Here is a 53142-nt window from a genome sequence, read left to right as displayed (position 1 = left end):
CGTGCTCGGTGGTGGTGGGGTGGGCCAGCCTGGCGGTCTCCTCGTCGATCTCCACGGCCTGCCTGATGCGGGCCGACGCGGACCCCGTCGGCCGGTCGGCGATCGCGATGGCCAGCCACGTGGCGGTGTGCAGCTTGGAGCCCTCCGGGAGCTGCGCCTGGGTGCCGGAGGCCATGAGGTAGCCGCCGCCCCGCCGGCGCGCCACCCGCTCGGGGAACGCCAGCGCCACGGCCGTCCCGGCCAGCGCGTCATCGGCCTTGGGCGCCTCCTCCGTTCGCGGCGCCACCCGGCCGGGCTCCCCAGGAGTACCCCGCCCCTCCGTCCCGGCCGTGACACGCCCACTCGGGCCGACGGGCGTTGCGCCGTGTGGAGCGCGCGGGTCCGTGGTGTGAGGAGCCGGCGGGGTTGCGCCGTGTGGAGTCGGTGGGGCCGCGCTGTGTGGAGTCTCGGCGTTCAGCGGGTGCGAGCCGGGCGGGGTCGTGTCGTGGGCCTGGGCGGCGGTGCGCTGGAGGCGCCGGGCCTCCTGGCGCCAGCGGGCGGCGAAGCCGGTGCCGCCCCTGCGGGCCGCGCGCCAGACCTCCACCAGGTCGTCGCCCGCGTCCCGGGGGAGCTGCTCCGACAGCAGGGCCACCACCTCGGCGGCCCGCGGGCCCAGGTCGAGCAGGGCCCTGGCCAGGCGGGGGTGCACGCCGGCGAGCGCCATCCGGCGGCCCCGGTCCGTCACCCGTGAGGCGCCGTCGAGCGCGCCCAGCGCCTCCAGGGTGCGGGCCGCCGCGGACATCGCGGCAGGCGGCGGCGGGTCCAGCAGCGCCAGCCCGGACGCGTCGGGGGTGCCCCAGCAGGCCGCCTGCAGCGCGAACCCCGTCAGGTCCGCGAGCGCGATCTCCGGGCGCGCCTGATCGGCCAGGCGCTCGTGGTCGGCCGCCGACCAGCACCGGTACACCGTGCCCGCCGCCTCGCGGCCGGCCCGCCCCGCGCGCTGGCCGGCCGATGCCTTCGAGACCCGGACCGTGGTGAGCGAGCCGAGGCCGCGGGCGTGGTCCGTACGCGGCTCGCGCGCCAGGCCGGAGTCGACCACCACCCGGACGCCCGGGACGGTGAGGCTGGACTCGGCGACCGACGTGGCCAGCACCACCCGCCGTGCCGAGCCGGGCGCGAGCACGGCGTCCTGAACGTGGGCCGGTGCCTGGCCGTGCACCTGGAGGACCTCGACGCCGTCGAGCATCCCCGCGACCTTGGCGATCTCGCCCACGCCCGGCAGGAAGCAGAGCACGTCGCCGTCCCGCTCCGCCAGCGCCCTGCGCACCACCGAGGCGACGTGGGAGAGCAGGGCGGGATCGACGCGGAGGCCGTGCGGCGGGGCGACCGGGCGCGTGGACGGGGCCCACACCGTCTCGACCGGGTACGTGGCGCCGGTGGCCGCGACGACGGGGCCGCCGAGCAGCCGCGACCACGGCTCGGCGTCGGCGGTGGCGGAGGTGGCCAGCAGGCGCAGGTCGGGGCGGAGCGTGTCGCGGACGTCCAGGAGGAACGCCAGTGCCATGTCCGCGTCCAGGTGGCGCTCGTGGCACTCGTCGAGCATGACCGCGTCCACGCCGGCCAGCTCCTGGTCCCGCTGGAGGCGCTGGAGCAGGATGCCTGTGGTGACCACCTCGACCATGGGGTTCGCGCCCACGTGCCGCTCGCCCCTGATGGTGTGGCTCACGCCCATCCGCCGAGCCGCCGCGCGTACGGCCAGGCGGCGCGGCTCGGCCACCAGTACCCGCATGCCCGTCTCGGCCAGGGCGAGCGGCACGACCGTCGTCTTGCCCGTGCCGGGAGGGGCCGTGAGAACCGCGCTGCCGTGCCGGTCGAGGACGCCGAGCAACTCGGCCAGGACGTGCCGGATGGGCAGCGAGTCGTGGCGCATCAACGCTGGACGGGGACGCCGGTGCTCGGGATGCCGGCGGCGGAGAGGACCGCGTCGAGGAGGCCGGGGAAGCGGGAGTCGAGGTCGTCGCGGCGCAGGCTCATGTACTTCAGCCGCCCCTCCTGCTTGGTCATGACCACGCCGGACTCGCGCAGGGTGCGGTAGTGGTGCGAGGCGGTCGACTTGTGCACGCCGAGGTCGTCGCCCGCGACGCCGCACGTCATCTCGCCCCGCAGAGCGAGACGTACGACGATCTCCAGGCGCACCGGGTCGGACAGCGCCCGCAGGACCTCCGTGAGCTGGATGTTCTCCGTCGAGGGGTGCGGTAGCAGGCGCATGGTGAAACACTACCTCCGACTTATTGTTTGACAACAATCCAACTATAAGACAGTTTGATGGGTGTCTAACTCTCATGGCGCTGGAGGATGCATGAGCTCCCGGCTCTACCCGCTTGCTGTCGGAAATTTCGCGATAGGTACGGGCATGTTCGTGACCGCCGGGCTGCTGCCGCCCATCTCGAAAGATCTGGGGATCTCGTCGTCGGCGGCCGGGCAGCTCATGACCGTGTTCGCGTTGGCGTACGCGCTGCTGTCGCCCGTACTCGCCGCCCTGACCGCCCGCCTGTCGCGCAAGACCCTGCTGGTGGTGGCGATGGGCGTGTTCGTCTTCGGCAACGTGCTGACCGCGCTGGCTCCGACGTACCCGCTGGTGATGGCCACCCGGGTGATCTCGGCGGCGGGTGCGGCGATGTTCACGCCGACCGCCTCCGGCGTGGCGAACGCGCTGACCGAGCCCGAGCGCCGCGGGCGCGCGCTCGCACTGGTGATGGGCGGGCTGACCGTGTCGTCCGCGATCGGCGTGCCGCTGGGCACCTGGCTGGGCGGGGCCTCCGGGTGGCGGGCCACGCTCTGGATGGTGTCGGGGCTGGGCGTGATCGGGTTCATCGGCGTCGCGGCCGTGGTGCCCTCGGTGCGGATCCCGGCGTCGGGACGGCTCAGGGAGCGGTTCGCACCGCTGGGCGACCGGCGGGTGCTGGCGGTGCTGACGACGCAGTTGCTCATGTTCGCGGCCGCGTTCGCCGCGTACACCTACATCGGGTCGCTGTTCGACCTGCCGCTGCCGGCGGTGCTGTGGGCGTGGGGGCTCGGCGGCATCGTGGGCAACCAGCTCGGCGGGCGCTTCACCGACCTGTACGGCCCGCGCAGGATGGTGCTGCTCGGCCTGGCCGCGAGCACCGTGTTCATGGCCCTCATCCCCATCGCGAACATCGCCCTGCCCGTCGCCCTCGTGTGGGCGTTCCTGTGGGGCGCGCTCGGCTGGCTGGTGGCCCCGGCCCAGCAGTTCAGGACGGTCGGCGCCGTGCCCGGCAACGTGCCGATCGGCCTGGGGCTGCTGTCGTCCGCGCAGTACGTCGGCCTCTTCGTGGCCGGGCTGGCCGGTGGCGCCGCGCTCGACTGGTACGGCCGGGCCGGCGTGGTCGTGCTGGCCACCGCGCTCGGACTGGCGGCGCTGCTGTTCACGCTGGCGACCTACCGCCCGGCGGCGATCTCCCCGAAGGAGGGCGTGGCCGTCGGGTAGCCCGGCGTCGACATAATAGTGATCATGAGCGATCTCCGGAATGAGGAAGGCGACGGCGAGCCGCCCATGCGTCCCGAGGGGGACCCGCGCACCGAGCCCGCGCCCTTCGGGGCCGTGGTGCTCCTGACGGCCGCCTCGGCGGTGGCGGTCATGGGTCTCGCCGCGCTCCTGTCCCACCCGCCCGGGCTGAAGTTCCTCCTCCTGGGGCCGATCGCCCTGGTGGTGTTCGAGGTGGTCGTTCACGAGGTGTGGTGGCAGCGCTGGTGGGGCGCGATCCCGGGAGCGGTGGCGGGGCTGGCGCTCTACTTCGAGGGCCGGCCCACGCTGGCCGACATCATCGGCGACTCCTGGGCCCACCCCGTCGCGTACGTGGCCGCCTGGACCCTCTTTGCCGTCGTCTTCGCCCTCTGCAGCCGCTATCCCCGGGCCGGCTGAGCGCCGCGCCCGCGATCTTCTCCGCCGCTCAGGTGACACCCGGTCGCCCCGCAGGCGGACGACCGCCGATGGTCGCGGTGCCTACCGTCGTCCCCATGTTGAACAACCAGGTGACATTCCGGCGCGTCGCGGCAGGCACGCTGCTCGTCGTGGCCCCGCTGCTCCAGGCCGTCGCCGTCGTCGTCGACCCCGGCACCTGGGGCGACGACAGGGAGGCGGTCAGCTACGGCGACAACCCCGCGCTCGCGCAGACCGAATCGGCGCTCTACCACTGGAGCTGGCTGCTGATGGCCGTCGCGGCCCTGGGCCTGGTGCACCTCACCAGGCGCAAGGCCACCAGGCTCGGCCACGTCGCCGGCGCCGCGACGGTGGTCGGCTACATCTCCGCCTCCGGCCTGCTGATGACGGACCCCGTCGAGTGGTGGCTGGGGCAGCACAACTCACCGGAGCAGGCGCAGAAGATCCTCGACGAGATGCTGAACCTGCCCGGGGTCATCTTCGGCTTCCAGATGCCGTGGATGTTCTTCGCGATCCTCGGCCTGCCGCTGCTGACCGCGGCCGTCTGGCGGACGGGCTTCGTCGGGTGGTGGGTGCCGCTGCTCGTCTTCGTCGGCTACGTCGCCTCGTTCCCCATCCCGTACGGGCCGGTGACCGTGCTGTTCTGGATCCTGCCGGCCATCGCGCTGGGCTGGACCGGCATCAAGGTTCTGCGCATGGGCGACGAGGCGTGGGCGGCCTACTATCCCTCCCGCGAGAGGGCCGCCGTCAGCCCATTGCCGGAATCCAGCCCGCGGTGACCGCGAGGATCACGAAGAAGCCGAGGATGATCCGGTAGATCACGAAACCGGTGAAGCGGTGGTGGCTGATGTAGCGCAGGAACCAGGCCACGGCCGCGTAGCCGACGATGAACGAGATGATCGTGGCCAGGATGGTGGGCCCCCAGGCGGGTGCGGGGCCCTTGCCGATCTTGGCGAGCTCCAGCAGCCCCGACGACAGCACGGCCGGGATGGCCAGCAGGAACGAGTATTTCGCCGCGTCCTCGCGCCGGTAGTCGAGCAGCAGACCCGCGGTGATCGTGCCGCCGGAGCGGGACACGCCCGGGATGAGGGCGAGTGCCTGGGCGAAGCCGTACACGAGGGCGTGGGTGAAGCTCAGGTGCTTTTCGAGCGTGAGCTTGTTGCGGGCGGTGCGGTCGGCGAACCACAGCACACAGCCGAACACGATCAGTGTCGTGCCCACCAGGCGCAGGTCGCGGAAGACCGTCTCGATCTGGTCCTTGAACACCAGGCCGAGCACGCCGATGGGGAGCGAGCCGACGATGACGTACCAGCCCATGCGCGCCGCCCAGTGCGTACGCAGCTCCTTGACGAACAGCGACCGGAACCAGGTGGAGATGATCTCCCAGATCTCCTGGCGGAAGTAGATCAGCACGGCCGCCTCCGTGCCGAGCTGGATCACCGCCGTGAACGCCGCCCCCGGATCCTGCCAGCCGGCGAGAGCGGAGACCACCCTGATGTGGGCGCTGGAGGAGATCGGCAGGAACTCCGTGAGCCCCTGGACCAACCCCAGAACCACCGCTTCAAGCCAGCCGATCACGACGACACCCTCCGAGGACGCGGCACTGACGAGGTGAGGCTAGCGGATACGGGGGCCGCAGGCGTCCGCTAGGCCTGCCATGCCGCGGCGTCGGCGGCGGCGTACTCGGCGAAGTCGCGGGCCGGGCGGCCGAGGGCCTCGCGCACGCCGTCCATGACGTGGGCGTTGCGGCCGTCCAGGATGCCGGTGAACAGAGCGGCGAAGCCCTCGGCCTCCTCACGCGGCACTCCCTGTGCGATCGCCCCCGCCACGTACTCCTCCGGCGTCACCGGTACGAACGAGATCTTCCTGCCGGCGGCCTCCGACAGCTCGTCCGCCACCTGTGCGAAGGTGAGCAGCCTGGGTCCGGTCAGCTCGTACAGCTTGCCGGCGTGGCCCTCCTGGCTGAGCGCGGCGGCGGCCACGTCCGCGATGTCCTCCACATCCACGAACGGCTCGGGCACGTCGGCGGCCGGAAGCACGATGACGCCCTCCCGGACCTGGTCGAGGAGGAAGCCCTCGCTGAAGTTCTGCATGAACCAGCTGCAGCGGACCACCGTCCACTCCGCGCCGGACTCCTGGACGGTGCGCTCGCTGGCCTGCGCCTCCGGCTCGCCCCGCCCGGACAGCAGGACCAGCCGCCGCACTCCGGTGGTCACGGCCAGCTCCGTGAACGCCTTGACGTCGTCGTACGCGCCGGGGAAGGCGAGGTCGGGATAGTAGGAGAGGTAGACGGCCGTCGCGCCGTCGAGGGCCTTCGGCCACGTGGAGCGGTCCTGCCAGTCGAAGAGCGGGCGCGACCCGATCCGCACGGGCAGGTCGAGAGCGGTGAGCCGGTCAGCCACACGGCGGCCGGTCTTGCCCGTGCCGCCCAGCACCAAAATCGTCATATGCCTAGTAAGCCGCCATACCCATAAGACTCTCCATGGTTGAGAAGCGCATTCCCATATGCGATCGTCTAGCCCATGGATCACCTCGCGGCGCTCCTCGACGGCCCGCGTGCCCGTGGCGCCTTCCTGCTCCGCTCGATCCTCGATCCGCCCTGGTCGCTGCGGATCCAGGACGAGGCCCCGCTGTCGGTCATCGCGCAGGTGCGCGGGGAGTCGTGGATCGTGTACGACGACGCCGAGCCCGTACGCCTCTCGCCGGGAGAGGTCGCGATCAGCCGGGGGCCGGAGCCGTACACGGTGGCCTCGGATCCGGACCTGGCGCCGCAGATCGTGATCCACCCCGGCCAGCACTGCTCGACGCCCGACGGCCGGCCGCTCCACGACGACATGGACCTGGGCGTGCGTACGTGGGGCACCGACCCCCACGGGAGCGCGGTGCTGCTCACCGGCACGTACAACCTGGAGGGCGAGGTCAGCAGGCGGCTGCTCGAGGCGCTGCCGCCGCTGCTCACGCAGCCGGGCGACCCCATCATGTCGCTGCTCGGCGCCGAGATCGTCAAGGACGAGCCCGGGCAGGAGGCCGTCCTCGACCGGCTGCTCGACCTGCTGCTCATCGCGGTGCTGCGCTCGTGGTTCGCCGCCCGGTCGAGCGAGGCGCCGGGCTGGTACCGCGCGATGGGCGACCCGGTCGTGGGCCGGGCGATGCGCCTGATGCAGCACAATCCGGCCCACCCGTGGACGGTCGCCGCCCTGGCCTCCGAGGCGGGCGTCTCCAGGGCCTCGCTGGCCAGGCGCTTCACCGAGCTGGTGGGGGAGCCGCCGATGTCCTTCCTCACGGACTGGCGCCTGGCGCTCGCCGCCGACCTGCTGCGCGAGCCGGACGCGACCATCGGCTCGGTGGCCAGGAAGGTGGGGTACGGGAGCCCGTTCGCGCTCAGCGCGGCCTTCAAGCGCGTACGGGGGATCAGCCCGCAGGAGTACCGGACCGGAGCCGGCGGAATGTGATGAAACCTCTGCTGCTGCTGGACGTGGACGGCGTCCTGAACCCCATGGGGCGGCCCGCCCCCGACTTCAGGCGCTACCGGTGCACGATCGGCGACGACACCTACATCGTGAACCTCAACCCGAGGCACGGCCGCCGGCTCCTCGACCTGGCCCTGACCACCGGCTCCGAGCTGGTCTGGGCGACGACCTGGGAGCAGCACGCCAACGACTGGATCGCCCCCAGGATCGGCCTGCCCTCGCTCCCCGTCATCCCCATGAACCCGGACGTGCCTTCCGAGCACGGGGAGATGTTCAAGACGCCGCGCGTGGCCGAGTACGCGGGGCGGCGGCCGTTCGTCTGGTTCGACGACCAGGTGTGGGCGGAGGACGAGGAGTACCTCAGGGTGCATCAGGGTCTGGCTGATTTCCTCCTCATCCACGTGGAGCCCAGAACGGGACTGACCAGCCGCCATCTGGGCATGGCGCATGAGTGGCTGACCCTTACAGGGTTTTCTCAGGGTTCCTGACGGGAGTCCGTGGGTCCGGCTGTCCGTTTCACAGGTAGGTCGTCACACACGGAGGAAACATCATGTACCGCTCACGAGAGCACAGGATTCTGGCCGGCGTCTGCGGCGGTCTCGCCGACAAGATGGGCCTGCCCCCCACCCTGGTCCGCATTCTCTGGCTGCTGCTGTCGCTCATCCCGGGACCGCTGTGGGTCGTCTACGTCGCCATGTGGATCCTCATCCCGGAAGAGCCGAGGGGCTACCGTACGGCGGCGTAGCGTGCGCGGGCGAGCCGCCGCAGGCGGTGGGAGCGACGGCGCGCCGCCGCTCCGCGTCGATGCGCTCCTCGAGCCGGGCGACGTCGTCGGTGTCCAACGGCCGCCGCCCGCTCACCCGGTCGGTCAGCTGGTACTGCTTGTACGCCCGCCGCCGCTCGGCCGAGATCGTCTTGCGCGCCACGCCGTACAGCCAGGCGATCTCGGTGCCCAGGTCGGCCCGGTAGGTCTGCGCGGAGTCGAGCACCGCCATGAACACCTCCGCCACCAGGTCGGCGACGGTGTGCGGGTCGTCCACACGACGGGCGAGGAACCGGGTGACCGCATCGACGTGCCGCCGGTAGAAGGCCTCGAATGCCACGGCGTCCGTGGCGATCTTCGGCTGTTTGCGACGCACCGGCGTGCTCCCTTCGTCGGTTCACGCCCCTGCTTGGTAAGAAGTGGAAAAATGGTTACAAGAGTGGCGGCAGGGCCATGCGGGATCCCGAGTTCAGGCAGCTCGGGAGGCGGCTTATCCTCGAAGGATGAGGGCAAGGCCGCTGACACTCATCCAGGACGATCTCGTCGATTACGACACGGCGATGGAGCGCATGACCGACATGGTCGGCCGGCGCCAGCGGGACGAGCTGCCGGACACACTGTGGCTGCTCAGCCACCCGTCGGTCTACACGATCGGGCGCCGCACGCCGATGGCCCACCTGCCTGACCCCTCGCGGGGCATCCCCGTCATGGAGACCGGGCGCGGCGGCCAGCTCACCTACCACGGGCCCGGGCAGCTGGTCGGCTACCTCATCGTCAAGCTCGACGAGGACCAGGGCATCGTCGACTACGTGCGCGAGGTGGAGCTGCGGCTGGTGGAGGCGCTGGGCAAGCTGGGGCTCTCCGCCGAGCGCCGCGACACGCCGCCGGGCTCCGAGCTGCTCACCGGCGTCTGGACGACCGAGACCGGCCGCAAGATCATCTCGATCGGCATGCGGCAGAGCCGGGGCGTCACGAGCCACGGGTTCGCGCTCAACGTGGACGGCGACCTGGAGCCCTGGAACTGGGCGATCGCCTGCGGGATGCCCGACGTGGACATGACCTCGCTCAAGCGCGAGCTCGGCACGGCCTCGATGGCCGAGGTCCGCACGGCCGTGGCCGCCGCCTTCGAGGCGTCCTGACGGTTAACTGCGCGGGAAGACCTGCACGTCGGCGTCATGTCCGCCGCCGCTGAGCTTGCCGTCGCAGGTGTACAGGGGTGCCTCGAGCGCTTCGGCGAGTGCCAGATAGGAGGCATCGTAGGCGGTGTAATTGTGCCGCAGCTCCCAGATGCGCTCCGCGACGCCCTTGATCTCGTAACGGGTGATCTTCAGTGCGAGATAGTCGGCTCGTGCCAGCTCGGCCGCAGACGTGCCGAGCTTGCCGCCGAGCACCAGGCCCCGCAGGGTCGAGAGAACCTCGACATCGAGCAAATGGGGGGCATGGACGCTTGCCTGGAGGGCGTCGATGAGCTCAGGATCCGCTTCGCGTCCCGTCAAAGCCCCGACCATGGCGGACGAGTCGATGATGATCAACGCCTGCCCTCATGGACGGCCTCGAGGATGTCAGCGGTAGAGGGCCCCCGGGAGCGATCTCGGGACTTGAGCCGCTTGACTATTTCGGCATTGGTCGGCCTGGCGGCGATATCTGCCAGCTCCCTCGCGACGTAAGCCGAAAGGGACATGCCGGCTTCGGCCGCGCGCTCCTTCAATGACTCGGCGACAGATTCCGGGACATCGCGGATGTAGAGCGTTGCCATAAGATGATGCTAGCAGGTTGCTAGCACGCGGGTACGGCCGGTGTCAGCCGTACCCACGCGGGCGTCAGGAGACCGGGACCTCGTCGATGGTGCGGCGGGGGCCGGTGAACCAGTGCTTGGCCGACAGCGTCCACCACAGGGCGATGCCGATCAGCACGACCCCGACCGCGATCGGGGCGTAGTTGACCGAGGTCCAGGTGAAGTCCTTGTTGCCGGGCACCCCGGCGGGCGAGAACGGCATGATGAAGTAGATCGAGATGATCACGATCTCGACGCAGGCGATCCAGCACAGCGCCTTGTACTTCCTGCCCAGCGTCCACGGCCCGGGGACGAACCTGTCGCCCATGCGCAGCCGCAGCCAGATCGGGATCAGGAACGCCAGGTAGAGGCCGATGACCGCGATCGACACGACGGCGAAGAACGCGACCGGGGTCGTCGAGCCGGGAGGGGCGTAGAGGGCGGGCAGCGTGATCAGCGCGGCCACGGCGCAGCCGGCCAGGATGGCGTTGACGGGGGTGCGGTTGCGGTCCACCTTCGACCACAGCCGCCAGCCGGGCACCGCGCCGTCCCGGGAGAACGCGTACGTCATGCGCGACATCGAGGTCACGCAGCTCATCCCGCAGAAGAACTGGCCGATCGTGGAGATCGCGAAGATCGCGGTGGCCAGCGGCGAGGAGAGCGCGGTCGTGAAGATGGCGCCGACGAAGCCCAGCTGTTTGTTGATCTCGTCCACGTTCGTGGCCGCGAACAGGAACGACAGCAGCAGGATCCAGCCGCCGATCGCCGAGTAGAAGATCGACTGCCACAGGCCGCGGGCGGCGGTCTTCGCCGCGCCCTGCGTCTCCTCCGACACGTGCGCGCAGGCGTCGAAGCCGGTGATCGTGTACTGGGTGAGCAGGAAGCCGAGCGGCAGGACGTACAGCCAGAAGGGCAGTCCCCGGTCGTCCGGCGAGCCGAAGCCGGAGTTGTTGATCATTTCGGTGAACACGAAGCCGAGTGACTGGTGCCGGGTGGGCGCGAAGACCAGGATGGCGACCACGACCGCCGCGCCGGCGACGTGCCACCAGACCGAGATGTTCTGCAGCAGCGAGATGAGCCGGTGGCTGTAGATGTTGATCAGAGCGTGCAGGACCAGGACGATCACGAACAGCAGGAACGCCTGGTGGAGCGTGCCCTCCCAGGCGCCGCCGGTCAGCCGGCTGATCGTGATGTTGAGGAACGTGGCGCAGCCGTAGTCGACCGACGCGGTGACGGCGATGAGGCCGATCAGGTTGAGCCAGCCGGTGAACCAGCCGTGGATCGGCTTGCCCAGCGTGGCGGCCCACCAGTAGATGCCGCCCGCCGTCGGGTACGCCGACACCAGCTCCGACATGCAGAACCCGATGATCAGGATGAACAGGGAGATCAGCGGCCAGCCCCATGAGATGGCGACGGGGCCGCCGTTGTTCCAGGCTTGTCCGAAGGTCGTGAAGCAGCCGGCGAGGATGGAGATGATCGAGAAGGAGATGGCGAAGTTCGAGAAACCGCTCCAGGTGCGGGCCAGCTCCTGCTTGTAGCCGAGCTCGGCGAGTCGCCTGGAATCCTCTTCAGTGGTCATGAGGTCTCCCTGGGGGGCGCGGAGGACGCTCTATTTGGACTACATCTAGACCATTTCCCGGTCGAGGACAAGGCGTTACGGATGGGTTTCGGGCTAGTCAGGCACGTGGCCAACCTTCAGGATGATCTTCCCGCTCAGGGAGCCGTCGAGCTGGGCGGCCTTCGCGCCCCCGAGGTCCTCCCACGAGCCGTGCCGGCCGATCTCGACGGAGAGGTCGCCGGCGGCCACCAGGGCGAGGAGGTGGGCCAGGTCCGCCGCGGGGGCCGCCACGTCGCCGAACGAGCTGAGGGACTTGGCGGGGCCCAGGGAGAACGTCGAGTTCGGGGGGAAGACGGCGGACTGTCCTGATGCCCAGCCGACGCTCTGGAGGTTGCCGCCGGGCTGCACCAGGGACCAGGCGGTGACCAGCGTCGGACCGCCTACCGTCTCGATCGCGACGTCGACCGGCTCGACACCGTCCAGCCCCACGACCACCTCGACACTGCCCGGCCGTCCCCGCCCCACGACCGCCTCGACACTGCCCGGCCGTCCCCGGCCCGCGGCCGCCTCGACACTGCCCGGCCGTCCGTGTTCCTCGGGCGCGTCGGCGAGGCCGGCGGTCAGGTGGTGGGCGCGTTCCGGCCTGCTCACGGAGGCGATGACGTGCGCGCCCGACCGCCGGGCCAGTTGCACGGCCAGCCGCCCCACCGCCCCCGACGCCCCGGTGACCAGGATGCGCGAGCCCGGCGCGGGTCCGGCGGCGCGCAGCGAGCGCAGCGCCGTGAGGCCGGCCATCGGCAGCGCGGCGGCCCGTACCAGATCGACCTGGTCAGGCACCAGGGCCAGCGAGCCGGTGTCGAACGCCGCCCGCTCCGCCCACGCCCCCGCTCCGAACGCCGCCACCCTCGCGCCCACGCCAGGGCCCGTGCCGTCCTCGGCGGCCCGCACGACGACGCCGGCCGCGTCGTAGCCGAGCACCGTGCCCTGCGGCAGGCGGGCCATGTGCCGCAGGTCGCTGAAGTTCACGGACGCGTGATGGATCTCGACGAGCGCCTGACCGGGACCCGGCACGGGCTCGCGTACCTCGGCGAACCGTCCCTCGCCCCCTGGACCCGACACCAATGCGCGCATGTGCGACCTCCCTGAACCGCAGAATCCGGACTGTCGGTCCGTTTCGATGGCAGGGATAGTATGGGGACCGGTAGTCCGGTTGCAAGCCGAGGAGGGTGAGAGGTGCGGTCAGACGCCACGCGCAACCGGGAGGCGATCCTGCGGGCCACGGAGGACCTGCTCGCCACCCACGGCGCCGAGCACATCTCGCTCGATCGGGTGGCCGCGGCGGCCGGGGTGGGGAAGGGCACGCTGTTTCGGCGCTTCGGCAGCAGGACCGGGCTCTTCCAGGAGTTGCTCGCCGAGCGGGCCGCCGCGCTGGCGCTCGCCATCGAGTCGCCCGGCTCGCCGCTCGGGCCCGGCAGCCCGCCCAAGGAGCGGCTGCTGGCCTTCCTGGACGAGCTGGCCGAGCTGGCGCAGCGCAACCTCGCGCTCTTCGCCGCGCACGAGCGGGCCTGCGCCGATGACAAGTATCGGGATCCGACCTATCTGCGCTGGCACGCTCACGTCACCGCGCTGATCGCCGAGGCCGGGGCGGGCGGCGGCGAAGGCCGGCTCGACGCGGAGTTCGCCGCTCACGCGCTGCTCGGCTCCTTCGACGCCGACCTCGCCCGGCACGTCATGGCGGACGGCGGGCCGGCCCGGCTCAAGTCCTCGGTCAGGGGCCTGGCCGCAGCCCTCCTCGCCTGAACCTACGACTGCTGCTCGCCGAACGCGTCGGTCGCCGCCTGGCAGAACGCCTTGAGGTCGTCCGGCTTACGGCTGGTGACCAGGGTGTTCGGCCCTTCCGTGCACACCACGACCTCCTGGTCCACCCACGTCGCCCCCGCGTTGCGCAGGTCGGTCTGCAGGCTGGGCCAGGAGGTGACGGTACGGCCGCGCACGACGTCCGCCTCCACCAGCGTCCAGGGCGCATGGCAGATGGCGGCCACCGGCTTGCCCGCGTCGAAGAAGGCGCGGGCGAACCGCACGGCCCGCGGCTCCATGCGCAGGAAGTCGGGGTTCGCGACACCCCCGGGGAGCACGAGGCCGTCGTAGGAGGCCGGGTCGGCGTCGTCCACCGTCTCGTCCACGGCGAACCTGTCGGCCTTTTCCAGGTGGTTGAACGCCTGGATCTGGCCCGACTTGGTGGACACCAGCTTGGGTGTGCCACCCGCCTGCTTGACCGCCTTCCACGGCTCGGTGAGCTCCACCTGCTCCACTCCTTCGGGAGCGACCAGGAACGCGATGGTCTTGCCGTCCAACATGTGAACTCCTCCCTTGGTTGCATGTCCTCTCCCCCCTTTCCGAGGGGGCTGGGTGTATGCGTCTTGTACGGGGAGGGGGTATGCCGTTCGCCATCCGCTCCGGCCGGCGGCATAGTGGTGCCGGACTCCCGGGGGGCGCCGTGTCAGGGAGCTACCACGGTTGGTGAAAATTTACACCGAAAATGGAAACGAGAGTGAAACAATTTTCCGCCACTCGTTGACACGCGGACTCCGTATGGTGTGCCTTTCTCTACACAGGAAAACCCCCGCCTGAAGGTGAGGCACTTATGAGGAAATGGTTCGCGCGCCTGGCTGTGCTGGGTGTCGCGCTGTTAGTGGCAGGTCAGGGCGCGACGGCGGCCCATGCTCAGGAACCTGCGGCGGGGAAGAAGGTCGTCCGCATCGGGGCCACGCAGTCCATGGACTCGATGAACCCGTTCCTCGCGGTCCGCCTGGTCTCGACGTCGATCCACCGCTGGATGTACGGCTACCTCACGGTCCCCGACTCCAAGACGCTGCAGCCCAGCCCGGACCTGGCCGAGTCGTGGACCACGTCGCCGGACGGGCTCACGTGGACGTTCAAGATCCGCCAGGCCAAGTGGTCGGACGGCCAGCCGATCACGGCCGACGACGCGGCGTGGACGTTCAACAAGATCATGACGGACGAGGCCGCCAAGACGGCCAACGGCCCGGCAGTGGAGAACTTCGCGAGCGTCACGGCCAGCGGCCAGGACCTGACGATCAAGCTCAAGGCCCCGCAGGCGTCCATGCTGGACAACCCGATCCCGATCATGCCGAAGCATGTCTGGGAGTCGGTCACCGACCTGGCGAACTACGACGCCGAGAAGTACCCGGCGGTGACCAGCGGCCCGTACATCGCGATCGAGCACAAGAAGGACCAGTACGTCAAGCTGCAGGCCAACCCCAACTACTGGCGGGGCAAGCCCAAGGTCGACGAGCTGCAGGTCATCTTCTACGACAACCCCCAGGCCGCGATCGCCGGTCTGCAGAAGGGTGACATCGACCTGATCGGCCGACTGTTCCCGCCCGAGTTCGAGGCCATCCAGAACAACCCGAACATCGAGGCGTGGAACACGCAGGGCCGCCGCGCGGCGTACCTGCAGATCAACCACGGCGCCACCACCACGGACAACAAGCCCGTCGGTGACGGCCACCCGGCGCTCAAGGACGTCAAGGTCCGCCAGGCGCTGCACTACGCCATCGACAAGCAGAAGCTGGTCGACGAGGTCCAGAACGGCCTGGCCAAGCCCGCCGACGGCTCGATCGTGCCGCCGATGTACAAGGACTTCTTCTGGGAGGCCAGCGGCGACGAGAAGGTCACGTACGACCCCGCCAAGGCCAACAAGATCCTCGACGACGCCGGCTACAAGAAGGGCTCCGACGGCGTCCGCACGATGCCCGACGGCAAGAAGAAGCTGGAGTTCCGCTTCACGATCCACACCGACACCCCGATCGAGGACAAGCTCGCCGAGTACCTGACGGGCTTCTTCAAGGAGGTCGGCATCACGCTGACCACGGTGAAGCTGGAGTCCAGCAAGTTCACCGAGGAGACCGGCACCACCGGCAACTTCGACATCGCGATCAGCGGCTGGTCGGTCAACCCCGACCCCGAAGAGGTCCTGGCCACCCACCTGTGCAGCCGCAGGCCGGCCCCGAACGGCGAGGGCGGCGGCACCGAGTCGTTCTTCTGCGACGAGACCTTCGAGAAGCTCTACCAGGAGCAGCTGAAGGAGCTCGACCGGCCCAAGCGCGCCGAGATCATCAAGCAGATGCAGGAGCGCCTCTACACCCAGGCCCCGATCATCGCGATCTACTACCCGAACGACCTCGAGGGCTACCGCAAGGACCGGATCACCAGCATCACCCCGATCCCTGAGGACAAGGGCCTCCTGTACGGCGGCAGCGGCTACTGGCCGTTCTACACCGTGGACGTCAAGGCCACGGCGGCGAGCGGTGGCAGCGGCTCCGGCGGCGGCTCCAACACCGGCCTCATCGTCGGCATCGTGGGCGGCGTCGTGGTCATCGGACTGGCGGTCTTCCTCCTGAGCAGGCGGCGCAAGAGCGTCGCCGACGAGCGCGAATGACCACTCCGCTAGAAGCAGCAGAGCCCGCCGCCGTCCAGGCGGCGGGCCCTGGTGACGAGCGCTCCACCCGCCGCGGCACGCTGCAGTACGTGCTGTCCAAGGCCGGTGGGGCGCTGTTCAGCATCGCCATGGTGATCGTCGGGACGTTCTTCGTCTTCCGGCTGCTGCCCGGCGACCCGGTGCGGAACCTCGCGCAGGGCCGCAACATGACGCCGGACCAGCTCAACCTCGAACGCCACCGGCTGGGCCTGGACAAGCCGTTGATCGACCAGTTCTTCCAGTTCGTCGGTGACACGCTCAGGCTCGACCTGGGCACCTCGTACGAGTACAAGCGGCCGGTGCTGGACCTGATCGGCGAGCGCATCGGCCCCACCCTCCTGCTGGCGGGCACGGGCCTGGTCATCGCGGTCAGCCTGGGCATCTGGCAGGGCACGCGGGCGGGGTGGCGGCCCGGCAGCAGGTTCGACCGGTTCTCCACCGGCGTGTCGCTGCTGCTCTGGTCGGTGCCGACGTTCTGGCTCGGGCTCCTGCTCATGATGGTGTTCGGCGTGGGCATCGGCCCCATTCCCGGCATCTTCCCCTTCAGGGGCATCGAGAGCGTGGACGCGCCCGACGGGTTCGCCTACGTCCTGGACGTGGCCTCGCACATGGTGCTGCCGTGCCTGACCCTCGTGGCCGTGGTGTACGCGCAGTACCTCCTGGTCATGCGCTCCTCGCTGCTGGAGGAGGTCAGCCAGGACTACGTGACCGTGGCCCGCGCCAAGGGCCTGCGGGACGACGAGGTTCGCCGCCGCCACGCGGTGCCCAACGCGCTCCTGCCCACGGTGACCCTGGTCTTCATGCGCATCGGATTCGTGGTCGGCGGCGCGGTCACCGTGGAGACGATCTACACCTGGCCCGGACTGGGACAGCTGTTCTACGAGGCGGTCAGTGTGCCGGACTTCACGCTCATGCAAGGCACGTTCCTGCTGATCACCGTGTCGGTGATCGTCATGAACACGCTGGCCGACGTGGTCTACCACATGCTCGACCCGAGAGTGAGGTCGGCATGACGAGTGTCGCCGCGGCCCGCAGGCGGCTGGCGCTGAGCCGCTTCTGGGCCGAGTTCCGCCGTCACCGGGCCGGAACGGTCGGCCTCGTGATCCTCGTCGTCGCCGTGCTGCTCGCGCTCGTCGCGCCGCTGTTCATCAGCGAGGACGTGACCAGCGTCGTCAAGGGCACGGGTGAGAAGTGGGCGGCGCCCAGCCTGGGCGAGCCGTTCGGCACCGACGAGTCGGGCCGCTCCATCCTGCTGATGGTCTGGTGGGGCTCGCGCACGTCGCTGCTCATCGGCTTTCTCGCCGCGTTCCTCAGCATCGTGATCGGCCTGGTGGTCGGCGTCGCCGCCGGACACTTCCGCGGCTGGCTCGGCGGCGCGCTCATGCGGGTCACCGACTGGTTCCTGGTGCTCCCCTCGCTGGTCACGGCCCTGGTGCTGGCGGCCATCCTGGGTGGCAGCACGGTCACCATCATCATGGCGATCGGGATCACGACGTGGCCGTCGACCGCCCGGCTGATCAGGGCGCAGACGCTCTCCGTGGAGTCCCGACCGTACATCGAGCGGTCGAGGGCGCTCGGCGGCGGGCACTGGCACATCACAACCCGGCACGTGCTCCCCAACGTGGCGCCGCTGCTGCTGGCCAGCACCACGCTGGAGGTGGCCAGCGCGATCGTCACGGAGTCCACGCTCGCCTTCCTCGGCGCCAGCGCCAACAAGACCTCGTGGGGCACCATGCTGCGCGCCTCCTATGACTTCGGCGCGGCCACGCACCAGGCGTGGTGGTACATCCTCATCCCCGGCCTCGCCATCCTGGCCGTGGTCATGGCGTTCACCCTGGTGGGGCGGGCGCTGGAGGCCGTGCTCAACCCGCGGCTCAGGAGGGCGGCATGACGTTGCTAGAGCTCGACGACGTGTCGGTGACGTACCGCATCGCGTCGGGTGAGGTGCCCGCCGTACGCGGTGTGTCGCTGACGCTCGACTCCGGAGCGGCACTCGGAGTCGCCGGCGAGTCGGGATCCGGCAAGTCGACACTGGCCATGGCGCTGCTGCGGCTCCTGCCCCGCGACGCGCACGTCGGCGGCCGGATCCTGCTCGACGGCGAGGACATCCTCACCATGAAGTGGGGCCGCATGCGTGCCGTGCGGTGGGCCGAGGCCTCGATCGTGTTCCAGGGCGCGCAGCACGGGCTCAACCCGGTGCGCAGGATCGGCGACCAGATCGCCGAGCCGCTGCTCGTACACGGCCTGGCCAAGCCCGACGCCGCCGGCAGGCGCGTGGCCGAGCTGCTCGAACAGGTCGGCCTGCCCGCCTGGCGGGCCCGCAGCTACCCGCACGAGCTCTCCGGCGGGCAGCGGCAGCGCGTGATGATCGCGATGGCGCTGGCCTGCTCGCCGCGGCTGATCATCGCCGACGAACCGACCACTGCGCTCGACGTGATGGTGCAGGCCCAGGTCCTGAGCCTGATCAAGGAGCTGGTCGCCGAGCACGACATCTCCCTGATCATGATCTCGCACGACCTGTCGGTCCTGGCGGACGTGTGCGACCAGCTCGCGGTCATGTACGCGGGCCGCGTCGTCGAGCACGGCCCGTCCGCCGAGGTGTTCCACGACGCCAAGCACCCCTACAGCCGGGCGCTGGCGGCGGCGTTCCCCACGGTGGGCGACCCGGCCTCGCGGCTGGCGCCGAAGGGCCTCGGCGGCGACCCGCCGGACCCCATGCAGCTCCCGAGCGGCTGCGCGTTCCACCCGCGCTGCCCCGTGGCGCTGGACGAATGCCCGACGCTCGACGTGCGGCTGTGGCCCGCGGGCGAGCGCCGTACCGCCGCTTGCGTGCACGTACGCGAGAAGGAGGGGGCCTCATGACCGAGACGCAGACCACCACGGAGGCCGTCTCGACGGCCCGGCCGAGCCTGCTGGAGGCCCGCGACCTGCACGTGGAGTTCTCCTCGCGCGGGCGCCGCGCCAAGGCCGTGGACGGCGTGAACCTGGCCGTCGGCGAGGGCGAGATCGTGGCCCTGGTCGGCGAGTCGGGCTGCGGCAAGACCACCCTGGCGCGCACGCTGCTCGGCCTCGAGCGCCCCACCTCGGGCGAGATCCGGTACGGCGGCGCCGCCCTGGACTACGGCTCCAGGGCGCTCAAGGCGTACCGCAGGCAGGTGCAGCTCGTGCTGCAGGACCCGATGGGCTCGCTCAACCCCAGGCAGACCGTGTACGAGGCGGTCGCCGAGGGGCCGCGCATCCACGGCCTGCCGGACGAGCGGGAGGTCGTGGCCGAGGCGCTGTCCAGGGCCGGGCTGCGGCCGCCGGACCGGTTCTTCCTGCGCTACCCGCACGAGCTCTCCGGCGGGCAGCGGCAGCGGGTGGTGATCGCCGGCGCGCTGGCGCTGAACCCCAAGGTGCTGATCGCCGACGAGCCGGTGGCCTCGCTGGACGCCTCCGTACGCGGCGAGATCCTGGCCCTGATGCTCAAGCTCCGCGATGAGCTGGGGCTGTCGGCGCTGGTCGTCACCCACGACCTGGGCCTGGCCTGGAACATCGCCGATCGGGTGGCGGTCATGTACCTGGGCCGGATCGTCGAGTCCGGCCCGGTGGAGCAGGTCCTGACGGCGCCGCGGCACCCGTACACGCAGGCTCTGATGTCGGTGCTGCCGGAGTCCCCCGAACGGGTCGTGCTCACCGGCGAGCCGCCGGACCCGACCAGGATCCCCGGCGGATGCCGCTTCCACGCCCGCTGCCAGGTGCTCGCGTCCGGGAAGGCGGCCGAGGCGGGGGTGGACGCCAGGTGCCGGTCCGAGCTGCTGGACATCCTGCCCGCCGTCCCGGACGCGCAGGCGGCCTGCTACTACGCGGACGTGACCGGTTAGCTCAGGTCGGCGTCGTGGACGAGGATGGCGGCCTGTACGCGGTTGGCCAGGCCCAGCTTGGCCAGCACGCGGCTGACGTGCGCCTTCACCGTGGCCTCCGTCAGGCGCAGCTCGCGGCCGATCTCCGCGTTGGACAGGCCGCGGGCCAGCGCCCTGATCACGTCCTCCTCCCGGCCGGTGAGCTGGGCGAGCTGCCTGCGGGCCGCCTCGGCCCGTGAGGGCGCGCGGTCCACGTAGGCGGCGAGCAGGCGCTTGGTGACCGAGGGGGAGAGCATGGCCTGGCCGCCGGCGACCGTGCGGACGGCGGCGGCCAGCTCCCTCGGCGGGGTGTCCTTGAGCAGGAACCCGACCGCGCCCAGGCGCAGCGCCTCGTGCACGTAGGCGTCGAGGTCGAACGTGGTCAGCATGATCAGCTTGGGCGCGTCCGGCTCGGACATCAGGCGGGCGGCGGCGGTCAGGCCGTCCATGCCCGCCATGCGTACGTCCATCAGCACGACCTCCGGCCGCAGCCGCCGCACGGCGGAGAGCGCCTCGGCGCCGTCGCGCGCCTCGCCGGCGACGGCGATGTCGCCCGCCGCCTCCAGGATCAGCCGCAGCCCCGAACGGACGAGCTCCTCGTCGTCCACGATCAGCACCCTGATCACGCCGGGATCCTCGCGCTGACCAGGAAGCCGCCGCCGTCCTGGGCGCTGGTGCGCAGCGTGCCCCCGAGCAGCTCGACCCGTTCCCGCAGCCCCACCAGTCCCCAGCCCGCGCCGGGCAGCTCCCCGGGCGGCGACCCCGGCGCCTGGTTGCGCACCTCCACCTCCAGCTCCTCGGGGCCGTAGCGGATCAGCACGTCCGTGGCGGCGTCCCCCGCGTGCTTGTGCACGTTGGTGAGCGCCTCCTGCACCACCCGGTACGCGGTCCGCTCCACGCTCGCCTCGACCGCTCGCGCCTCGCCCTCGTCGCGCCTGGTCACCGCGATGCCCAGGGCCCGGGACTGGTCGAGCAGCCGGTCGAGGTCGCCGAGGGTGGGCGGCGGCCGGAGCGGGGAGTGCTCGGGGGCGCGCAGGACGCCGAGCACGTCGCGCAGGTTCGCCAGGGCCTCCCGCCCGATCCCGCCGATCAGGGCGGCGGCTCGCTCCGTCTCCTCGTCGGACGCCCGCATCTCCAGCGCGCCCGCGTGCAGCACCATGAGCGAGACCCGGTGTGCGACCACGTCGTGCATCTCCCTGGCGATCCTGGCTCGCTCCTGCGCCCTGGCCTGCTCGGCCCGCATGACTTGCTCGCGCTCGCGGCGTTCCGCGCGCTCCCTGGCCGCGTCCAGGCGGGCGCGGACCAGGAGGCCGAGCACCAGTGGCAGCCCGATCACGGCCAGCGCCAGGGCCGGCGCGTTGCCCGTGGTGGCGGTCATCAGCTCGTGCGGGCCGCCCCACTGCGCGCCCACCAGCGCGGTGATCCCGCACACGGCCAGGCAGCCGCCGAGGTAGGCGGCCAGGCGCCGCCCGCTCAGGGTCAGGCCCGCGTAGTAGGAGGCCACCAGCAGCGGCGGCCACATCACCAGCCACACGTAGCCGGCGGCGCCCACCGCGGCCAGCGGCCACCAGGACCGCCGCGCCCGCCATGCGGCCAGGCCGGCGACCGCGGCGACCGCGACGAGCACCGGGAGTGGCAGGCTCGACGGCACCCCGACCTGCCCCTTCACCACGAACAGCGAGGCCGCGAAGACCCCTCCGCCGAGCAGCACGAACCGCATGCCTCACAGCGTATGGGCCGCCCGGAAAAGGACATTACGACGAAAGTAGTAAGAGCCGATCGACGATCGGGGCGTCCTGGGCGGGAGTTTTCGGCACCAGCCTGGGCCCATGCGTAAAACCCTTGCGACAGTCGTGATCTCCTTGGCCGTCCTCGCCGGAGCCGCTCCGGCGCACGCGGCCGATCTCGCCCTGCCGAAGCCGACCGGTTCCCGGCCGGTCGGCACGGCCAGCCTGCACCTGGTCGACTCGAGCCGCCCCGACCCGTGGAACCCCGAGGCGTCAGAGCGGGAGCTGATGGTCTCGCTCTGGTACCCGGCGAAGCGGGCCGTGGGGCGGCCGGCGCCGTACATGACGTCCCAGGAGTCCGCCGCCGTGCTCAAGGACTTCCCGGACGTGCCTCCGGACGCGCTCACCAGGACCAGGACGTACGCCCGGCTCGGCGCGCCCGTGAGCCCCGGCCGGCACCCGCTGGTCGTCATGTCGCCCGGCTTCTCCTTCCCGCGCGCCACCCTGACCTCGTTGGCCGAGGAGTTCGCGAGCCGCGGCTACCTGGTGGCGGCGGTGGAGCACACCTACGAGTCGGTCGCGACCACGTTTCCCGACGGCCGGACCACCACCTGCCTCGCCTGCGTGAAGGGTCAGGACAGTGCGAAGGTGGCCGCGGGACGGGTCAAGGACGTGCGGTTCGTGCTCGGCGAGCTGGTCAAGGGCCGGTGGGGCAGGGCGGTCGACCGGTCGAGGATCGCCATGATCGGCCATTCCATGGGCGGGTACGCCACCGCCCAGACCATGCTCGCGGACACCCGGATCAAGGCCGGCGTCAACCTGGACGGCACGTTCGCGCTGGACGAGCCGCTCGACCGGCCCTTCATGCTGGTCGGGGCGCCGGGGCACGCCCCCGGCTACGGCTCGTGGGACAAGGCGTGGGCCGGCCTGACGGGCTGGAAGCGCTGGATCACGGTGGTGGGGACCGACCACGGGGCATTCGTGGACTACGCCGTGCTCAGGCCGCGGCTCGGCCTCCCGGCGCAGCAGCTCGACGGCGCGCGGGCGCTGCGGATCGTCCGCGCTCACCTGGTCGGCTTCCTCGACCGGCACCTCCTCGGCAAGCCGGCCCCGGTCGAGGACTATCCCGAGGTCTCCGATCACACCCGGAACGCGTCGGCGTTCTCCGAGGCCCATTGAGCGAAGCTGCGCGCGTCCCGGCCGGTGATCTCGCGCACGGTCGGGACCACGGTGTAGCCGACCTCGGGGGTGTTGCCCAGGGCGTGGACGAGGAATTCGATGGTCTGCTCGCCCATGCCGTCGGCCGCCCACTTGGCCCGCGCCTCGTCCACGGTCAGCTCCACGTACTCGACGGGGCTGCCGATCGACGTCCCCAGGATCTCGACCTTCTGCCTGAGCGTGATCGCCTCGGGACCGGTCAGCACGTAAGTCCTGCCGCCGTGGCCGCCCTCGACCAGCACCGTCGCGGCCACGGCGGCGATGTCGCGCTCGTGCACGAGGGCGCTCAGCCGGTCGCCGAACGGCTCCTTGATGACGCCTTCCGTCTTCACCGTCTGCGCCCACCAGCGCAGCGTGTTGGACATGAACTCGACCGGGTGGAGCAGCGTCCACTCCAGGTCGGTCGCGGCCAGCGCCTGCTCGAGCGGGCCGTCCGCGCGGCCGCCCAGCACGGTGACCCGTCGCACGCCCGCCTCGACGGCCAGCTGCGCGATCGCGGCGCCGTCCGGCAGGGGCGCGTAGTCGTCGCCCGCGAAGTTGATCAGGTGCACGCCGGTGACGCCCTCGAAGGCGTCCTTCAGCGAATCGGGCCTGGCAAGGTCTCCGGCGACGACCTCGACGCTCTCGGGGAGGCCGGCCTTGGCGGGGTTCCTGGTCAGGGCGCGTACGTGCTGCCCGGCGGCGAGGAGCTCCTCGACGACGAGACGGCCGACGGTCCCGGTGGCTCCGGTGACGAGGATGGTCATGGCGAACCCCTTATTTCTCTGGAACGGAACGTTCTGCTCTTAGATTAGCAGAACGGAACGCTTTATTCCACATAGTTCTTGAGCGTGATGGCGTTCGCGGCGCGGTGGATGGGGCCGGCGATCCTGTCGATCATCCGGTCGCGGCCGGGCAGGTGCGGGAGCAGCCTGATCATCCTGGTCTGGAACCAGATCGCCACGGGGGAGCCGATCACCATGCCCTTGACGTTGGCCGGCCCGAGCGCCTGGTTCGCCTCGACGAACTCGCGCAGCTCGCGCTCGTAGCCTTCCGTGCCGCCGCCCTTCGCCAGCTCGCCCGCCAGCACGTACGCGCCCACGAGCGCGAGGCTCGTGCCCTGGCCGGAGGCCGGCGAGGCACAGTACGCCGCGTCGCCCACGAGCACGACGCGTCCCTTGGACCAGTGGTCCATGTGGATCTGGGTGACCGAGTCGAAGTAGAAGTCCTCGGCGTCGCGTACGGACTCCAGCAGCGCCGGCACCTCCCATCCGACGCCCCGCATGGCCTTCACCAGCAGGTCCTTCTGGGCGCCGGTGTCGCGGTGGTCGTAGGCCAGCGGCTCCGAGGACCACATGAACAGGGCCTTGGCGCCGGTGTCCTGCCTGGTGCTGTAGACGTTCGCGGTCCTGCCGGGGGCGGCGTGCACGGCCTCCTCGCGGTCCAGGCCGAGCTTGTTGGGCACCGTGCAGATGGAGATGTAGTAGCCGAGGTCGCGGGCGTACCGGGACTCCTCGCCGAAGGCGATCCTCCTGGTGGTGGAGTGCGCGCCGTCGGCGCCGACGACCAGGTCGAACCTGCGCGGCGCCGAGCGCTCGAACGTCACCGTGCCGTCCTCGGCGATGCCCGTGACGGAGTCGCCGAAGACGTACTCGACGTCGTGGCGCGTGAGGTCGTACAGCAGCTCGTTCAGGTCGCCGCGCATGATCTCGACGTCGTCGCCCGTGCGGCCGCCGAACAGGGCGGCGTCCATCGCCGCGACCTTTCTGCCCCTGGCGTCGTAGTGGGTGGCGATCCGCATGTCCGTGCTCCTGGCGCGGACCGCGTCCATGATCCCCATGCGCTCGACCACCTGGAGGGCGGCGCCCCTGATGTCCACCTTGTAGCCGCCCTCGCGGATCGCGGGGGCCCGCTCGACCACGGTCACGTCGAAGCCGTGCCGCTTGAGCCAGTACGCCGTCGTCGTGCCGGCGATGCTCGCGCCGGAGATGAGGATGTTCGTCATGGCCATGACAGTACATACGTCTCAGACGCTTGTCTAGGACGAATTTTCAAGACAGTTGTGCTAGTCTCCGGGCATGGGAAACAGGGAAGATCTGCTGGCCGGGGCGAAGCGGTGCCTGATCGAGAAGGGCTATTCGCGGACGACCGCGCGCGACATCGCCAACGCTTCCGGGGTGAGCCTGGCGGGCATCGGTTACCACTTCAAGTCGAAGGAAGCGCTGATGAACGAGGCGCTCTTCGAGACGATGCGGGAGTGGGGGGACGAGCTCGGGGCCACCCTGGCGGCCGACGTCAAGGCGGACGCGACGCCGCTGGAGCGCTTCGAGGCGGCCTGGGACCGGGTGACGGAGTCGTTCTCCAGGCTCCGGCCGCTGTGGGTGACCCAGTTCGAGCTGCTGGGGCAGATCGACCACGTGCCCGAGGTGCGCGAGCAGCTCGTGCGCTCCATCAAGGAGGCGCGGGTGGGGCTGGCGGAGCTCTTCGAGGGGCTGGAGCCGGGGAGCGATCCGGAGCGGGAGCGGCTGGTGGGGACGGTCTACCAGGCGATGCTGACCGGGTTCCTGTCACAGTGGCTGCTGGACCCGGACAGCGCGCTGTCGGGCCGCGAGGTGGTCACGGCCCTCCGCATGATCACGTCCTGACGGTGGGTGCGGTCAGAAGGCGCTGATGGTGGCCGGGGCGCGTTCGGCGCGGCTCAGGGTGCGGATGACCGCGGTCGCCCCGTGCCGGTGGACGGCCAGCCGGGCCAGCAGTTCCACCACCGGATCGATGATCGACGAGGGCAGCTCCGGTGTGTCCAGGCCCACGCTCGCCGCCAGGTCGTCCGAGTGCACGACCAGCTCCACCAGCCGCGTCAGCAGGAAGTCGTCCAGCCGCAGGGCCCAGCCCGACCACGGCAGGTCCACGACCCGGTCGGCGGGCTCGGCGGGCAGGGCGGCGCTCTGCAGGTCGAGCAGCGCCTGCGCCCTGTCGGCCAGCGCCGCGGCGCCGTCCGCCGCGGCCGCCTGGCCGCCGCGCCTGACGCTCACGTTGCTCTCGTGGTCGAGCCCCGCCTGCACCCACGGCGACCTCGAATAGTGCTCCAGGAGTCCGATCGGCTCCTGCGGCTGCCCGTTGGGCGCGAGCACGTCACGGACCCTGACGAGCTGGTGGGCCAGGTGCCCGGCCAGCCCTCCGACGCTGAACTCGGTGAGCGCGCTCGGCTTGTCCCAGGCCGCCGCCACCGCCGGAGCGCGCAGCAGTGAAACCGCTGATGCCGCGGCCACCAGATAGGACTGCCTGATTCCCCCCATTTGACGCCCTTTCCCCTGTTTCAGGTGGTAACTCGGGCCAAGACTATCCCTCCGACAATCAGGGCGAGCGCCGCCATCCTGCCCAGTGAGACGGGGTCGTCGTTGACCACGATGCCGAGGGTGATCGCGCCGGCCGCGCCGATGCCGGTGAAGACGGCGTACGCGGTGCCGACCGGGAGCGTGTTCATCGCCTGGGAGAGCAGCCATACGGCGGCGGCCATCAGCGCGAGGCAGACGAGCGTGGGCACGGGCCTGGTGAAGTTCTGCGTCGGCTTGATGCTCTGCGACCACGCCACCTCGATGAGGCCGGCCAGGGCCAGGATCAGCCAGTTCATCGGGCCGCGTCCTTGAGCGCCGCGGCCAGGGATTCCTCGTGCCGGTCGCGCAGGTGCGCCAGCGCCGGGTCGAGCCGTGCGTTGACCAGCTCCGCGTGGATGAACGTCACGTCCTCGACCCGGAAGTGGCCCTTGAAGAAGTCGCGCAGGTAGCGCTCCTGGTGGTCGTACGGCTCGCGCGGCGTGCCGGGGCCGTACGCGCCGCCGCGCGCGCTCGTCACCACGAACGAGCGGCCTTCGAGCGACATCTTGGGGAACGTGATCTGGTCCAGCCAGGCCTTCAGCGACGAGGGAATCGCATAGTTGTACATCGGCGTGCCGATCAGGATCACCTCGGCCGCCACCACCTCGTCCAGCAGCGGCTCCACGATGGCCCACGCCTGCCGCTGGGCGGGCGTACGCACCGCCTCCCGATAGCGCGAAATGTCGGTTATCTCGTGCTCGAGGATGTAGTCGCAGAGCTCGGTCCACGCCTCGCCGATGTGCGGGACCGGCTGCGCGGCCAGGTCCCGGTACGCGTACGGGCGACGGGGATGTGCCGCCCGCCACGTCTCGGCGTACACCGCGGACAGCCTCCGCGAGAACGACCCCGCCTGGCGTGCGCTCGCGTCCAGATGCAGCAGCATGATCTCTCCTTGCGACTCTAAGCGGACATGCTGTCCACTTCACTATAACCGGACGCAATGTCCACTTACAATGGACGCATGGAAAGAGCCGACGCCGCACGCAACCGAGCGCGGATCCTCGAGGCGGCCGCGCTGCTGTTCGCGGAGCGGTCCCCGCAGGACGTGACGATGGACGACATCGCCAGGAAGGCGGGAGTGGGCCGGGGCACGCTCTACCGCCGCTACCCCGACCGGGCGTCGATCGCCGTCGCGCTGCTCGACGAGCACGAGCGGGCGCTGCAGGACCGGTTGCTGCGCGGCGACCCGCCGCTCGGCCCGGGAGCGCCGCCCGTCGAGCGGCTCGCCGCGTTCTACGCCGCCATGGTGCGCCTGCTGGAGGACCACCGCCACCTGGTCCTCGGCTCGGAGGTGGGCCGGTCGCGCTTCGAGACGGGCGCGTACGGGTTCTGGCGGGCGCACGTGCGCGCGCTCGTGGTCGAGGCCCGCACCCCGGGCCCCGACGCCCTGGTGGACGTCCTGCTCGCGCCCCTGGCCCCCGAGGTCTACGGCTACCAGCGCTCGGAGCGCGGGCTGACCCCGGAGCAGATCACCGAGGCATTGGCCAGGCTCGCGGCGATCCTCAGGCCAGAGCCTTGCGGATCGCCGATCTGATGAACGCGCGGGCCAGCCTGCCCCTCCTGAAGCGGCTCAGCACCGGCGCCGCCGTGCCGTACCGGCGGGCCCGCACGTCGGCCACCACCTTCTCCGGCGCCCCCAGCTCGACGAGCACGTCCAGGGCCTCCCGCTTGCTGATCAGCCGCCCCTCCCGCAGCGTGACCGTGGCCCTGGCGACCGTCAGCATCCCCAGGTCCACCCAGATGTCGCGCAGCCAGCGCCGCCGCCCGCGCGTCTTGACGAGCCAGAAGTCGCGTAAGTCGGCCCGTACGAACTCGGCCACCTCCTCGTCGGACACCGGTGGCAGCAGGCCGGCGGGCGGCGGGCCGTACAGCTGGAGGGCCCCGTCGTGCAGCTCGCGGCGGGTGATGGCGGTGACGGGGCGGCGGAAGATCCGCTCCTGCGCCCACGTCACGTGCTCGGCGTCGGGATCGGCCAGCTCCTCCCTGGCCATGTACGAGCAGTGCAGCCGGGCCGCCAGCGGCTGGTCGAGCCCCCGGTGGACGGCCTTGATGCGGCGCCACTGCTCCATCGTCACCGGCATGCCGACGACCGCGATCAGGTCCAGGTCGCTACGCCCGGGCTGGTAGTCGTCGGTGGCCAGCGAGCCGTGCGCCCATAACGCGACCAGGGGAACGGTCTGCTCGATGCCCTGGAGGAAGTCGCTCAGCAGTCGTTGAGTCGCTGCGTGCATAGTGGCCACTATGATCCATCGGCCGCTGAGTGGGAAGGTCGCTCTTGATCACGAGGCGTTGAAGAGCGCGCTCACCGACTCGCCGTCGTGGATGCGGCGCATCGCCTCGGCCAGCGCGGGCGCGATCGACAGCACGGTGAGCTTCTCGCTGGGCTTGGGCGGCGGCACGGTGTTGGTGCAGACGATCTCCACGACCTCGGGCAGCGCGCTCAGCCGCTCCACCGCCCCGCTCGCGAACAGCCCGTGCGTGCACGCCACCCGGACCGTCCGCGCGCCGCGCTCGCGCAGCCGGTCGAGCAGCTCGATGACCGTGCTGCCCTTGGCGATCTCGTCGTCGAGGATGATCACGTCCTTGCCCTCGACCTCACCGATCACGGAGCTGATCACCACGCGGTCGTCGCTGAAGCGCTGCTTGGCGCCCATCGCGACCCCGGTGCCGAGCAGGCGCGCGAAGTGGGCGGCCTCCTTGGCGTTGCCGAGGTCGGGGGAGACGACGACCGTGTTCGACAGGTCGTACTGGCGGAAGTGCGCGGCCAGCTCGCGCAGCGCGTGCAGGTGGTCGACGGGGACGCTGAAGAAGCCGTGCACCTGCGGCGAGTGCAGCGTCATCGCCAGCACCCGGTTGGCGCCCGCGGTCACCATCAGGTCGGCGACCAGCCGCGCGCCGATCGAGATGCGCGGGGCGTCCTTCTTGTCCGACCGGGCGAAGGCATAGTGGGGCAGCACCACGGTGGTCCGCGCCGCCGACGCGCCCCGGGCCGCGTCGAGCATCAGCAGCAGCTCGACCAGATGCTCCTGTACGGGGGGCACGAGCGGCTGGATGAGGAACACGTCGCGCTCCCGGCAGTTGGCCTGGAGCTGCACCTCGAGCACGTCATTGGCGAAGCGCTCTATCCGCACCGGGTGGAGAGGTGTGCCCAGGTGGCTGCAGATCTCTTCGGCCAGCTCAGGATGGGCGCTGCCGCTGAAAACCGTGATGTCTCGCACGATTTCGTAAGCATAGCCCCCTGGCCTGCACGTTCATGAGGGCGACCCCAGCAGCTCGGCGGTCAGCGCGTCGAGGTCGGGCAGGACGCGCCCCGCCAGGGCCAGCGCGTCCGGCGCGGGCGGATAGCGCGGATGCGGCACGGCGATCACGCGCATGCCCGCCGCGTGCGCCGAGCGCAGCCCGTTGCTGGAGTCCTCCACGGCCACGCACTCCCGTGGATCGACCCCGAGCCGCCGGGCCGCCTCCAGGTATCCGTCCGGCGCCGGCTTGCCGCGCTCGACCTCCTCGGTCGAGACGGTGGCCGCGAAGCACTCCGTCAGCTCGGCCGCCTCCAGCACGACGTCGATCAGCGTACGCGGGGACGAACTGGCCAGCCCCAGCGTGACCGACTCGTGCAGGCGGCGCACCGCCTTCACCGCCCCCGGCATCAGCGGCACCTCGTCGCGGTAGCGGGCGGCCATCTGGTCGACCACCCTCCGCGCGATCTCGTCGGGCGACAGCGACACCCCGAGCGAGTGCAGGTACGCGGCCCACTCCTGGGTGCTCATGCCCATGAGCCTGGACTGCGTGTCGGCCTGCCACGTGCCGCCGTGCTCGGCGACGAAGGCCCGCCGCACCTCCTCCCACACCGGCTCGGAGTCCACCAGCACGCCATCAAGGTCGAACACACACGCTTCCACCCGACAAGCCAACCACACGGCTCCCGGCACGTCCTTATTGCCCTAGATTCATGCTATTAGGGCGATTTATTGGGCTATCCGGGCTGATTCTCGGGCACTCGGCTTGGCATGGCAGACCTTCCATTTCACGACAAGGGCGACTTCGCGGACGCGGACCGCGGTTTCATCGGGAAGCTCAGCCCGGCAGTGATCAGGACGGCGGATGGCAGGGTCATCTGGGACAACGACTCGTACGACTTCCTCCAGGGAGAGTGCCCGGACACGGCCCATCCCAGCCTCTGGCGGCAGGGCCGGCTCTGCGCCAGGCAGGGTCTGTACGAGGTCACCGAGGGCGTCTACCAAGTACGCGGCCTGGACCTGTCGAACATGACCCTGGTCGAGGGCGAGCGCGGCGTCCTCGTGATCGACCCGCTGATCTCCGTCGAGTGCGCCGCCGCCGCGCTGAGGCTCTACCGCGACCACCGCGGCGACCGCCCGGTCACCGGCGTGCTCTACACGCACTCGCACGCGGACCACTTCGGCGGCGTACGCGGCGTCACCGACGGGGACGTGCCGATCCTGGCCCCCGCCGGCTTCATGGAACACGCCGTGGCGGAGAACGTCTACGCGGGCCCCGCCATGACCCGCCGGGCCGTCTACATGTACGGCCCCGCGCTGCCCCGCTCGCCCGAGGGCCAGATCGGCTGCGGCCTCGGCATGACGACCTCGACGGGCACCGTGTCGCTCATCCCGCCCACGCTGGACGTCACGCGTACCGGACAGGAGGAGACCGTCGACGGGATCCCGCTGGTCTTCCAGCTCACACCGGGCACGGAGGCCCCCGCCGAGATGAACCTCCTCCTCCCCGACCGCCGCGCTCTCTGCCTGGCCGAGAACGCCACCCACAACCAGCACAACATCCTCACCCTGCGCGGCGCGCAGGTCCGCGACGCCCGTCTCTGGGCGCGCTACCTGAACGAGGCCATCTCGCTCTTCGCCGACCGGGCCGACGTCGCCTTCGCCTCGCACCACTGGCCCACCTGGGGCCGCGACGGCATCGTGCGCTTCCTCGAGCAGCAGCGGGACATGTACGCGTACCTGCACGACCAGACCCTGCGGCTGCTCAACAAGGGCCTGACCGGGCCCGAGATCGCCGAGGCCCTGCACATGCCCCCCGGGCTGGAGGAGGCCTGGCACACGCGCGGCTACTACGGCTCGGTCAGCCACAACGTCAAGGCCATCTACCAGCGCTACCTGGGGTGGTTTGACGGGAATCCGGCGCGGCTGTGGGAGCACCCGCCGAGGGAGAGCGCGGTCCGGTACGTCGAATGCCTGGGCGGCGGCTCGGGCGTGGTCGAACTCGCCAGGCGCTACGTCCGCGAGAACGACCTGCGCTTCGCCGCCCAGCTGCTCAACCACGCCGTCTTCGCCGACGAGGGCAACAAGGAGGCGCGCGACCTGCTCGCCGAGGTCTACACCCGGCTCGGCCACGGCGCCGAGAACGCCACGTGGCGCAACTTCTACCTCATGGGCGCCCTGGAGCTGTCCGAGGGCATCGTGCCGGCCACCGTGGACGCCACCTCGCCCGACCTGCTCACCGCGCTGACCGTGGAGCAGATCTTCGACTCGCTCGCCATCCGCGTGGACGGACCCCGCGCCTGGAACGAGCGGCTGTCGATCGACTGGGAGCTGACCGATCTGGGGGAGCGGCACCGTACGACGTTGTCCAACGGCGCGCTCATCCATCAGCGGCAGCCGGCGGGCGAGAGCGCGGACCTGACGCTCCGGCTGACGAAGGAGCAGCTCGTGGGGCTGCTGTCGGGCAAGGGCGTCGAGGGCGTGGAGCGCGAGGGGGACACGGCGGCCCTGCGGCGGCTGGTCGCCGTGCTCGACCGGCCGGTGCCGGACTTCGCCATCGTGACGGCCTGACCCGTCACTCCGGCCCTTCGACCTCGAGCGCTCTGCAGGCCAGCACCAGCAGCGTCACCACGGCGGCCCCGGAGCCCGGGCCCACCACGAGCGGCATGGTCAGCTCGCCGGCGTGCCAGGCCGCCGCCAGGATCGCCGCCGACGTCACCACCGTCACCCCGAACATCGCCGCCCACAGCGGCAGCAGCTCCAGGTACGCGAAGAGCAGCGGGAACGCCAGCCAGACGAACGGCGGCGCCACCGCGGCGAGCACCAGCCAGCCGGCCGTCACCAGCCCGAGCCACACGGGCCCCCGCGCCCGGACCACGGCCAGGCAGCCGGCGGCGTAAGCCAGGCCGAGCAGCACGCCGCCGACGGCCACGGCGACGCGGCCCTCGCGCAGCGAGCTCACCACGGCGATCGCGAGAAGCACGCAGGCGGTGGCGTGCACCGCCCACCGCAGCAACCGCGACGGAACGTCCATCATTACTCACCCACAGTAACAACGGACCTGGCCGAGGTCACGCGCCGCGACGCCGCCGCATGAAGGTCGTGATCAGGAAGTACAGGATCCCGGCCAGCACGAGGGCGATGGCCACCCCGATGTTGGCCGCCCCGAACGTGCTCTTCTCCAGTTCGTCGCTCATCAGGAAGCCGACCACATGGGCGATGTACGGATCGGCCGAGGTGATCAGCCCGAGCCCCACGACCGACGCCACGACCAGCGACACCAGCCCGGCCCCGTTGAGCGCGGGCGCGCCCCGCCGCAGCAGCCGCTCGTCGTACGACCGGCCGCCGGCCCGCAGCAGCCACATGTCCACCAGGAAGATCGCCACCCAGGCCGCCATCACCACACCGATGATCGCCAGGAACGCCTGGAAGGTGCCGAGGAAGCTGTCGGACACGAACAGCAGGTAGTACCCGCCGAGCACCATGAGGACACCGTCGATCAGCACCGCGTAGTGCCGCCTGATCGGCACGCCCAGGGCCAGCATCGACAGCCCGGACGAGTAGATGTCCATGATCGCCCCGGCCAGGAAGCCTCCGATGGCGGTCAGCAGGTACGGCAGCAGGAACCACGTCGGCAGCGCCCCGGCCAGCGCCCCCACCGGATCGCCCCCGGCGGCCTCGGCCAGCTTCGGATCGCCGCCCGCCAGCAGCACGCCGAACACGAGCAGCACCATGGGCGGCAGCACGCCGCCCAGCGTCGTCCACAGCGCCACCGACCTGGGCCGGGAGTTCGCGGGCAGGTACCGGGAGTAGTCGGCGCCGCAGTTGACCCAGCCGAGCCCCAGCAGCGTCATGGCGAAGATGACCCCGCCCACCCATCCGCCGGGTCCCGCGGTGCTCTCCAGCGACCCGCCGAGTTTCGGCGCCATGAGGATCATGTAGACGACGGTCAGCACGACGAACGCGTACGTCAGGTACCGCTGCACCGCCATGATCATGGCGTGGCCGTACACGCCGACCGCGACCACCACGACGGCGGCCACGGCGAAGCAGAGGGCGGTCGCCGTCGTGGCGGGGAGGCCGGGCGCGATCCGGGCCAGGATGGCCGCGCCGCTCTGTGCGGAGAGCGTGACGAGGACGATCTCCCAGCCGACGTTCGAGATGTACGAGAAGACGGCGGGCAGCTTGTTCCCCTGGTAGCCGAAGGGCGCCCGTCCCAGGGTCATCGTCGGCACGCCCGACCGCGTCCCCCCGATGGCGACCAGGCCGACCAGCAGGAACGACAGCACGTACCCGACGGTCCCGGTGATGATCGCCGGGACCACGCCCAGGCCGAGGCCGACGATGTACACCCCGAACGCGACGCCGAACAGGGAGAGGTTGGAGCCCGCCCAGGGCCAGAACAGATCCCCGGGGCGGCCGCGCCGCTCGGCTTCGGGAACGGCGTTGATGCCGTTCTGCTCAACGGTCATCGAATGCATGACCGGACGTTACCCGTCTTTTGGGGAGAAAGGAGAACTATGAGCGGAATGGGAGCGTCCGAGGCGGACACGCGCAGGCACGCACTGGCGGTGTGCCTGGTGGCGGCGTTCATGACGGGGCTGGACGTGAGCATCGTCAACGTGGCACTGCCGTCGATCCGGGCGAGCCTGCACGCGAGCGAGGGCGGTCTCCAGTGGACGCTGTCCGGCTATGCCCTGACGTTCGGGCTGCTGCTGGTCCCGGCCGGGAGGCTCGGGGACGCCAGGAGCCGCAGGGCGCTCTTCATGTGGGGCGTGACGCTGTTCACGCTGTCCAGCGCGGCGTGCGGCCTCGCCTGGGACACGAACGTGCTGATCGCGGCCCGGCTGGTGCAGGGCATGGCGGCCGGGACGCTGAACCCGCAGGTCTCGGGCCTGATCCAGCAGATGTTCCGCGGGTACGAGCGAGGCCGGGCGTTCGGCGCGCTGGGCGCCACGATCGGCGTCTCCACCGCCGCGGGCCCGCTGATCGGCGGCGCCCTCGTCACCGTCTTCGGGGCCGACCACGGGTGGCGATGGGTGTTCCTGGTGAACGTGCCGATCGGGATGATCCTGCTGCCCCTGGCCTGGCGCGTACTGCCCGCCCCTGACGCCGTGCCGCGGCGGGAGCGGCGGGAGAGCATGGACCCGGTCGGCGTCCTGCTCCTCGGCGCCGGAGTGACGGGCTTGCTCCTGCCCTTCATCCAGCGCCACCAATGGGAGGGGAACGCCAAGTGGGTGCTCATTCCCCTCTCGTTCCTGGTGCTGGCCGGTTTCGTGACGTGGGAGCGGTTCTACCGCCGCGAGCCGCTGGTCGACCTGGCGCTCTTCAGGAAGCGCTCGTACAGCCTGGGCTCGGCCATCGCCCTGCTCTACTTCTCCGGCTTCACGGGGATCTTCTTCATCTTCACCCTGTACCTGCAGAGCGGCCTGGGCTACAACCCCCTGCAGGCCGGCCTCTCGATCACCCCGTTCGCCCTCGGCTCCGCCTCGGCCAGCGTGGTCGGCGGGCGGCTGGTGCACCGCCTCGGCCGCCGCCTGGTCGCCCTCGGCCTGACCACGGTCATCATCGGCGTCTCCGCGACCATGGCCGCCACCGCCCTGGTCCCCGGCCGCGGCGTGGGCCTGGCCACCGCGCTCCCCCTGCTGGTGGCGGGCATCGGCAGCGGCCTGGTCATCTCGCCGAACCAGGCCATCACCCTGTCGGAGGTCCCGCCCGCGGGCGGCGGCAGCGCGGCGGGGGTCCTGCAGACGTGCCAGCGCCTGGGCTCGGCCGTCGGGATCGCGGCGGTCGGCTCGACGTTCTTCGGCGCCCTCGACCAGGGCTGGCCGGTGGCGTTCCGCCACGGCCTGATGGTGCTGCTGCTCTTCATCCTCCTGGCGCTGTCAGCCGCCGCCTACGACCTCGCCCGCACCCAGCAGACCGCGCGATGATGCTGGGGAACAGAGTCGACGGGGAGGAGGCGGCGGCGTGCGGGCGAGGCTGCGCAAGCTGTACGCGGGCGGGCGGGAGTTCGTGTGGAGCGGCCGGATCCACCACGTGGCCGGTGACCGCGACTGTCACCGGTGCGTCCGCCTGCGCATCTGGGGCGCAGGCAAGAACAGCCGGGTGCTCGAGGCGGACCTGCTGTCCAAGGCGATTTTGCCGTGGGGCTGCGCGAGCGACTCCTCCTACCCGACGCCGGTCGACGTGCGGCAGGTCATCGACCACGCCCTGGCGCTCGGCTGGGATCCCGGCCTCGCCGGCGGGACCTTCTTCCTGAGCGAGGCCTCCGCGTTCGAACTGCCCGGCTTCCTCCTCACCGACCGCCTCAGGGACGACGGGGCGCCCGATCCGACCGCACGAGTATTCGAAGCTTCCGAACGCGGCTGATCCCCTACCGTGGAGGGCCATGGATCACGGAACGGCGGAGCTGCGTTTCCCGCCCGAGCGGGTGCCCGGCCGGGGGCGTGGCTGGTACCGAGGCGACTGCCATGTGCATTCGGAGCTCTCGCACGGCGGAGAGCTGACACCGGAGCAGCTCGCGGCCGCCGCCCGCGCGGCGGGGCTGGACTTCATCGCGACCACCGAGCACAACACCTCCGACGCGCACGGCGCCTGGGGCGCGCTCGCCGGTGACGATCTGCTCGTGATCCTCGGCCAGGAGGCCACCACCCAGACCGGCCACTGGCTGGCGCTCGGCATCCGACCGGGGCAGGTGATCGACTGGCGGTACGGCGTACGGGACGGCGTGATCGACCGACACCTCGATCAGGTCCATCAGGCCGGTGGGACATGCGTGGCGGCCCACCCGCACGCGCCGTACCCCTCCGGCGCCTTCATGTACCCGTACGAGGGGTTCGACGCGGTGGAGGTCTGGAACGGGCTGTGGACCTCCAGCCTGCCGTGGAACGCGGACAACGAGTCGGCACTGGCCGAATGGGGACGCAACCTGACCTGCGACATTCTCGGCGGACGCTGGCGGCCGGCCGTAGGCAACAGCGACACCCATCTCGAGGGCCAGATCGGCACGCCGCACACGGTCGTGCTGGCAGAGGAGCTGAGCACCGAGGCGGTCCTCGCCGGCGTCCGCGCCGGCCGCAGCTGGATCGCCGAATCGGCCACGGTCGCGCTGTCGTTCGAGGTCTCCGCCGCTGATCGCAGCGCCGGCATCGGCGAACGCCTGGAGACCTCCGGCGCACCGGCCGTGGTGCGGCTGGACGTACGCGGCGTGCCGTCCGGCACTGTCAGCTTCCACACCGATCGCGGCAAGGTGCACCGCGAATCGCTGCCCGACGCCGGATCGGGCACCTTGGAGTGGCGCACCAGCGCGGAGGAGTCGGTGTTCGTCCGCATCGAGGTACGCCATCCCGACGGTCAGATGGCGGCCCTCACCAACCCGATCATCCTCATCTGAATAGCCGGACTCTGTCGATCAGCTCGCGACCTCGGTCTCGCTCGCGCGACGCGAGGCACCCCGGCGGGCGGCGAGCCGTCCCGCGTACTCCTTGACGGCCAGCGACAGGGCCAGGGTCTCCGGGCCCAGGACCAGGCCCGCGCAGAGCAGCCGGTACCAGAACGCGGCGGACAGGGGACCCTCGGCGAGCCCGGCGGCCGTCCAGCGCAGGACCTCCGCGAAGACCGGCAGCAGCAGGAGGCAGAACCAGACGGCCACTCCGAGGAATCCCGCCAGCCACACCCAGCGGAACCAGCGCCCGACGCGCAGGTCGGTCTCGGTCGAGTCGGCCAGTTCCTCGGCCTCCTCCGGCGTCAGCCGCCCGAAGGCGCGCCGCAGCATCAACGTCTTCACGCGCCACAGGTTGCGGCAGCCCAGCGCGTTGACCAGCACCGCGTAGAGGTCGGTGCGCAGGAAGACCAGGCTCTGCCAGAGCATCTGCATGACCTTGATGAACACCCAGGCGGCCAGCAGCGACCGGACCAGGTCCGGGGCCGACCAGTTCCCGGTGTCGATCAGCAGCCGGCCGGTGAGCAGCACGGCGAGCAGGACGGAGTCCACGGCCAGGCCCGCCAGCAGCGGGCCGTACCGCCGGCGGCGGGGGAGCGTCCACAGCTGGGTGAGGTCGGTTTCGAACACGAGCATCCACATGCGGCGGTCGACGCCGAAGCGGGTCTGGATGCCGAGAGCCCGCGCGCCGAACCAGTGGCCGCACTCGTGGCTGGCCGCCGCGAACCACACGAAGGGAAGCCAGGCCAGCGCGCTCAGCCCGGTGTCGTCGAAGGCGAAGGCGTCCTCGGCCGGGTCCGGGATCAGACCGGGCCGGAAGACGAAGACGCCCACCGCGTAGAGCAGGCAGGCGGCGTAGAAGGTCCAGGCCACGGGGCCGAAGAAGGGGCGTACCGCCTCCGGGCGGATGCTGGTCATCCAGCGGCGGGCCTGGATGGGCGCGGTGCGGACGGGTTCCGGCGCGGCGCCGTCCCCCGTGTCCTCGTCGCCGGCGTCATCGGCCAGGAAGCCGAGCTCCCCGAGGGTGTCGACGAACGACGGCACGTTGACCGGCTGGCCGGCGAACTCCTCGGCCTCGGCCGCCGCCTCCTCGATGCTGGCTCCCCGCTGGAGGGCGGCGATCACCACCCCGCCGACCGCCGGGATCGTCACGAAGGTACCGGTGGCGGGGTCGCCCACCAGCACCTCGTCGTCGCCCTCGGGAACGACGCTGAGTGCTTTGAGCCTGACCGTGGCGGAGCCGGGGGTGGTCACCGGCGTTCACCCTCGCGCGGCGGCGCCAGGAGGCAGACCTGGCACTGTGGGTTCTTGGGCAGGGGCTGCCACTCCGGGACCAGCCCCTGGCGCATGTCGAGGGTGACGCGGAACCCGGCCGCGCGAGGCGGTTCGTAGCCGGTGAGGTACCGCTGCGCCTCGAAGGCGAGCAGCGAGCCGACCTGCATCGCCATCGGCCCGGTGAGCGGGTTGCTCAGCTTCATGTTCTCCACGATCCGGTACGCGACTCCCTCCGAGGTGTCCTCGGCGGGCCGGTCGGCATAGTCGCAGGCCAGACATGCCGTCCGGCCCGGATCCACGGACAGGTACATCAGCTGGCTGCGGTTGGCGCCACCCAGCACGTACGGGATGCCGGCCCGGACCGCGGCCTCGTTCGCCCAGAGGTTGGCGTGCGGATGGCCGTCGAGGCCGCCCGCGATCAGGTCGACGCCCTGGACCAGGTCGGCGAGGTCCTCGGGGGCGGAGACCCAGCGGTCGACGGGGTGCACCTTGATGCCCGGGTCGTAGTCGCGCACCCACGCGGCCGCGCGCTCGGCCTTCGACAGGCCGATGTCCGCATGCCGGTAGAGGAACTGCCGGGCGAAGTTACGGGGTTCGACGCGGTCCTGGTCGACCAGCGTCATCTCGCCGACGCCGAGGCCGGCCAGGCACTGCACCAGGGAGGAGCCGCCTCCGCCGACGCCGAGCACCAGGACGTGGGCCTCGCGCAGGGGCCGGAGGAACGCGGCGCGGCGGCGGTCCAGGGAGGCGTAGGTGCCGTAGAAGCTGAGGTTCGAGAAGTGGCGTTCGTCCTCGTCCGGGTCGCCGAGGGTCCTGCCGTCGGCATCCTCGACGAGGCCCAGGGAGTCGAGCCCGCTCAGGCCCCGGGCGACGTCCTCCTCGGAGAGGCTGAACCCGTGCCTGCCGAGGGCGACGCTCAACTCGGCGGCGGTCTGCGGGGCCCGGCGCAGCTCGCTCAGGAGCGCGGCCACCTGGCCTTCTGGGTCGCTCAGGGTTATCGCCTCGCGAGCGTCGAAGACCACCAGCAGATCCTCGCCGGTCGCCTCCCACTCGCATTCCTTCAACGCCACACGCATCGTGCCTCCAGCGCCAGTACGCATGTAGGGGAGTCCCGCGGGGAAGGAGCGGCGCGCAAGAGCGGAGCGCCGTGTTCCCTCCCCGCGGGAGCTATCGCCAGGCGGTGTCAGCGCCTCACGTGGCGGGGTTCTGGGTGGCCTTGACGGACTCGACCTTCTTGACCTTGATCTCCATGATTGCCTCCTCGTGAGGTTCTGCGGCAGGTGGTGCCGCTGGGACAAGACTGCCTTTCGGGGCTGAAATAGCGCTTATTTTCTGCTGAGTCGCCGGTTAGGCTGCCAAGAAGTGATCATGCCGGCGCTGGAGGCAGAGACGAGTGACCGTGGACGGCGTTGAGTTCCGTCTGCTGGGATCAGTAGGTGTGTGGGACGCCGGCCAGTGGCTGGGCCCGTCCACCGCGCAGCAGCGGACGGTGCTGGCCATGCTGCTGCTCGAAACGGGACGGCCGGTCGCGGTGGCGCGGCTGGAGACGGCGCTGTGGGGCGCCGAACCGCCCGGGTCCTCCCGCAACGCCGTGCAGGGGCACATCTCCCGGCTCCGCCGGCTGCTGGCCCCGTTCCCCGAGGTGACGCTGGTGACCTCGGCGCGCGGCTACTGCCTGACGGTGGGGCGCGACCGCATCGACCTGCACCGCTTCCGGGAACTGGTGCGCGAGGCCGGCGGCGCCACGGAGCCGGAGCACGCCGCCGGCCTGCTGCGCGCGGGGCTGGCGCTGTGGCAGGGCGTGCCCCTGGCGGACGTCGCGGGCCGGTGGCTGCCGGATGTCGTCGTACCGGGACTCGAGGAGGAGCGGCTGGCCGCACTGGAGCGGCGGGCCGCGCTCGACCTGCGGCGGGAGCGGCATCATGAGGTGGCTGCGGAGCTCGCGGCCCTGGTCGGTGAGAACCCGCTGCGGGAGCGGCTGGTGTCCCTGCTGATGACGGCGCTGCTGCGGTGCGACCGGCGGACCGAGGCGCTGGCCGTCTTCCGCCGCGTCAGACGCCGTTTCGCCGAGGAGCTGGGCATCGAGCCCGGCGAGGAGCTGCAACGGCTGCACCAGGCGATCCTCGCCGGCCGTGATCAGGCGGCCGGGTCGGCTGAGGGTGGGGCTTCTGAGGGTGGCGCTTCGGGGGGCGGGCCTTCTGAGGGTGGGGCGAGCGTCGTCACGATGCGTACGGCCGCCCTCGCCGTCCCGCGGCACCTCCCCCCGGACACCGAGCTGTTCACCGCCCGCGAGGACGAGCTGGCCGCCCTGGACCGGCTGACGCTCCCGGCCGCCGGCGCCTCGCCTTCGGCGCACGTGATGGCGCCCTGTGTCATCACCGGCACCGGCGGCGTCGGCAAGACCACCTTGGCCGTGCACTGGGCCCACCGGGTACGCGACCGCTTCCCCGACGGTCAGCTCTACGTGAACCTCCAGGGGTTCGGCCCCGCGCACACCGCCCGGCCGCCGGCCGAGGCGGTGCGGCTGTTCCTGGACGCCCTGCAGGTGCCGCCGCAACAGATACCCACGACGCTGGAAGCGCAGGTCGGGCTCTACCGCAGCCTGCTGGCTGAGCGGCGCATGCTGATCCTGCTCGACAACGCCCTCGACTCCGACCAGGTCCGGCCGCTGCTGCCCAACGCGCCCGGCTGCCTGGCGCTGGTCACCAGCCGCGCCGAGCTGACCGGCCTGGTCGCGGCGGAGGGCGCCCGCACGCTGTCGCTGGGGCTCTTATCTCCCGAGCACTCCCGCGCGCTCCTGACGCGCCGGCTGGGCGTGGACAAGGTGGGCGCCGAGCCGCAGGCCGTCGACGACATCGTCTCCCGGTGCGCCGGGCTACCGCTGGCCCTGGCCATCGTGGCCGCCCGCGCCCATGCCCGCCCCGCGTTCCCGCTGGGCACGCTCATCTCGGGCCTCGACGAGGGTGCCGGTGGTGCCGACGGCGGCGACGGCCTCGACGACTCCGACGACCTCGACGGCCTCGACGTCTTCGACGGCGGGGACGCGGCGACGAACATGCGTACGGTGCTCTCCTGGTCCTACCGCGCCCTCAGCCCGGACGCCGCACGGCTGTTCCGGCTGCGCGGCCTCTTCCCGGCGCCGGAGATCTCCACCGCCGCGGCCGCCAGCCTGGCCGGGATCCCCGTACGGCATGCCCACCGCCTGCTGACCGAGCTGACGCGGGCCAACCTGGCGGCGGAGCGCTCTCCCGGGCGTTACGGCTGTCACGACCTGCTCCGCGCGTACGCCGAGGAGCTGACCCGCCTCCACGACTCGGAGGGTGAGCGCCGTGAGGCGCTGCACCGGCTGCTCGACCACTACCTGCACAGCGCCCGCCTCGGCGACCGGCTCCTGGACCTGTACCACCGCGTGCCGCTGGCCCTGGCGCCGCCGAGGCCCGGCGTGGTCCTGGCCCGCATCACCGACCGCGCGCAGAGCCTGGCGTGGTTCGGCCGCGAGCACCGGACGCTGCTGGCGGCGATCCGGCATGCCGCGAGCTCGGGGTTCGACGCGCACGCCTGGCAGCTGGCGGGCGCCTGCTGGGGCTTCCTGTCCCAGGAGGGACGCTCCGACGACCATGCGGCCATGCACCACATCGCGCTGGAGGCGGCCGTACGGCTGAACGACCAGGCCGCGCAGGCCCACGCCCGCGTCGGGCTCGCCCAGGCCCTCATCCGGCTGGGCCAGGACGACGAGAGCCAGTCCCACCTGCGGGAGGCGCTCGGCCTGTTCGGCGCGCTGAACGACCACATCGGACAGGGGGTCTGCCTCATCTACCTCAGCGTGCTGCATGACCGCCACGGCCGGTACGCGGAGGGGCTGGAGCTCAGCGAGCAGGCGCTCCGGCTGTACCGGGAGGCCGGCGACCGGGCGGCCGAAGGCCGGGTCCTGAACAACATCGGCTGGTTCCACGCGCAGCTCGGGGCGTACGGGGAGGCGTTGCGCCGCTGCGAGGAGGCGCTGGCCATCCATCGCGAAGTGGGCGACATGCCCGGCGAGTCGGCCACGCTCGACAGCATGGGCCACATCCATCACCTGCTCGGCCAGTACGAGGAGGCGATCGCCTACTACCGCCAGTCGCTGGCCTGGCGCCGGGGTGGGAAACGCGCGCTCGGCGCCCGGACCCTGCGGCGGCTGGGCGAGGCCCAACTGGCCGCAGGCCGGCTGCGCGAGGGCGGCGGCACCCTGCGGCGCGCCCTCGACCTCATCGCCGAACTGGCCCCCGGCGACGCGGCCGCCCTCCGCACGAGGATCGACGGCCTCAGCGACGTGTCGCCCGACAGGCCGGAAACCGGTGGAGACGGCTGACGCCTGCGACCACCGTCCGCAGGTTGCCTGGATCCATCGGGCGGGTGACACTGCAGCATGTACTCCGATGAGCAGACCCGGCAGTTCGTCGACGAGCTGGAGGCCCGCATCCACGTGGCGCTGCGCGACGGCGACCTCGACGCCGAACCCGTCGTGGCGCTGGCCTGCTCGCTGGAGGAGGGGGGCGTGAGCACTCCTGCCACACGTGAACTCCTCGAACGCCCCACCGCCCAGCTGACCGCCGCCGACGTCACCCGGCTGGGCAGGAGGCTTCTCCGCGACATCAACTTCCAACCCACCTTCGCCCTCGAACCGGGCCTGTGGGCGGCCTTGGAGCAGGCGCTGAGCGTGGTCGAACGCGACGTCCGCGGCGCGGGGCTCACCGGAACCCTCCGGCTGGTCATGCCCGACTGGGACGACAGCGGCACTGCCCGGGTGGAGTTCCGGGGTGGTTACCACGGCAACGGCATCTGGCCCTGCGAGGGAAGCGACGCTCAGGGGGCGCTCGTGACCGTCGCCGACGCCGCCCAGGAAGCGATTGTGGAGATCCTCTGGGAGGTCCGGCCCGTCTGCCCCGCCCATGATCGAGGCTTGCGCGCCGAAATGAGGAACAGGACCGCTGTCTGGCGATGCACAGGCGACGGAACGCACACGGTGGCGCGGATCGGTGAGCTGTTTCCCGACCAGCGATAGAGGCGGGCACTGCCAGAATCGAGGACATGTCCCGCGAACGTCTGCGAGCCACCTTCGACACGGTGGCCTCCCAATACCAGAAGGCGCGCCCCGACTACCCCGCCGATCTGTACTCCGAGCTGCTCGCGATGACCGGGATCGAACCGCCCGCACACCTTCTGGAAGTCGGATGCGGCCCGGGGAAAGCCACACTGCCGCTGGCGCAGGCGGGTTTCCGGATCACGGCCATCGAGCTCGGCGAGGCTCTGGCGGAGGAGGCGCGGCGCGGGCTGCGCGAGTTCCCCGGCGTCTCGGTGGTCACCTCGTCGTTCGAGGAATGGGAGCCTCCGGCCGGTGCCCGCTTCGACCTCGTCTATGCGGCCACCGCCTGGAAATGGGTCGATCCCGAGGTGAAGTACGAGAAGGCGGCTGCGCTCCTGCCCCCAGGCGGCCACCTGGCCGTATGGAACGCCGAGCATGCCTTTCCCCCGGACTTCGACCCGTTCTTCACGGAAATCCAACGTGTGTACGACGAGATGGGAGAAGGCGACGGCGGCCCCTGGCCACCGCCGCGTCCCGAGGACCTGCCCGATGCCACCGCCACCGAATTCGAGGCCTCCGGGCACTTCGCGGTCATCGGGACACGGCGTTTCGTATGGGGCCGTCGCTACACCGCAGAGGAGTACATCGCCCTGCTGGAGACCTTCTCCGGCCACATCGCCATGGAGGCGGCCAAGAACGAGCGCCTCTACCACGAGATACGCCGCCTGCTCGCCGCCCGCCCGGACAGATCACTCACCCGCCACTGGATGGCCACCCTCACGGTCGGCCGGCGCCGCTAGCAAGCTTCGGCTCGGTCGAAATCAACGGGTAATGGCGAGCCGGTGCAGCCGCTCGTCGACCTTGCAGTAGAGGTTGCCGAAGCCGTCGGCCGTCAGTCCTTCCATCCCCGGCACGGTCAGCAGCACTCCGTCATGCCAGGCCAGGCCGGTCTTGCGCCACGCCTGGCCAGGACACCGGGTTCGGCTGCTCATTGAACTGAACGGCCGTGAGCGACCTGGAGTGACGAAGCGCCACCGATCCCTTTCGCCCGGGTCCGGGCCACGGCTTCCGCGACCGCGTCGCGGTTGCCGTCGGACCAGCCGACGTGCTGGATGAGGCGCTCGATGCGCCAGCCGTCCGGCGTGCGGAGCATGTGGTTGGTGTACGAACCGCGTAGCAGGTAGAAGTCGCCGCCCTCGGACCCTTCGAGGAGGTGCTGCGCGTACATGTAGGAGTGGCAGACCGCCCGGTCGGGATCGCTCTGGTCGAACTCGACGACGTGGTTGGGGCTGATGTGCTGCGTGGCGGTGAACCCGTCGAGGGCCTCGCTGACGCGGCGGACGACCTCCTCGCGGGCGAAGCTTCCGGCCCGGCCGCCCAGCTCGGAGTAGTCGATGTACACGGGGTCGGTGAAGCAGGTGGCGAACAGCTCCCAGTCGCGGCGGTCGACGCTGATCGCGTACGTGGTGACCCGCTCGACGATGTGAACGCGGTCTTCGAGCCGGCGGATCCGGGATTCGAGGTCGGTGGTCATCCTTGCCCTGGTCAGCGACGGCTCGCAGCGCACTCAGCTCGAGATCGCCCGCGAGCTCGACATCGACAAGACGACGCTGGTGGCCATCATCGACCGGCTGGAGAAGGACGGCCTGATCGTCCGCAACGTCTCCGAACGAGACCGGCGCGTCCGCATTCCGGCGGCCACGCCGAGGGGCGTCGAGGTGAAGAACCAGGTCGCCATCGCCCGCGACGCGGCCATCAGCGAACGCCTCGCCGCCATCCCCGCGTCCGAACATGCCAAGTTCCACAGCATGCTGTGGAGCATTGTCGAAGGCGCGTGACCCGGCTGATACGCCGCCCACCACCGCACCCATGCATGCTCCGTCTTCTCGGTCGTTGCCGCCGACCGTACTGTCGGCAGCCGTCGCGAGCGGAGCGACGCCCTCGAAAACCTTTAGAGGATTGTCGTAGGGCATGCCACCATAAATCGGGTGCTACTTCTCTTCGCGTGGCGGGCCACGGTAACGCGCCGGATCGGCCCTGCCTCTGACTTCGTATCAGCAGATCGGAGGTGCGGAGCGAAATGACCTGTCACCTCGTCGCGCTCTGCTTCGATGCGAACGACCCGCTCGGTCTCGCGCGTTTCTGGGCCGGTGCCCTGGGCTGGGAGACGGCCGACGACCCCCAGGACGGCATCACGCTCCTGCCGAGCGATGACACCGGGTTCCGGATCCGATTCCTCCCATCGGAGGAGCAGAAGGTCGGCCAGAACCAGATGCACTTCGATCTGACGAGCACGTCCCTCGAAAACCAGCAGCAGACGGTGGCGAGGGCACTGGAGCTCGGCGCCCGGCACATCGACGTCGGTCAACGCCCGGAAGAGGATCACGTGGTGCTCGCCGACCCCGAGGGCAACGAGTTCTGCGTCATCGGTCCGGACAACAAATTCCTCGCCGACTGCGGCTTCATCGGGGCGCTCGCGTCCGACGGCTCGCAGGAGGTCGGCTACTTCTGGAGCAGAGCGCTGGGCTGGCCATTGGTCTGGGACCAGGACCAAGAGACCGCGATCCGCTCACCGCACGGCGGCCCGAAGATCACCTGGGGCGGCCCGCCGCTGATGCCGAAGACCGGGAAGTACCGGCTCCATTTCGACCTCGCGCCACCCGCCGACGGTGACCAGCAAGCGGAGGTCGACCGCCTCATCTCCCTGGGGGCGACGCGCGTCGACATCGGTCAGGGCGAGGTCAGCTGGGTGGTCATGGCCGATCCCGATGGCCATGAGTTCTGCGTTCTGACCCCGCGCTAGCGCGAACGTATCCCAGGCAGCCCGGCGAGCTTGGCGAGGGCCTGGCCTTTGCCGGGCCCAGCTTGGCGGGCGAACATCACCCGCAAGGCGTTGCCCCCGCGGCAGGCGAAAGCTGTGGCCTTCATCCGTGTGCTGGAAAGTGGGTAGTCCAGACCCGAGGAAGGAAGTCCTTGCGGGCGATGTCTCGGGCTTGCGGGCCGGGCGATGAGGGCGATGAGAAGGGCCACGAGCGTGGGACTTGCGGGGATGGTCGTATGGGCGCGCCCCCGCCGGAGGCCTCTAGGTCGCAAGCCGATCGGTGGTGGAACGGTTGTCGGCAAGGATTCGGACGATGTCAGGATCCCATGTGTACTCGACGACGGGCAGTTCGAACCCTGCGGGGAAGCGTTCCATGAACTCTTTGGTGGGACGGCCGTCGAGACGCCGGTAGAAGGTGATCGCGGCGACGTTGTCGCGCAACACCTCCAGGTAGACCGTCTTGCCAGGGTGATGCTCGGAGGCCCAGCCAAAGGAGTGATACACGAGTTGGCGGCCGATGCCGGACTGCTTGCGCTCCGGCTGGACGTGCAGGTTGTCGAGCAAGATGCGTCCGTCGTTTCCGGCCACGAGATAGGCGAAACCCAGGAGGGCATCGCCGTCGACGGCGACGAGCAAGCAGCGAGCGTGATCTGGTTCCGCGGCGACGGTGGCGAGCCGGGTGCTCCACATCAGCTTGCGCTCGTCGAGCAGGGGCCCGTTCAAGTAGCCGGCGGGCATGATCCCGGCATAGGCAGTCAGCCAGCTACGAGTGTGAAGCTCTGCGATCGGTTCGGCGTCGGTTCTGGTACCGGGTCTGATGTGCACGGCATAGAGGTTCGCATAGTTGCTGACACAGCCGCTAATCGCCGGGAGCTGCGCCACTTTGGGAGCCGAGTGGCCGATCGGTGGCGCGACGCGCCGCAGCTTGATCTCTGCAAGAACTGGTCCTGGCCCAGCCGTGGTGCCGCGGAGCCGGGCCACGGCGCTGCCGGGCCGTCCGACCTCGTCGGGCTGTGGGGCCTGAAGGTGCACGTCGCCCGCTCGTGAACCTGACCTGGCCAGAGGCCGGCGCGTCACCAATCGCGGGTCGCGATCAGCTCTTCTACGTCCGCGTCCGCGAACCCGTAGGCCGACGCCACAAACCAGAAGTCCTCGGCGATCACCTCGCGGGCCACGGTCTCGATCTCGCTGTCGGCCTCCTCGAATTCGGCCTCCAGCTCGTTGAACTCCTCCGTAGCCGCGTGGGTGAGGGCGTACAGCGCCGCGAGATCCGCCGGCCGCTCCGCCTCGATGCGCTCGCACAGGCGCAGCAGGATCTCTCTGCCCTTGTCGACGACGTGGTCGGGGTAGTAGTCGTCCTGGTACATGCTTTTGAGAAAAGTGTGGCCGGCTATCTGCTGGTTGGTGGGCGGCACCCTGATCTCCTGTTCTCGCCGTGATCCGGTGTGCCGATACTGCACCACGCCACCGACAACGAGGGGGTGCAGGGACGCAGGAAGCCCGGCTAGCGCTCCCGGCCCCAAGGGCACTGGCGTGGTCGGTCTCGCGGGCGACCGCGTCTATGACGTGCAGCACCACGGCGACCCGGTCGAGATCGTGCACCAGCCCGGCCACAACGTCTCCGTCGCGCTCGTCCTCCGTGCGATGACGCTTGAACCGGATCTCCTGCCGCAGGTGCCGGCCGCCGATGCGCTGCCGGAGGAGATCAGGGAACTGGCTCGTAGGCGTATGACCAGCTAGATGATCGATGGCACCCCAATGGCGCGATGATCAATCCCATGGATCTCCCTACAGGCATGTGAGCCAGGCAACCACCGTGTACCTTCCCCCCGTCGGGCATGCGCACCGTCGTGTACCCCGCCTTGACTCGCGCCTGCGTCGCCGCGTTGTCCTTCACGTCGGCGATCCAGGTCAGGCTGCGGGCCGGCCACCTCATGAGCTCTCGCCGGTTGGTCTGTGACGACTGCATCCGGATGCTCCTCTGCCGCGAGACCTTGTCGGTCCGGGTGTGCAGCGCTGAGGTGAACGCTGCGTCGCGCGGGGTCCTGGACAGAAGCTAATCGGTTTTAGGCACCTGCTAATCTTTGTTGGCATGTGCTGGAGGTTGAGGTGAGCGATCCCACGCCGACGGGAGACGATCTGGTGCGGGTGCTGGCCACCTTGTCCAGCCCGCACCGGCTGCGCGTCATCGCGGCCCTCGCAGGCGGCCGGAATTACGTGAGCCGACTGGCGCGTGAGCTAGGCATCAGCAGGGCGCTGCTCCAGGTCCACCTGAAGAAGCTGGAGGCCGCCGGTCTGGTTTCCTCGCAGCTGGAGCTGTCAGAAGAAGGTAAGGCAATGAAGTACTACGCGATACGCGGATTCTCGATCCACCTGACGCCGGAGCTCATCCAGGACGCCGTACGGACCCTGACCATCGAGAAGGGCTCTGAGCGATGAACGAGCACGAGTGGCAGGAGGTCATCGGCACCATTGGCATGTTCGTCCTGATCACCGCCGTAATCGTCACGGTCATCTGCCAATTCGCCATCTCCTGGCGGGCCAAGGCTCAGCTGGCACGCGAGGCGGAGTACAGAAAGATCGCCGAGACCGCCGCCGCCTCCCAGCAGGACATCGGACGGCAGCTCGCCGAGATCAATGACCGGCTCTCGGCGCTGCGCGACCGTACCGACGCCATCGAGCTGGTGCTCAAGGACGTGGAGTAGCCCCCCGAGACAGGGTTCCGGGCCGCCGAGCTGCAACTCGGCGACCCGGGAGCGGGGAGACGAACCACCTCGCCGACAGGCGAGCTTCCACAGGAACACTCCACCAAGAACGAGGAGAGCAGTTCATGCTGCCCAAAAGCAAATCGGCCCCTCGCGGCAGCGCGCCGCCCGGCCCTCCGGCGGCCAGGACCGGCGTGATCGCGGCCGTCGCGGGCTGGTCCACCCGGCACCGCGCCCTGGCGATCGCCGGCTGGGTCGCGTTGGTCCTGGCCGCCGTGCTGTCCGGCGCGCTGGTCTCCGGTGACGACGCGCGCGCCGTCGACCCCGGCGAGGCAGGCCGCGCCCAGCAGATGGTGGCCGCTCAGCGCAGCGACGACTCGGTGCGGGAGAACGTACTGGTCCAGTCGCGTGACGGCACAGGCCCCTTCTCCGACGACCCGAAGCTGCGCGCCGCCGCGAAAGACCTGGTGAACCTGCTGCGCCGGACACGGGGAGCGGTCCGGGACATCGGCTCGCCGCTGGCGGCGCGCGGCGAGCGCTGGGTGTCGCGCGACGGTCGTTCCGGGCTGGTCACCTTTGAGGTGGCCGGTCCAGACGAACGGTTCGACGACAACTACGCCGCTGCCGTCGGAGCCGTGGAGCAGGCCCAGCGGCGCCATCCTGGGGTGCGCTTCAGCCAGGCAGGCGACCGCAGCCTGTCCGGCGCGGTCGACGAGGGCATCAAGAACGACCTCGGGCGCGCCGAGACGACGTCCCTGCCGCTGACCATCGTGATCCTGCTGGCCGTGTTCGGCTCGCTGATCGCCGCCGGGATCCCGCTGCTGCTGTCGGCGACCGTCGTGGCGGCCACGTTCGGACTGCTGGGATTCATCGGGCAGTGGGTGCCGTTCAACGGCGCCGCCTCGGCCATCGTGCTGCTGATCGGGATGGCCGTCGGCATCGACTACTCGCTGTTCTACCTGCGCCGGGTCCGGGAGGAGCGCGCCGCGGGCCATGATGTGCGCGAGGCGCTGCGGCGTACCGCCGAGACGTCGGGGCACGCGATCGTGGCCTCCGGACTGACCGTGATGCTCTGCCTGGGCGGGCTGCTGTTCACCGGCGTGGACGTCTTCAAGGGCCTGACCGCCGGGACGGTCCTGGTCGTCGGCCTGGCCGTGCTCGGCTCGCTGACGGTGCTGCCCGCGCTGCTGGCCGTTCTGGGACACCGGGTGGACTGGGCCCGCATCCCCTGGCTGGGCCGGCGCAGGATCGCGGCCGGCGAGTCTCGCGTCTGGGGGCAGGTGGCCCGCGCCGTGGTCGCCAAGCCGGTGCTGAGCGGGGCCGCCGCGAGCATGGTGCTGCTGGTGCTGGCGCTGCCCATGCTCGGCATCCGGCTCCAGGACGCGGCCGTGACCGCCAGCCTGCCGCCCGGCATCTCCCCGGCGGTGGACGCCGCCACCGCGATGCAGCGCGAATTTCCCGGTGCGGCGACGGCTGCCCGCGTGGTCCTCGCACGCGGGGACGGCGGCTCGGCCGACACCCAGCAGGTGCGCGCCGCGATCGAAGGGCTGCACCGGCAGGCGGCCGCCAGCGGTGGCCTGCTGCTCGAACCGATCACCGCCGTCCCGGTCGGCCAAGCGATGGTGGTGCGCGTGCCACTGGCCGGGGCCGTCACCGACCCGGTGGCCGATCGGGCGCTGGCCATGCTGCGCGAGCGGGCGCTGCCTGCGGCGTTCGGGCAGGTGACCGGCATCTCGTACGCCGTGACGGGCAAGACCGCCACGCCCCACGACTTCGCCGAGCAGGTGAACGACCGGACCCCGATCGTGGTCGCCTTCGTCCTCGCCCTGGCGTTCGTGCTGCTCGCCGTGACGTTCCGGTCGTGGACCATCCCGCTGGTGTCGATCCTGCTCAACCTGCTGTCCATCGGCGCCGCGTGCGGGGTGTTGGTCTGGGTCTTCCAGGACGGCCATCTGGAGTCGCTGCTGGGGTTCGGTTCCTATGGCGGGGTGGTGAGCTGGCTGCCGCTGTTCATGTTCGTCATCCTGTTCGGGCTGAGCATGGACTACCACATCTTCATCCTCAGCCGCATCAAGGAGCGCCGGCTCGGCGGAGCCTCCGCCCGCGAGGCGATCGTCGGCGGCATCGCGGCCAGCGCCGGGGTGGTCAGCGGAGCGGCGTTCATCATGATCGGCGTCTTCACGGTCTTCGTGACGCTGTCCGCCATCGAGTACAAGATGCTGGGACTGGGCATGGCGGTTGCCATCCTCATCGACGCGACGGTGGTCCGCTCCGTGCTGCTGCCGGCCGCGATGGCACTGCTCGGGGAGCGAGTCTGGACGCGACAACCCGCGACGCCGACGCGGTAGGGGGCAGCGCCGCCGTACGGGACGGTGTCCCGCCCCGGCGGCAGCACCCGGCGCTCACCCGTCGAGCCTTCGCGCTCTCCTGGCTCGACGCGAATGAGCAAGGCCGTCCCGGCATCTTCAGGACAGTGACGTCCATGTCGGCCGGTTGGCGCCGGGACATGCCGGGGTTCATCGCCCGACGGGCGAGCTGCCGGAACCCGCCGATCGCTGCTCCCACGGCCGCGCGCCCGCCTGCGCGGACCAGGTCTTGCCGAAGGTGAGCCGGCGCAGCGGCTGGGCGTGGGCGGTGGCCCGGAACCAGGTCCGTGCCGCGGCCACTGCCAGTCGGTTGCTCATCAGCCCCTGCTGCTGCGTGGCCAGGGCCGAGCGCACCGCCGCGAAAGCGTAGTCGCGCATTTCCCGTTCGTAGGCGGCGATCGCGGCGATCGGCGATCCGCCCGTGCCGAGCAGCCGGCTGAGCAGGTGGGCGTCGCGCAGCGCGGTATTGCCGCCGAGCCCGCCGACGGGAGGCATGCTGTGGATGGCGTCGCCGAGCACGGTCACCGGGCCGCTGGGCCAGGGCTCCACCGGCTCGGCCGCCATCAGCTCGAACGCCCGCACACTGGCGGGATCCGAGCGGAGCACGACATCGCGCAGCGCCGGGTGCCAGCCCGCCATGCGCTCGGCGACCGCCGCCTGCAGCGCTGCCGGCTCGCAGGTGAGCAGGTCGGCGGGCAAGGTGTCGGCGGCGCCGACGAACGCGCCCAGCAGGTAGTCGCGGTAGGGCGGGCGGGGGCCGGAGGGCTCGGGCAGTACGGCATCCGCGTCGGGACGCTGGCGGAAGGCCGCGGTGAACAGGAACCACGGCGACGGGGCCAGCACCAGGTTCATTCCGGTGCCGAGCGCCGGCGGCAGCCACGCCTCAGTCTCGGCGGTCAGCGGCAGCTTGTGCCCGACCGCGAGGGCTCCGGTGGGCACCCGGCGGGCGTGCGGCAGCAGCTGGCGGCGCACCCGCGAGCCGGCGCCGTCCGCGCCGACGAGCACGTCCGCGCCGGCTTCTGTGCCGTCGGCGAAGTGCGCGGTGACCCGCCCGGCCGGGTCGACGTCGTAGCGGGTGAACTCGCGGCCGAAGTGCACGACGTCCTCGAGCCCGCTGAGCAGGACCCGGCGCAGGGTCAGGCGGTCGACCGGATAGTGCCACTCGTCGGGGCCGGGCGGCACGCCGTACATCGTGGCGCCGTCGACGGTGACGAGCCGCTCGAGGCGCTCGCTCAGGAAGCTGAATCCGCCGTCCGGGTCGCCGGCGGTGGCCAGGAACGCGCCCCAGCCCGCGGCCGGCAGGCAGGCCCGCAGCGCCCGGCTGCCGGAAGGGTCGATGTGCAGGCGGAAACCCTGGGCCCGGTCGCGGGGGTGGCGGTCGCGCTCGTACACCGCGACGCTGACCCCCTGCCGTCGCAGCCCCTGGGCCAGGCAGAGGCCGCCGATCCCGCCGCCGATGACCACCACGTGCGGTCGCCGCTCAGCCATTGATGCTCCTCACGAGTCGTCGGACCTCCGCGAACGCGGCCTCGGCCCGGTCGGGCGCGTCGTTGGCGCCCTTGGACACTGCAACGATCAGTTCGGCTGTTGCCGCGACGTCGAGGTCGGGGCGGAAAGCGCCCGAGGCCACACCGGCGGCGAGCACTCCGGTCAGGGCCTCCCGCCAGCCCGCCTCGGTGCGCTGCACCGCCTCGGCCATCGCGGGATCCCGGGCCGCGCGCATCCGAACCTCATTGAGCACGGCGAACAGGTCCGCCCGGGTCCGCATCATCGTGACCAGCGTCGACAGGTGCTCGGCCAGCCGGTCCTCGGGCGCGCCGTGCTCGGGCATGATCGTCCAGAACTGCCGGCTCGCGTGCTGCACCACCGCCGTCACCAAATCCTGCTTGGTGCGGAAGTGATGGTGCAGCGTCGAGTGGTCGATGCCCACGCCCGCCGCGACCGCCCGCAGCCGCAGCCCTTCGAAGCCGTGCGCGGCCAGGTGGTTGAACCCCTCCCGCACCAGTTCGTCCCGCCGGCTGTCCATGCATCCACCTCTCCACCAACTG

Annotated in this window: 59 protein-coding genes (1 of these 59 running past the window's edge); 29 read left to right on the top strand and 30 right to left on the bottom strand. The window is 70.9% G+C overall.

Features of this window, described 5'->3' with window-relative positions:
* Together AB0H84_RS01765 and AB0H84_RS01760 are read right to left on the bottom strand one after the other, a co-directional pair.
* On the bottom strand, positions 1–1909 hold the 5' portion of the coding sequence (locus tag AB0H84_RS01765; RefSeq protein WP_357596595.1) for an ATP-dependent helicase C-terminal domain-containing protein. Its footprint begins 695 nt before the window's first position; 1909 of the gene's 2604 nt are visible here — the first part of the coding sequence; its start codon is at positions 1907–1909; its stop codon lies beyond the left edge, outside the window.
* Positions 1909–2247: a helix-turn-helix transcriptional regulator gene (locus tag AB0H84_RS01760; protein WP_357596592.1), complete on the bottom strand. Its 339-nt coding sequence runs from the start codon at positions 2245–2247 to the stop codon at positions 1909–1911. Before AB0H84_RS01760 ends, AB0H84_RS01765 begins: the two co-directional genes overlap by 1 nt.
* Before the next feature lie 91 nt (positions 2248–2338).
* Here AB0H84_RS01760 and AB0H84_RS01755 point away from each other — a divergent pair, with 91 nt between their 5' ends.
* From AB0H84_RS01755 to AB0H84_RS01745, 3 genes are all read left to right on the top strand, one after another.
* A complete protein-coding gene (locus AB0H84_RS01755; protein WP_357596589.1) occupies positions 2339–3487 on the top strand; it encodes an MFS transporter in 1149 nt (382 codons plus the stop codon).
* A 24-nt stretch (positions 3488–3511) separates the two neighbouring features.
* A complete protein-coding gene (locus AB0H84_RS01750) occupies positions 3512–3922 on the top strand; it encodes a hypothetical protein (RefSeq protein WP_357596586.1) in 411 nt (136 codons plus the stop codon).
* 95 nt (positions 3923–4017) lie between these two features.
* Entirely contained in the window at positions 4018–4719 is a 702-nt protein-coding gene (locus AB0H84_RS01745) for a hypothetical protein (RefSeq protein ID WP_357596583.1), read from the top strand.
* Here the strand turns inward: AB0H84_RS01745 and AB0H84_RS01740 are convergent.
* Positions 4688–5518 carry an undecaprenyl-diphosphate phosphatase gene (locus AB0H84_RS01740; protein ID WP_357596580.1) on the bottom strand — a complete coding sequence of 277 codons (831 nt, stop codon included), beginning with the start codon at positions 5516–5518 and terminating at the stop codon, positions 4688–4690. The two genes, AB0H84_RS01745 and AB0H84_RS01740, sit on opposite strands and share 32 nt — an antisense overlap.
* Before the next feature lie 68 nt (positions 5519–5586).
* Entirely contained in the window at positions 5587–6387 is an 801-nt protein-coding gene (locus AB0H84_RS01735; protein ID WP_357596577.1) for an NmrA family NAD(P)-binding protein, read from the bottom strand.
* Between the two features lie 75 nt (positions 6388–6462).
* On the opposite strand from AB0H84_RS01735, the gene AB0H84_RS01730 reads away from it, so the two are divergent.
* From AB0H84_RS01730 to AB0H84_RS01720, 3 genes are all read left to right on the top strand, one after another.
* The gene (locus AB0H84_RS01730; protein ID WP_357596574.1) at positions 6463–7392 is read left to right on the top strand and encodes an AraC family transcriptional regulator; all 930 of its coding nucleotides are present in this window, start codon (positions 6463–6465) and stop codon (positions 7390–7392) included.
* Entirely contained in the window at positions 7392–7898 is a 507-nt protein-coding gene (locus tag AB0H84_RS01725) for an HAD domain-containing protein (RefSeq protein WP_357596572.1), read from the top strand. The genes AB0H84_RS01730 and AB0H84_RS01725 overlap by 1 nt, the downstream gene beginning before the upstream one ends.
* A 62-nt stretch (positions 7899–7960) precedes the next feature.
* Complete coding sequence (locus AB0H84_RS01720; protein ID WP_344998199.1) at positions 7961–8155, top strand: PspC domain-containing protein; 195 nt, start codon at positions 7961–7963, stop codon at positions 8153–8155.
* On the opposite strand, the gene AB0H84_RS01715 is transcribed toward AB0H84_RS01720, so the two are convergent.
* Positions 8115–8549, bottom strand: coding sequence for a sigma-70 family RNA polymerase sigma factor (locus AB0H84_RS01715; RefSeq protein ID WP_357596569.1), 435 nt, complete (start codon positions 8547–8549; stop codon positions 8115–8117). The genes AB0H84_RS01720 and AB0H84_RS01715 overlap by 41 nt on opposite strands.
* 127 nt (positions 8550–8676) lie before the next feature.
* On the opposite strand from AB0H84_RS01715, the gene lipB reads away from it, so the two are divergent.
* Positions 8677–9312, top strand: coding sequence for a lipoyl(octanoyl) transferase LipB (gene lipB, locus AB0H84_RS01710; RefSeq protein ID WP_357596567.1), 636 nt, complete (start codon positions 8677–8679; stop codon positions 9310–9312).
* Positions 9313–9315: 3 nt separating this feature from the next.
* Here lipB and AB0H84_RS01705 read toward each other — a convergent pair whose 3' ends face one another.
* The 4 genes from AB0H84_RS01705 to AB0H84_RS01690 all read right to left on the bottom strand — a co-directional run bounded on the left by AB0H84_RS01705 (position 9316) and on the right by AB0H84_RS01690 (position 12636).
* Positions 9316–9705 (bottom strand): type II toxin-antitoxin system VapC family toxin, encoded by a 390-nt coding sequence (locus AB0H84_RS01705; RefSeq protein ID WP_357596564.1) that lies wholly within the window; start codon positions 9703–9705, stop codon positions 9316–9318.
* A complete protein-coding gene (locus AB0H84_RS01700) occupies positions 9702–9929 on the bottom strand; it encodes an antitoxin (RefSeq protein ID WP_357596561.1) in 228 nt (75 codons plus the stop codon). The genes AB0H84_RS01705 and AB0H84_RS01700 overlap by 4 nt, the downstream gene beginning before the upstream one ends.
* Positions 9930–9993: 64 nt before the next feature.
* The gene (locus tag AB0H84_RS01695; RefSeq protein ID WP_357596558.1) at positions 9994–11526 is read right to left on the bottom strand and encodes an amino acid permease; all 1533 of its coding nucleotides are present in this window, start codon (positions 11524–11526) and stop codon (positions 9994–9996) included.
* Between the two features lie 93 nt (positions 11527–11619).
* Positions 11620–12636, bottom strand: coding sequence for a zinc-binding dehydrogenase (locus AB0H84_RS01690; RefSeq protein WP_357596555.1), 1017 nt, complete (start codon positions 12634–12636; stop codon positions 11620–11622).
* Between the two features lie 102 nt (positions 12637–12738).
* Between AB0H84_RS01690 and AB0H84_RS01685 the strand changes: the two genes are divergently transcribed.
* Positions 12739–13305: a helix-turn-helix domain-containing protein gene (locus AB0H84_RS01685; protein ID WP_357596552.1), complete on the top strand. Its 567-nt coding sequence runs from the start codon at positions 12739–12741 to the stop codon at positions 13303–13305.
* A 2-nt stretch (positions 13306–13307) separates the two neighbouring features.
* Here AB0H84_RS01685 and AB0H84_RS01680 read toward each other — a convergent pair whose 3' ends face one another.
* Complete coding sequence (locus AB0H84_RS01680) at positions 13308–13862, bottom strand: type 1 glutamine amidotransferase domain-containing protein (protein WP_357596549.1); 555 nt, start codon at positions 13860–13862, stop codon at positions 13308–13310.
* A 287-nt stretch (positions 13863–14149) separates the two neighbouring features.
* On the opposite strand from AB0H84_RS01680, the gene AB0H84_RS01675 reads away from it, so the two are divergent.
* The 5 genes from AB0H84_RS01675 to AB0H84_RS01655 are packed head-to-tail and all read left to right on the top strand — an operon-like array spanning position 14150 to position 19869.
* Complete coding sequence (locus AB0H84_RS01675; protein ID WP_357596546.1) at positions 14150–15967, top strand: ABC transporter substrate-binding protein; 1818 nt, start codon at positions 14150–14152, stop codon at positions 15965–15967.
* Positions 15964–17019, top strand: coding sequence for an ABC transporter permease (locus AB0H84_RS01670; protein WP_357596544.1), 1056 nt, complete (start codon positions 15964–15966; stop codon positions 17017–17019). The genes AB0H84_RS01675 and AB0H84_RS01670 overlap by 4 nt, the downstream gene beginning before the upstream one ends.
* Positions 17016–17897 (top strand): ABC transporter permease, encoded by an 882-nt coding sequence (locus tag AB0H84_RS01665; protein WP_357596541.1) that lies wholly within the window; start codon positions 17016–17018, stop codon positions 17895–17897. Before AB0H84_RS01670 ends, AB0H84_RS01665 begins: the two co-directional genes overlap by 4 nt.
* Positions 17894–18868 (top strand): ABC transporter ATP-binding protein, encoded by a 975-nt coding sequence (locus tag AB0H84_RS01660; RefSeq protein WP_357596538.1) that lies wholly within the window; start codon positions 17894–17896, stop codon positions 18866–18868. The genes AB0H84_RS01665 and AB0H84_RS01660 overlap by 4 nt, the downstream gene beginning before the upstream one ends.
* Positions 18865–19869, top strand: a complete 1005-nt coding sequence (locus AB0H84_RS01655; RefSeq protein ID WP_357596535.1) for an ABC transporter ATP-binding protein — start codon at positions 18865–18867, stop codon at positions 19867–19869. Before AB0H84_RS01660 ends, AB0H84_RS01655 begins: the two co-directional genes overlap by 4 nt.
* Here the strand turns inward: AB0H84_RS01655 and AB0H84_RS01650 are convergent.
* Positions 19866–20513, bottom strand: a complete 648-nt coding sequence (locus tag AB0H84_RS01650; RefSeq protein WP_357596532.1) for a response regulator transcription factor — start codon at positions 20511–20513, stop codon at positions 19866–19868. The genes AB0H84_RS01655 and AB0H84_RS01650 overlap by 4 nt on opposite strands.
* The gene (locus AB0H84_RS01645) at positions 20510–21607 is read right to left on the bottom strand and encodes a histidine kinase (RefSeq protein ID WP_357596529.1); all 1098 of its coding nucleotides are present in this window, start codon (positions 21605–21607) and stop codon (positions 20510–20512) included. The genes AB0H84_RS01650 and AB0H84_RS01645 overlap by 4 nt, the downstream gene beginning before the upstream one ends.
* Positions 21608–21716: 109 nt before the next feature.
* Here AB0H84_RS01645 and AB0H84_RS01640 point away from each other — a divergent pair, with 109 nt between their 5' ends.
* A complete protein-coding gene (locus AB0H84_RS01640; RefSeq protein WP_357596526.1) occupies positions 21717–22793 on the top strand; it encodes an alpha/beta hydrolase in 1077 nt (358 codons plus the stop codon).
* On the opposite strand, the gene AB0H84_RS01635 is transcribed toward AB0H84_RS01640, so the two are convergent.
* Both AB0H84_RS01635 and AB0H84_RS01630 read right to left on the bottom strand, forming a co-directional pair.
* Complete coding sequence (locus tag AB0H84_RS01635; RefSeq protein ID WP_357596524.1) at positions 22754–23578, bottom strand: NmrA family NAD(P)-binding protein; 825 nt, start codon at positions 23576–23578, stop codon at positions 22754–22756. The genes AB0H84_RS01640 and AB0H84_RS01635 overlap by 40 nt on opposite strands.
* A 62-nt stretch (positions 23579–23640) precedes the next feature.
* Positions 23641–24816: an FAD-dependent monooxygenase gene (locus AB0H84_RS01630; RefSeq protein ID WP_357596521.1), complete on the bottom strand. Its 1176-nt coding sequence runs from the start codon at positions 24814–24816 to the stop codon at positions 23641–23643.
* A 73-nt stretch (positions 24817–24889) separates the two neighbouring features.
* Here AB0H84_RS01630 and AB0H84_RS01625 point away from each other — a divergent pair, with 73 nt between their 5' ends.
* Positions 24890–25456 (top strand): TetR/AcrR family transcriptional regulator, encoded by a 567-nt coding sequence (locus tag AB0H84_RS01625; protein WP_357596518.1) that lies wholly within the window; start codon positions 24890–24892, stop codon positions 25454–25456.
* Positions 25457–25468: 12 nt separating this feature from the next.
* Here AB0H84_RS01625 and AB0H84_RS01620 read toward each other — a convergent pair whose 3' ends face one another.
* The 3 genes from AB0H84_RS01620 to AB0H84_RS01610 are packed head-to-tail and all read right to left on the bottom strand — an operon-like array spanning position 25469 to position 27068.
* Positions 25469–26107, bottom strand: a complete 639-nt coding sequence (locus AB0H84_RS01620; protein WP_357596515.1) for a maleylpyruvate isomerase N-terminal domain-containing protein — start codon at positions 26105–26107, stop codon at positions 25469–25471.
* Positions 26108–26127: 20 nt separating this feature from the next.
* Positions 26128–26442, bottom strand: a complete 315-nt coding sequence (locus tag AB0H84_RS01615) for a multidrug efflux SMR transporter (RefSeq protein ID WP_357596512.1) — start codon at positions 26440–26442, stop codon at positions 26128–26130.
* Positions 26439–27068 (bottom strand): NAD(P)H-dependent oxidoreductase, encoded by a 630-nt coding sequence (locus AB0H84_RS01610; protein ID WP_357596509.1) that lies wholly within the window; start codon positions 27066–27068, stop codon positions 26439–26441. The genes AB0H84_RS01615 and AB0H84_RS01610 overlap by 4 nt, the downstream gene beginning before the upstream one ends.
* A gap of 78 nt (positions 27069–27146) precedes the next feature.
* Here AB0H84_RS01610 and AB0H84_RS01605 point away from each other — a divergent pair, with 78 nt between their 5' ends.
* Positions 27147–27719 (top strand): helix-turn-helix domain-containing protein, encoded by a 573-nt coding sequence (locus AB0H84_RS01605; RefSeq protein WP_357596506.1) that lies wholly within the window; start codon positions 27147–27149, stop codon positions 27717–27719.
* Here AB0H84_RS01605 and AB0H84_RS01600 read toward each other — a convergent pair.
* The 3 genes from AB0H84_RS01600 to AB0H84_RS01590 are packed head-to-tail and all read right to left on the bottom strand — an operon-like array spanning position 27688 to position 30072.
* On the bottom strand, positions 27688–28416 hold the full coding sequence (locus tag AB0H84_RS01600) for a nucleotidyltransferase (protein ID WP_357596503.1): 729 nt from the start codon (positions 28414–28416) through the stop codon (positions 27688–27690). The two genes, AB0H84_RS01605 and AB0H84_RS01600, sit on opposite strands and share 32 nt — an antisense overlap.
* A 48-nt stretch (positions 28417–28464) precedes the next feature.
* Positions 28465–29403 carry a ribose-phosphate pyrophosphokinase gene (locus AB0H84_RS01595; protein WP_357596500.1) on the bottom strand — a complete coding sequence of 313 codons (939 nt, stop codon included), beginning with the start codon at positions 29401–29403 and terminating at the stop codon, positions 28465–28467.
* A gap of 33 nt (positions 29404–29436) precedes the next feature.
* Entirely contained in the window at positions 29437–30072 is a 636-nt protein-coding gene (locus tag AB0H84_RS01590) for an HAD family phosphatase (RefSeq protein ID WP_357596497.1), read from the bottom strand.
* Positions 30073–30192: 120 nt separating this feature from the next.
* On the opposite strand from AB0H84_RS01590, the gene AB0H84_RS01585 reads away from it, so the two are divergent.
* Positions 30193–31992 carry an alkyl sulfatase dimerization domain-containing protein gene (locus AB0H84_RS01585; RefSeq protein ID WP_357596494.1) on the top strand — a complete coding sequence of 600 codons (1800 nt, stop codon included), beginning with the start codon at positions 30193–30195 and terminating at the stop codon, positions 31990–31992.
* Between the two features lie 4 nt (positions 31993–31996).
* On the opposite strand, the gene AB0H84_RS01580 is transcribed toward AB0H84_RS01585, so the two are convergent.
* Together AB0H84_RS01580 and AB0H84_RS01575 are read right to left on the bottom strand one after the other, a co-directional pair.
* Positions 31997–32455, bottom strand: coding sequence for a hypothetical protein (locus tag AB0H84_RS01580; RefSeq protein WP_357596491.1), 459 nt, complete (start codon positions 32453–32455; stop codon positions 31997–31999).
* Between the two features lie 37 nt (positions 32456–32492).
* Positions 32493–33893, bottom strand: coding sequence for a cytosine permease (locus AB0H84_RS01575; RefSeq protein ID WP_357596489.1), 1401 nt, complete (start codon positions 33891–33893; stop codon positions 32493–32495).
* 48 nt (positions 33894–33941) lie between these two features.
* On the opposite strand from AB0H84_RS01575, the gene AB0H84_RS01570 reads away from it, so the two are divergent.
* Genes AB0H84_RS01570 through AB0H84_RS01560 form a run of 3 tightly spaced genes read left to right on the top strand, consistent with a single transcriptional unit; the run spans position 33942 to position 36817 of the window.
* Positions 33942–35354, top strand: a complete 1413-nt coding sequence (locus AB0H84_RS01570; RefSeq protein ID WP_357596486.1) for an MFS transporter — start codon at positions 33942–33944, stop codon at positions 35352–35354.
* Positions 35355–35391: 37 nt separating this feature from the next.
* Positions 35392–35793: a hypothetical protein gene (locus AB0H84_RS01565; RefSeq protein WP_357596483.1), complete on the top strand. Its 402-nt coding sequence runs from the start codon at positions 35392–35394 to the stop codon at positions 35791–35793.
* Between the two features lie 19 nt (positions 35794–35812).
* Positions 35813–36817, top strand: coding sequence for a CehA/McbA family metallohydrolase (locus AB0H84_RS01560; protein WP_357596480.1), 1005 nt, complete (start codon positions 35813–35815; stop codon positions 36815–36817).
* Positions 36818–36835: 18 nt separating this feature from the next.
* Here AB0H84_RS01560 and AB0H84_RS01555 read toward each other — a convergent pair whose 3' ends face one another.
* Positions 36836–38119 carry a hypothetical protein gene (locus tag AB0H84_RS01555; protein ID WP_357596478.1) on the bottom strand — a complete coding sequence of 428 codons (1284 nt, stop codon included), beginning with the start codon at positions 38117–38119 and terminating at the stop codon, positions 36836–36838.
* Positions 38116–39216: a ThiF family adenylyltransferase gene (locus AB0H84_RS01550; protein ID WP_357596475.1), complete on the bottom strand. Its 1101-nt coding sequence runs from the start codon at positions 39214–39216 to the stop codon at positions 38116–38118. The genes AB0H84_RS01555 and AB0H84_RS01550 overlap by 4 nt, the downstream gene beginning before the upstream one ends.
* A gap of 323 nt (positions 39217–39539) precedes the next feature.
* Here AB0H84_RS01550 and AB0H84_RS01545 point away from each other — a divergent pair, with 323 nt between their 5' ends.
* The 3 genes from AB0H84_RS01545 to AB0H84_RS01535 are packed head-to-tail and all read left to right on the top strand — an operon-like array spanning position 39540 to position 44002.
* The gene (locus tag AB0H84_RS01545; protein ID WP_357596472.1) at positions 39540–42488 is read left to right on the top strand and encodes a BTAD domain-containing putative transcriptional regulator; all 2949 of its coding nucleotides are present in this window, start codon (positions 39540–39542) and stop codon (positions 42486–42488) included.
* Between the two features lie 57 nt (positions 42489–42545).
* On the top strand, positions 42546–43181 hold the full coding sequence (locus AB0H84_RS01540) for a hypothetical protein (protein WP_357596469.1): 636 nt from the start codon (positions 42546–42548) through the stop codon (positions 43179–43181).
* Between the two features lie 26 nt (positions 43182–43207).
* Positions 43208–44002, top strand: a complete 795-nt coding sequence (locus tag AB0H84_RS01535; RefSeq protein WP_357596467.1) for a class I SAM-dependent methyltransferase — start codon at positions 43208–43210, stop codon at positions 44000–44002.
* Positions 44003–44023: 21 nt separating this feature from the next.
* On the opposite strand, the gene AB0H84_RS01530 is transcribed toward AB0H84_RS01535, so the two are convergent.
* Positions 44024–44194 (bottom strand): hypothetical protein, encoded by a 171-nt coding sequence (locus tag AB0H84_RS01530; RefSeq protein ID WP_357596464.1) that lies wholly within the window; start codon positions 44192–44194, stop codon positions 44024–44026.
* A complete protein-coding gene (locus AB0H84_RS01525; RefSeq protein WP_357596462.1) occupies positions 44191–44736 on the bottom strand; it encodes a nuclear transport factor 2 family protein in 546 nt (181 codons plus the stop codon). Before AB0H84_RS01525 ends, AB0H84_RS01530 begins: the two co-directional genes overlap by 4 nt.
* Here AB0H84_RS01525 and AB0H84_RS01520 point away from each other — a divergent pair.
* Both AB0H84_RS01520 and AB0H84_RS01515 read left to right on the top strand, forming a co-directional pair.
* Entirely contained in the window at positions 44729–45040 is a 312-nt protein-coding gene (locus tag AB0H84_RS01520) for a MarR family transcriptional regulator (protein WP_357596459.1), read from the top strand. The genes AB0H84_RS01525 and AB0H84_RS01520 overlap by 8 nt on opposite strands.
* A 242-nt stretch (positions 45041–45282) precedes the next feature.
* Positions 45283–46005 (top strand): VOC family protein, encoded by a 723-nt coding sequence (locus AB0H84_RS01515; protein ID WP_357596455.1) that lies wholly within the window; start codon positions 45283–45285, stop codon positions 46003–46005.
* 279 nt (positions 46006–46284) lie between these two features.
* On the opposite strand, the gene AB0H84_RS01510 is transcribed toward AB0H84_RS01515, so the two are convergent.
* Both AB0H84_RS01510 and AB0H84_RS01505 read right to left on the bottom strand, forming a co-directional pair.
* Positions 46285–47055, bottom strand: a complete 771-nt coding sequence (locus AB0H84_RS01510) for a GNAT family N-acetyltransferase (protein ID WP_357596452.1) — start codon at positions 47053–47055, stop codon at positions 46285–46287.
* A 41-nt stretch (positions 47056–47096) separates the two neighbouring features.
* Complete coding sequence (locus tag AB0H84_RS01505; RefSeq protein ID WP_357596449.1) at positions 47097–47438, bottom strand: DUF5713 family protein; 342 nt, start codon at positions 47436–47438, stop codon at positions 47097–47099.
* Between the two features lie 118 nt (positions 47439–47556).
* On the opposite strand from AB0H84_RS01505, the gene AB0H84_RS01500 reads away from it, so the two are divergent.
* The 4 genes from AB0H84_RS01500 to AB0H84_RS01485 all read left to right on the top strand — a co-directional run bounded on the left by AB0H84_RS01500 (position 47557) and on the right by AB0H84_RS01485 (position 51076).
* The gene (locus AB0H84_RS01500; RefSeq protein ID WP_357596446.1) at positions 47557–47763 is read left to right on the top strand and encodes a hypothetical protein; all 207 of its coding nucleotides are present in this window, start codon (positions 47557–47559) and stop codon (positions 47761–47763) included.
* A 369-nt stretch (positions 47764–48132) separates the two neighbouring features.
* Positions 48133–48462, top strand: coding sequence for an ArsR family transcriptional regulator (locus AB0H84_RS01495; protein WP_357596444.1), 330 nt, complete (start codon positions 48133–48135; stop codon positions 48460–48462).
* Entirely contained in the window at positions 48459–48728 is a 270-nt protein-coding gene (locus AB0H84_RS01490) for a hypothetical protein (protein ID WP_357596441.1), read from the top strand. Before AB0H84_RS01495 ends, AB0H84_RS01490 begins: the two co-directional genes overlap by 4 nt.
* 125 nt (positions 48729–48853) lie before the next feature.
* The gene (locus tag AB0H84_RS01485; RefSeq protein ID WP_357596438.1) at positions 48854–51076 is read left to right on the top strand and encodes an MMPL family transporter; all 2223 of its coding nucleotides are present in this window, start codon (positions 48854–48856) and stop codon (positions 51074–51076) included.
* Positions 51077–51244: 168 nt separating this feature from the next.
* On the opposite strand, the gene AB0H84_RS01480 is transcribed toward AB0H84_RS01485, so the two are convergent.
* Together AB0H84_RS01480 and AB0H84_RS01475 are read right to left on the bottom strand one after the other, a co-directional pair.
* Positions 51245–52582 (bottom strand): NAD(P)/FAD-dependent oxidoreductase, encoded by a 1338-nt coding sequence (locus AB0H84_RS01480; RefSeq protein ID WP_357596435.1) that lies wholly within the window; start codon positions 52580–52582, stop codon positions 51245–51247.
* Positions 52575–53120 (bottom strand): TetR/AcrR family transcriptional regulator, encoded by a 546-nt coding sequence (locus AB0H84_RS01475; protein ID WP_357596432.1) that lies wholly within the window; start codon positions 53118–53120, stop codon positions 52575–52577. Before AB0H84_RS01475 ends, AB0H84_RS01480 begins: the two co-directional genes overlap by 8 nt.
* Positions 53121–53142 lie beyond the last annotated feature (22 nt).

Origin of the sequence: Nonomuraea sp. NPDC050786, from assembly GCF_040654115.1 — a bacterium.
In the GTDB taxonomy this organism is placed as follows: domain Bacteria; phylum Actinomycetota; class Actinomycetes; order Streptosporangiales; family Streptosporangiaceae; genus Nonomuraea.
This window is presented reverse-complemented; position numbering and strand designations above follow the sequence as displayed.

What these genes read in the sequence shown, in the direction of transcription:
- AB0H84_RS01525 (WP_357596462.1), bottom strand. Translation starts at nt 44,736, where the DNA reads ATGACCACCGACCTCGAATCCCGGATCCGCCGGCTCGAAGACCGCGTT.
- AB0H84_RS01720 (WP_344998199.1), top strand. Translation starts at nt 7,961, where the DNA reads ATGTACCGCTCACGAGAGCACAGGATTCTGGCCGGCGTCTGCGGCGGT.
- AB0H84_RS01695 (WP_357596558.1), bottom strand. Translation starts at nt 11,526, where the DNA reads ATGACCACTGAAGAGGATTCCAGGCGACTCGCCGAGCTCGGCTACAAG.
- AB0H84_RS01675 (WP_357596546.1), top strand. Translation starts at nt 14,150, where the DNA reads ATGAGGAAATGGTTCGCGCGCCTGGCTGTGCTGGGTGTCGCGCTGTTA.
- AB0H84_RS01530 (WP_357596464.1), bottom strand. Translation starts at nt 44,194, where the DNA reads ATGAGCAGCCGAACCCGGTGTCCTGGCCAGGCGTGGCGCAAGACCGGC.
- AB0H84_RS01760 (WP_357596592.1), bottom strand. Translation starts at nt 2,247, where the DNA reads ATGCGCCTGCTACCGCACCCCTCGACGGAGAACATCCAGCTCACGGAG.
- AB0H84_RS01570 (WP_357596486.1), top strand. Translation starts at nt 33,942, where the DNA reads ATGAGCGGAATGGGAGCGTCCGAGGCGGACACGCGCAGGCACGCACTG.
- AB0H84_RS01665 (WP_357596541.1), top strand. Translation starts at nt 17,016, where the DNA reads ATGACGAGTGTCGCCGCGGCCCGCAGGCGGCTGGCGCTGAGCCGCTTC.
- lipB (WP_357596567.1), top strand. Translation starts at nt 8,677, where the DNA reads ATGAGGGCAAGGCCGCTGACACTCATCCAGGACGATCTCGTCGATTAC.
- AB0H84_RS01600 (WP_357596503.1), bottom strand. Translation starts at nt 28,416, where the DNA reads ATGCACGCAGCGACTCAACGACTGCTGAGCGACTTCCTCCAGGGCATC.
- AB0H84_RS01515 (WP_357596455.1), top strand. Translation starts at nt 45,283, where the DNA reads ATGACCTGTCACCTCGTCGCGCTCTGCTTCGATGCGAACGACCCGCTC.
- AB0H84_RS01700 (WP_357596561.1), bottom strand. Translation starts at nt 9,929, where the DNA reads ATGGCAACGCTCTACATCCGCGATGTCCCGGAATCTGTCGCCGAGTCA.
- AB0H84_RS01660 (WP_357596538.1), top strand. Translation starts at nt 17,894, where the DNA reads ATGACGTTGCTAGAGCTCGACGACGTGTCGGTGACGTACCGCATCGCG.
- AB0H84_RS01645 (WP_357596529.1), bottom strand. Translation starts at nt 21,607, where the DNA reads ATGCGGTTCGTGCTGCTCGGCGGAGGGGTCTTCGCGGCCTCGCTGTTC.
- AB0H84_RS01585 (WP_357596494.1), top strand. Translation starts at nt 30,193, where the DNA reads ATGGCAGACCTTCCATTTCACGACAAGGGCGACTTCGCGGACGCGGAC.
- AB0H84_RS01750 (WP_357596586.1), top strand. Translation starts at nt 3,512, where the DNA reads ATGAGCGATCTCCGGAATGAGGAAGGCGACGGCGAGCCGCCCATGCGT.
- AB0H84_RS01690 (WP_357596555.1), bottom strand. Translation starts at nt 12,636, where the DNA reads ATGCGCGCATTGGTGTCGGGTCCAGGGGGCGAGGGACGGTTCGCCGAG.
- AB0H84_RS01635 (WP_357596524.1), bottom strand. Translation starts at nt 23,578, where the DNA reads ATGACCATCCTCGTCACCGGAGCCACCGGGACCGTCGGCCGTCTCGTC.
- AB0H84_RS01615 (WP_357596512.1), bottom strand. Translation starts at nt 26,442, where the DNA reads ATGAACTGGCTGATCCTGGCCCTGGCCGGCCTCATCGAGGTGGCGTGG.
- AB0H84_RS01680 (WP_357596549.1), bottom strand. Translation starts at nt 13,862, where the DNA reads ATGTTGGACGGCAAGACCATCGCGTTCCTGGTCGCTCCCGAAGGAGTG.
- AB0H84_RS01480 (WP_357596435.1), bottom strand. Translation starts at nt 52,582, where the DNA reads ATGGCTGAGCGGCGACCGCACGTGGTGGTCATCGGCGGCGGGATCGGC.
- AB0H84_RS01640 (WP_357596526.1), top strand. Translation starts at nt 21,717, where the DNA reads ATGCGTAAAACCCTTGCGACAGTCGTGATCTCCTTGGCCGTCCTCGCC.
- AB0H84_RS01575 (WP_357596489.1), bottom strand. Translation starts at nt 33,893, where the DNA reads ATGACCGTTGAGCAGAACGGCATCAACGCCGTTCCCGAAGCCGAGCGG.
- AB0H84_RS01610 (WP_357596509.1), bottom strand. Translation starts at nt 27,068, where the DNA reads ATGCTGCTGCATCTGGACGCGAGCGCACGCCAGGCGGGGTCGTTCTCG.
- AB0H84_RS01490 (WP_357596441.1), top strand. Translation starts at nt 48,459, where the DNA reads ATGAACGAGCACGAGTGGCAGGAGGTCATCGGCACCATTGGCATGTTC.
- AB0H84_RS01620 (WP_357596515.1), bottom strand. Translation starts at nt 26,107, where the DNA reads ATGGGGGGAATCAGGCAGTCCTATCTGGTGGCCGCGGCATCAGCGGTT.
- AB0H84_RS01560 (WP_357596480.1), top strand. Translation starts at nt 35,813, where the DNA reads ATGGATCACGGAACGGCGGAGCTGCGTTTCCCGCCCGAGCGGGTGCCC.
- AB0H84_RS01745 (WP_357596583.1), top strand. Translation starts at nt 4,018, where the DNA reads ATGTTGAACAACCAGGTGACATTCCGGCGCGTCGCGGCAGGCACGCTG.
- AB0H84_RS01580 (WP_357596491.1), bottom strand. Translation starts at nt 32,455, where the DNA reads ATGGACGTTCCGTCGCGGTTGCTGCGGTGGGCGGTGCACGCCACCGCC.
- AB0H84_RS01670 (WP_357596544.1), top strand. Translation starts at nt 15,964, where the DNA reads ATGACCACTCCGCTAGAAGCAGCAGAGCCCGCCGCCGTCCAGGCGGCG.
- AB0H84_RS01550 (WP_357596475.1), bottom strand. Translation starts at nt 39,216, where the DNA reads ATGCGTGTGGCGTTGAAGGAATGCGAGTGGGAGGCGACCGGCGAGGAT.
- AB0H84_RS01625 (WP_357596518.1), top strand. Translation starts at nt 24,890, where the DNA reads ATGGGAAACAGGGAAGATCTGCTGGCCGGGGCGAAGCGGTGCCTGATC.
- AB0H84_RS01605 (WP_357596506.1), top strand. Translation starts at nt 27,147, where the DNA reads ATGGAAAGAGCCGACGCCGCACGCAACCGAGCGCGGATCCTCGAGGCG.
- AB0H84_RS01540 (WP_357596469.1), top strand. Translation starts at nt 42,546, where the DNA reads ATGTACTCCGATGAGCAGACCCGGCAGTTCGTCGACGAGCTGGAGGCC.
- AB0H84_RS01655 (WP_357596535.1), top strand. Translation starts at nt 18,865, where the DNA reads ATGACCGAGACGCAGACCACCACGGAGGCCGTCTCGACGGCCCGGCCG.
- AB0H84_RS01730 (WP_357596574.1), top strand. Translation starts at nt 6,463, where the DNA reads ATGGATCACCTCGCGGCGCTCCTCGACGGCCCGCGTGCCCGTGGCGCC.
- AB0H84_RS01735 (WP_357596577.1), bottom strand. Translation starts at nt 6,387, where the DNA reads ATGACGATTTTGGTGCTGGGCGGCACGGGCAAGACCGGCCGCCGTGTG.
- AB0H84_RS01475 (WP_357596432.1), bottom strand. Translation starts at nt 53,120, where the DNA reads ATGGACAGCCGGCGGGACGAACTGGTGCGGGAGGGGTTCAACCACCTG.
- AB0H84_RS01485 (WP_357596438.1), top strand. Translation starts at nt 48,854, where the DNA reads ATGCTGCCCAAAAGCAAATCGGCCCCTCGCGGCAGCGCGCCGCCCGGC.
- AB0H84_RS01630 (WP_357596521.1), bottom strand. Translation starts at nt 24,816, where the DNA reads ATGACGAACATCCTCATCTCCGGCGCGAGCATCGCCGGCACGACGACG.
- AB0H84_RS01725 (WP_357596572.1), top strand. Translation starts at nt 7,392, where the DNA reads ATGAAACCTCTGCTGCTGCTGGACGTGGACGGCGTCCTGAACCCCATG.
- AB0H84_RS01535 (WP_357596467.1), top strand. Translation starts at nt 43,208, where the DNA reads ATGTCCCGCGAACGTCTGCGAGCCACCTTCGACACGGTGGCCTCCCAA.
- AB0H84_RS01755 (WP_357596589.1), top strand. Translation starts at nt 2,339, where the DNA reads ATGAGCTCCCGGCTCTACCCGCTTGCTGTCGGAAATTTCGCGATAGGT.